The 57671-nt window shown below is 43.9% G+C and carries 56 protein-coding genes (2 of these 56 cut by a window edge); 54 read left to right on the top strand and 2 right to left on the bottom strand.

The features are described from left to right. From NV381_RS06170 to NV381_RS05990, 37 genes are all read left to right on the top strand, one after another. Positions 1–196 carry the 3' end of a DUF342 domain-containing protein gene (locus NV381_RS06170; protein ID WP_258212392.1) on the top strand. It extends 1208 nt beyond the left edge of the window, so the window shows 196 of its 1404 coding nt (coding positions 1209–1404); the start codon falls outside the window, past its left edge; the stop codon is at positions 194–196. 33 nt (positions 197–229) lie between these two features. Continuing rightward, positions 230–556, top strand: coding sequence for a hypothetical protein (locus NV381_RS06165; protein WP_258212391.1), 327 nt, complete (start codon positions 230–232; stop codon positions 554–556). Positions 557–583: 27 nt separating this feature from the next. Next, a complete protein-coding gene (locus NV381_RS06160) occupies positions 584–1165 on the top strand; it encodes a DUF6115 domain-containing protein (RefSeq protein ID WP_258212390.1) in 582 nt (193 codons plus the stop codon). Beyond that, positions 1155–1673, top strand: coding sequence for a hypothetical protein (locus NV381_RS06155; protein ID WP_258212389.1), 519 nt, complete (start codon positions 1155–1157; stop codon positions 1671–1673). Before NV381_RS06160 ends, NV381_RS06155 begins: the two co-directional genes overlap by 11 nt. Before the next feature lie 204 nt (positions 1674–1877). Continuing rightward, positions 1878–2576: a 30S ribosomal protein S2 gene (gene rpsB, locus NV381_RS06150; RefSeq protein ID WP_258212388.1), complete on the top strand. Its 699-nt coding sequence runs from the start codon at positions 1878–1880 to the stop codon at positions 2574–2576. Positions 2577–2668: 92 nt separating this feature from the next. Next, entirely contained in the window at positions 2669–3319 is a 651-nt protein-coding gene (gene tsf, locus NV381_RS06145) for a translation elongation factor Ts (protein WP_258212387.1), read from the top strand. A 95-nt stretch (positions 3320–3414) separates the two neighbouring features. Then, complete coding sequence (gene pyrH / locus NV381_RS06140; RefSeq protein WP_258212386.1) at positions 3415–4140, top strand: UMP kinase; 726 nt, start codon at positions 3415–3417, stop codon at positions 4138–4140. A gap of 4 nt (positions 4141–4144) precedes the next feature. Continuing rightward, the gene (gene frr / locus NV381_RS06135; RefSeq protein WP_258212385.1) at positions 4145–4699 is read left to right on the top strand and encodes a ribosome recycling factor; all 555 of its coding nucleotides are present in this window, start codon (positions 4145–4147) and stop codon (positions 4697–4699) included. A gap of 58 nt (positions 4700–4757) precedes the next feature. Continuing rightward, positions 4758–5525 carry an isoprenyl transferase gene (locus NV381_RS06130; RefSeq protein WP_258212384.1) on the top strand — a complete coding sequence of 256 codons (768 nt, stop codon included), beginning with the start codon at positions 4758–4760 and terminating at the stop codon, positions 5523–5525. A gap of 20 nt (positions 5526–5545) precedes the next feature. After that, a complete protein-coding gene (locus NV381_RS06125) occupies positions 5546–6346 on the top strand; it encodes a phosphatidate cytidylyltransferase (protein WP_258212383.1) in 801 nt (266 codons plus the stop codon). A gap of 22 nt (positions 6347–6368) precedes the next feature. Continuing rightward, a complete protein-coding gene (locus tag NV381_RS06120) occupies positions 6369–7511 on the top strand; it encodes a 1-deoxy-D-xylulose-5-phosphate reductoisomerase (RefSeq protein WP_258212382.1) in 1143 nt (380 codons plus the stop codon). Between the two features lie 164 nt (positions 7512–7675). Further along, positions 7676–8929 carry an RIP metalloprotease RseP gene (gene rseP, locus NV381_RS06115; protein WP_258212381.1) on the top strand — a complete coding sequence of 418 codons (1254 nt, stop codon included), beginning with the start codon at positions 7676–7678 and terminating at the stop codon, positions 8927–8929. Between the two features lie 141 nt (positions 8930–9070). After that, on the top strand, positions 9071–10519 hold the full coding sequence (proS, locus tag NV381_RS06110; RefSeq protein WP_258212380.1) for a proline--tRNA ligase: 1449 nt from the start codon (positions 9071–9073) through the stop codon (positions 10517–10519). A gap of 92 nt (positions 10520–10611) precedes the next feature. Then, complete coding sequence (locus tag NV381_RS06105; protein ID WP_258212379.1) at positions 10612–14919, top strand: PolC-type DNA polymerase III; 4308 nt, start codon at positions 10612–10614, stop codon at positions 14917–14919. A 167-nt stretch (positions 14920–15086) separates the two neighbouring features. After that, positions 15087–15545, top strand: coding sequence for a ribosome maturation factor RimP (gene rimP / locus NV381_RS06100; protein WP_258212378.1), 459 nt, complete (start codon positions 15087–15089; stop codon positions 15543–15545). Between the two features lie 39 nt (positions 15546–15584). Then, positions 15585–16682, top strand: a complete 1098-nt coding sequence (gene nusA / locus NV381_RS06095; protein ID WP_258212377.1) for a transcription termination factor NusA — start codon at positions 15585–15587, stop codon at positions 16680–16682. A gap of 68 nt (positions 16683–16750) precedes the next feature. Next, complete coding sequence (gene rnpM, locus NV381_RS06090) at positions 16751–17065, top strand: RNase P modulator RnpM (protein ID WP_258212376.1); 315 nt, start codon at positions 16751–16753, stop codon at positions 17063–17065. Then, positions 17052–17381 (top strand): YlxQ family RNA-binding protein, encoded by a 330-nt coding sequence (locus NV381_RS06085; RefSeq protein WP_258212375.1) that lies wholly within the window; start codon positions 17052–17054, stop codon positions 17379–17381. Before rnpM ends, NV381_RS06085 begins: the two co-directional genes overlap by 14 nt. Beyond that, positions 17374–20262, top strand: coding sequence for a translation initiation factor IF-2 (gene infB, locus NV381_RS06080; RefSeq protein WP_258212374.1), 2889 nt, complete (start codon positions 17374–17376; stop codon positions 20260–20262). The genes NV381_RS06085 and infB overlap by 8 nt, the downstream gene beginning before the upstream one ends. 5 nt (positions 20263–20267) lie before the next feature. Continuing rightward, positions 20268–20624 (top strand): 30S ribosome-binding factor RbfA, encoded by a 357-nt coding sequence (gene rbfA, locus NV381_RS06075; RefSeq protein WP_258212373.1) that lies wholly within the window; start codon positions 20268–20270, stop codon positions 20622–20624. Continuing rightward, positions 20621–21625 (top strand): DHH family phosphoesterase, encoded by a 1005-nt coding sequence (locus NV381_RS06070; RefSeq protein WP_258212372.1) that lies wholly within the window; start codon positions 20621–20623, stop codon positions 21623–21625. The genes rbfA and NV381_RS06070 overlap by 4 nt, the downstream gene beginning before the upstream one ends. Continuing rightward, positions 21622–22545: a tRNA pseudouridine(55) synthase TruB gene (gene truB / locus NV381_RS06065; RefSeq protein ID WP_258212371.1), complete on the top strand. Its 924-nt coding sequence runs from the start codon at positions 21622–21624 to the stop codon at positions 22543–22545. The genes NV381_RS06070 and truB overlap by 4 nt, the downstream gene beginning before the upstream one ends. 42 nt (positions 22546–22587) lie before the next feature. After that, positions 22588–23526 (top strand): bifunctional riboflavin kinase/FAD synthetase, encoded by a 939-nt coding sequence (locus tag NV381_RS06060; RefSeq protein ID WP_258212370.1) that lies wholly within the window; start codon positions 22588–22590, stop codon positions 23524–23526. Positions 23527–23693: 167 nt separating this feature from the next. Continuing rightward, complete coding sequence (gene rpsO / locus NV381_RS06055) at positions 23694–23963, top strand: 30S ribosomal protein S15 (protein ID WP_258212369.1); 270 nt, start codon at positions 23694–23696, stop codon at positions 23961–23963. Between the two features lie 265 nt (positions 23964–24228). Then, positions 24229–26331: a polyribonucleotide nucleotidyltransferase gene (gene pnp, locus NV381_RS06050; protein ID WP_258212368.1), complete on the top strand. Its 2103-nt coding sequence runs from the start codon at positions 24229–24231 to the stop codon at positions 26329–26331. A 125-nt stretch (positions 26332–26456) separates the two neighbouring features. Further along, complete coding sequence (locus NV381_RS06045) at positions 26457–27500, top strand: polysaccharide deacetylase family protein (RefSeq protein WP_258212367.1); 1044 nt, start codon at positions 26457–26459, stop codon at positions 27498–27500. A gap of 327 nt (positions 27501–27827) precedes the next feature. Then, positions 27828–29078, top strand: coding sequence for a M16 family metallopeptidase (locus NV381_RS06040; protein ID WP_258212366.1), 1251 nt, complete (start codon positions 27828–27830; stop codon positions 29076–29078). Beyond that, positions 29071–29517 carry a dUTP diphosphatase gene (gene dut / locus NV381_RS06035; protein WP_419182246.1) on the top strand — a complete coding sequence of 149 codons (447 nt, stop codon included), beginning with the start codon at positions 29071–29073 and terminating at the stop codon, positions 29515–29517. Before NV381_RS06040 ends, dut begins: the two co-directional genes overlap by 8 nt. Before the next feature lie 217 nt (positions 29518–29734). Next, entirely contained in the window at positions 29735–30634 is a 900-nt protein-coding gene (dpsA, locus tag NV381_RS06030) for a dipicolinate synthase subunit DpsA (RefSeq protein WP_258212364.1), read from the top strand. Continuing rightward, positions 30631–31227, top strand: a complete 597-nt coding sequence (locus tag NV381_RS06025) for a dipicolinate synthase subunit B (protein ID WP_258212363.1) — start codon at positions 30631–30633, stop codon at positions 31225–31227. The genes dpsA and NV381_RS06025 overlap by 4 nt, the downstream gene beginning before the upstream one ends. Positions 31228–31258: 31 nt before the next feature. Then, positions 31259–32299, top strand: a complete 1041-nt coding sequence (locus tag NV381_RS06020) for an aspartate-semialdehyde dehydrogenase (protein WP_258212362.1) — start codon at positions 31259–31261, stop codon at positions 32297–32299. A 158-nt stretch (positions 32300–32457) separates the two neighbouring features. Continuing rightward, positions 32458–33675, top strand: a complete 1218-nt coding sequence (dapG, locus tag NV381_RS06015; protein ID WP_258212361.1) for an aspartate kinase — start codon at positions 32458–32460, stop codon at positions 33673–33675. A 35-nt stretch (positions 33676–33710) separates the two neighbouring features. Continuing rightward, positions 33711–34586, top strand: a complete 876-nt coding sequence (gene dapA / locus NV381_RS06010) for a 4-hydroxy-tetrahydrodipicolinate synthase (protein WP_258212360.1) — start codon at positions 33711–33713, stop codon at positions 34584–34586. 191 nt (positions 34587–34777) lie between these two features. Beyond that, the gene (locus NV381_RS06005) at positions 34778–36454 is read left to right on the top strand and encodes a ribonuclease J (protein WP_258212359.1); all 1677 of its coding nucleotides are present in this window, start codon (positions 34778–34780) and stop codon (positions 36452–36454) included. A 184-nt stretch (positions 36455–36638) separates the two neighbouring features. Then, positions 36639–37382, top strand: coding sequence for a ClpP family protease (locus tag NV381_RS06000; protein ID WP_258212358.1), 744 nt, complete (start codon positions 36639–36641; stop codon positions 37380–37382). Beyond that, positions 37379–37600 (top strand): YlzJ-like family protein, encoded by a 222-nt coding sequence (locus NV381_RS05995; protein ID WP_258212357.1) that lies wholly within the window; start codon positions 37379–37381, stop codon positions 37598–37600. The genes NV381_RS06000 and NV381_RS05995 overlap by 4 nt, the downstream gene beginning before the upstream one ends. Positions 37601–37678: 78 nt before the next feature. Continuing rightward, a complete protein-coding gene (locus NV381_RS05990) occupies positions 37679–40198 on the top strand; it encodes an FtsK/SpoIIIE family DNA translocase (RefSeq protein ID WP_258212356.1) in 2520 nt (839 codons plus the stop codon). Between the two features lie 140 nt (positions 40199–40338). Here the strand turns inward: NV381_RS05990 and NV381_RS05985 are convergent, their stop codons facing one another. Further along, entirely contained in the window at positions 40339–40713 is a 375-nt protein-coding gene (locus tag NV381_RS05985) for a hypothetical protein (protein ID WP_258212355.1), read from the bottom strand. Positions 40714–40848: 135 nt separating this feature from the next. Beyond that, positions 40849–41064 (bottom strand): hypothetical protein, encoded by a 216-nt coding sequence (locus tag NV381_RS05980; RefSeq protein WP_258212354.1) that lies wholly within the window; start codon positions 41062–41064, stop codon positions 40849–40851. 184 nt (positions 41065–41248) lie between these two features. Between NV381_RS05980 and sleB the strand changes: the two genes are divergently transcribed. From sleB to NV381_RS05895, 17 genes are all read left to right on the top strand, one after another. Beyond that, on the top strand, positions 41249–42043 hold the full coding sequence (gene sleB / locus NV381_RS05975) for a spore cortex-lytic enzyme (protein WP_258212353.1): 795 nt from the start codon (positions 41249–41251) through the stop codon (positions 42041–42043). A gap of 88 nt (positions 42044–42131) precedes the next feature. Beyond that, a complete protein-coding gene (gene yfmF, locus NV381_RS05970; protein ID WP_258212352.1) occupies positions 42132–43415 on the top strand; it encodes an EF-P 5-aminopentanol modification-associated protein YfmF in 1284 nt (427 codons plus the stop codon). 2 nt (positions 43416–43417) lie between these two features. After that, complete coding sequence (gene yfmH / locus NV381_RS05965) at positions 43418–44704, top strand: EF-P 5-aminopentanol modification-associated protein YfmH (RefSeq protein WP_258212351.1); 1287 nt, start codon at positions 43418–43420, stop codon at positions 44702–44704. Next, complete coding sequence (gene ymfI / locus NV381_RS05960) at positions 44701–45456, top strand: elongation factor P 5-aminopentanone reductase (RefSeq protein ID WP_258212350.1); 756 nt, start codon at positions 44701–44703, stop codon at positions 45454–45456. Before yfmH ends, ymfI begins: the two co-directional genes overlap by 4 nt. A 78-nt stretch (positions 45457–45534) precedes the next feature. Beyond that, positions 45535–45792, top strand: coding sequence for a DUF3243 domain-containing protein (locus NV381_RS05955; RefSeq protein ID WP_258212349.1), 258 nt, complete (start codon positions 45535–45537; stop codon positions 45790–45792). A 165-nt stretch (positions 45793–45957) separates the two neighbouring features. After that, positions 45958–46794 (top strand): hypothetical protein, encoded by an 837-nt coding sequence (locus NV381_RS05950; RefSeq protein WP_258212348.1) that lies wholly within the window; start codon positions 45958–45960, stop codon positions 46792–46794. Positions 46795–46904: 110 nt separating this feature from the next. Then, on the top strand, positions 46905–47669 hold the full coding sequence (locus tag NV381_RS05945; protein WP_258212347.1) for a DUF3388 domain-containing protein: 765 nt from the start codon (positions 46905–46907) through the stop codon (positions 47667–47669). 39 nt (positions 47670–47708) lie between these two features. Then, positions 47709–48566, top strand: a complete 858-nt coding sequence (locus NV381_RS05940) for a helix-turn-helix domain-containing protein (protein ID WP_258212346.1) — start codon at positions 47709–47711, stop codon at positions 48564–48566. A 193-nt stretch (positions 48567–48759) separates the two neighbouring features. Further along, positions 48760–49254 carry a YajQ family cyclic di-GMP-binding protein gene (locus NV381_RS05935; RefSeq protein ID WP_258212345.1) on the top strand — a complete coding sequence of 165 codons (495 nt, stop codon included), beginning with the start codon at positions 48760–48762 and terminating at the stop codon, positions 49252–49254. A gap of 144 nt (positions 49255–49398) precedes the next feature. Beyond that, positions 49399–50727, top strand: a complete 1329-nt coding sequence (gene rimO / locus NV381_RS05930; protein WP_258212344.1) for a 30S ribosomal protein S12 methylthiotransferase RimO — start codon at positions 49399–49401, stop codon at positions 50725–50727. Continuing rightward, positions 50724–51302, top strand: a complete 579-nt coding sequence (pgsA, locus tag NV381_RS05925; protein WP_171651551.1) for a CDP-diacylglycerol--glycerol-3-phosphate 3-phosphatidyltransferase — start codon at positions 50724–50726, stop codon at positions 51300–51302. Before rimO ends, pgsA begins: the two co-directional genes overlap by 4 nt. 50 nt (positions 51303–51352) lie before the next feature. Further along, positions 51353–52594 (top strand): competence/damage-inducible protein A, encoded by a 1242-nt coding sequence (locus NV381_RS05920; protein ID WP_258212343.1) that lies wholly within the window; start codon positions 51353–51355, stop codon positions 52592–52594. A gap of 193 nt (positions 52595–52787) precedes the next feature. After that, entirely contained in the window at positions 52788–53834 is a 1047-nt protein-coding gene (gene recA, locus NV381_RS05915) for a recombinase RecA (protein WP_308861680.1), read from the top strand. A gap of 66 nt (positions 53835–53900) precedes the next feature. Continuing rightward, positions 53901–54596, top strand: a complete 696-nt coding sequence (locus NV381_RS05910) for a regulatory protein RecX (RefSeq protein ID WP_258212341.1) — start codon at positions 53901–53903, stop codon at positions 54594–54596. A 295-nt stretch (positions 54597–54891) separates the two neighbouring features. Further along, a complete protein-coding gene (gene rny / locus NV381_RS05905; RefSeq protein ID WP_419182245.1) occupies positions 54892–56439 on the top strand; it encodes a ribonuclease Y in 1548 nt (515 codons plus the stop codon). 148 nt (positions 56440–56587) lie between these two features. Then, positions 56588–57382, top strand: a complete 795-nt coding sequence (locus NV381_RS05900; protein ID WP_258212340.1) for a TIGR00282 family metallophosphoesterase — start codon at positions 56588–56590, stop codon at positions 57380–57382. Between the two features lie 139 nt (positions 57383–57521). Next, a protein-coding gene (locus NV381_RS05895; RefSeq protein ID WP_025335291.1) for a stage V sporulation protein S crosses the window boundary here: on the top strand, positions 57522–57671 show its 5' portion. It continues 111 nt past the right edge of the window; 150 of the gene's 261 nt are visible here — the first part of the coding sequence; it begins with the start codon at positions 57522–57524; the stop codon falls past the right edge of the window.

Below are 57671 nucleotides of genomic sequence, written 5' to 3'. Positions count from 1 at the left end.
AAGTACGATTAAAGATCGAGTTTTTGAGATTGAGAAGTCGCTTGAGGATTCCGACCAAGCCAAGGTCGAAGTCGTTTCTACTATTTATAGTGGTGCAAAAGTGGTTATCGGACGTTATACAAAATTTATTAAGGATCCCATTACTCGTGTAAGGTTTCGTTTGGCCGACGGAGATATAGCGATGATGCCGTTATAATAAAACCTTTTATAAACTCAAGGAGGAGTTTCCATGAGTATGAGACCGGTTGAGCTCCAATTCGCCTTACATAAAAATGATGAAGCAGGCATGCTGCAGAATCAATTGAATCATAAGCCTCAGCAGGATCAAGTTCAGCTTGCTGCAGCTTCCCTTAAACATGCGGAGAAAGAGCGCCAGGTGGCAAGTAAAGCGGACGATGTGCTTCATGCATCCGTTCATGACCAGGAACGGGACAAGTCGGGTGATCGCAGACAAAAGTCAAGAAGTAAACCGGCAGCCGGTGCCACAGAGGATTCGAAGGCAAGTGGCCGGAATGATCACCCTTATAAAGGAAAGCATATTGATTTATCTCTGTAATCTAATGATTGGAAAAAGGTGAACACATTGGATCAACCTTGGGTCTATATTGTTTTGTTTGGTTTGGTTTTTATTGTATATGCCAAGATTATGCCTAAACCAAGCATATCCAAAGGACAACAAAATCCTACTATTTATGAAATTGAAGAAACCATGGAGCATTTTACTGCAGAATTGGATGAACAAAATAAAGCATTGATTCAACTGCTTGCTGAAACTAGGCGGGACTACGAATTGCAAGCCGCCAGATTAACCTCCCGCATTGAAATGCTTGAGAAGCAGTCGGGTCAAGTTGGACAAGAAATCATGAAGCTTGGTGTTACTACGGAAGAATTGCAAAAGCAACTCTCCCGCCAGAGAACAGAGCCTCTTTCTATTACTCCAGAGCCGCGTCAAGCTTTTGCAGACATTGCCGTTGAAGTAATAGATGATAAAGCTGAAGCGGTGCAATCTCCGATGAATATGAAAGTTCGTTATTCCGAGTTGTTTACTATGTATGATCAAGGCAAATCTATTGATCATATTGCGAAGAAGCTAGGCATGAACAAGGGAGAAGTCAACCTGATCATCCAGTTGGCAAAGCAGGAGGAACGTTTGAATGCCCACTAACAAATCATTATTGTACGGTTTAGGAACCGGCTTGATCGCTGGGGCTATTCTGCTGCAATTGATGAACATTGCGGCCTCCCCGAGCAAACAGACAGGTGCAACTGCGAATCCTGCTTCTCCTGCCGGGATGGACCGACAGCAGCTCAAGGATGCGGCTTCTAAATATTATCAGGTTTTTGAGAATGATCAGAAGCTGTACACTCAGGCGCAGGTAGATACTCTTGTGCAGCAGAAGCTGAAGGAAGAGAAGGACAAGCAGCCAGCTGCTGCTGGAACCCCGCCAGCAGTCAAAGAAACGGTTAAGGAGACTTATATTCTTATCAATGGAGGACAAACCGCAGGGGTTGTTGCCGATATGCTTTTGAAAAGCGGTGTTATTACAGACCGTGCGGCTTTTGAAGATATAATGGCCAAGCAGCAATTAAATGATAAGATTATAGCCGGGATTCATGTTTTTAAAGGAGCATTGGATCTTAATCAAGTGGTGTCGATTATTACTTCACGATAAAAGCTGAACCTTTTATAAAGGTTTGGCTTTTGTTCTATTTACTTCAGGTATTGCATACAATTTTCAGTTGTGGTATAGTTATTCACGGTGTTAAAACGCACGCTGATCAATTCGCGTAATGGTGCTTCCTGGTGGGAAGTTTTATGTCGAAAGTGCGATCTGGCGGAGGAGACCCAAAAACCAATTTAGAGGAGGTGTGTGAAGATGGCAGTAATCTCCATGAAACAGCTTTTAGAAGCAGGGGTACACTTCGGTCATCAGACCCGTCGTTGGAATCCAAAAATGGATCGTTACATCTTCACTGAAAGAAACGGAATTTATATTATCGATTTGCAAAAGACGGTTAAGAAAGTTGAAGAAGCTTACAACTTTGTTAAATCCGTTGCAGACGATAACGGCACGATTTTATTCGTAGGTACTAAGAAGCAAGCTCAAGATTCCGTTGCGGAAGAAGCAGAGCGTTGCGGAATGTACTACATCAACCAACGTTGGTTGGGTGGTACTTTAACAAATTTCCAAACAATCCAAAAGCGTATCGATCGCTTGAAGGAATTGGAAAGATGGGAAGAAGACGGTACATTCGAAGTGCTTCCTAAGAAAGAAGTTATTATTCTACGTAAGGAGCAAGAGCGTTTGGAGAAGTTCTTGGGCGGTATCAAGAACATGAAAGGTCTTCCTAGCGCATTGTTCATCATCGATCCTCGCAAAGAGCGTATCGCGGTTGCAGAAGCTCGCAAATTGGGTATCCCAATCGTTGGTATCGTTGATACAAACTGCGATCCAGATGAAATCGATTATGTCATTCCTGGTAATGACGATGCGATTCGTGCGGTGAAGCTGTTAACAGCTAAAATCGCTGATGCAGTTATCGAAGCACACCAAGGTGAACAAACAACAGCTTAAGGGCTGAATAGGAAAGGGTGGTTCAAAGGTGCAAAATCCTTTCACCGCCCTTTTTTTAGAGTACATAGTCTATCTTACAAGGAGGCCAAATCATGGCGGTTAATGCAGCAGCAGTAAAAGAATTGCGGGAAAAAACAGGAGCAGGTATGCTCGATTGTAAAAAAGCGTTGGAAGAAGCGAACGGTGATTTGACCAAAGCCGCTGAATTGCTTCGTGAAAAAGGATTGTCAGCAGCAGCTAACAAAGCAGGACGTATTGCAACTGAGGGTGTTGTTGAATCCTACATCCATGCAGGCGGACGTATTGGTGTACTTGTAGAAATCAACTGTGAAACTGACTTTGTTGGTAAAACAGATCAATTCCGTGAGTTTGCAAGAGATATTGCTATGCAAATTGCAGCAGCTAACCCTTTATTTGTACGCCGTGAAGAAGTGCCTCAAGAAGCGCTTGATAAAGAGCGTGAAATTTTGAAAAATCAAGCTTTAAACGAAGGCAAACCAGCTAACATCGTTGAGAAGATGGTGGATGGCCGTATCGGTAAATACTACGAAGAATATTGCTTGATGGAGCAATCCTTCATTAAAGACCCTGACAAAAAAGTAAGCCAGCTTCTTAACGAAAAAGTAGCTACAATTGGCGAAAACATCACGATCCGTCGCTTTGTTCGTTTTGAACTAGGTGAAGGTCTTGAGAAGAAACAAGAAAACTTCGCAGAAGAAGTTATGGCACAAGTGAAGAAGTAATAAATAAGGAAACAAGAAACGTAGGAACACTTAGTGTTCCTTCTTTTTTAAACATAAACAACCATAGCTGCTTTTTTGAACGGGGGTATTTAAGCTTGGAACGTCCTATCTTTAAACGAGTTATATTGAAGTTGAGTGGAGAAGCATTGGCAGGACAGCTTGGGTATGGAATCGATTCAGAAGTCATGACATCCATTGCCTTGCAAGTGAAGGAAGTTGTCGAGCTCAATGTTGAAGTGGCTATTGTTGTAGGCGGCGGAAACATCTGGAGAGGCATTGCGGGTAGTGAAAAAGGGATTGACCGAGCAACAGCAGATTATATGGGAATGCTAGCCACTGTGATGAATTCACTTGCGCTTCAGGATGCATTGGAAACCATTGATGTCCCAACGCGTGTGCAAACATCCATTACGATGCAGCAAGTAGCGGAGCCTTACATTAGAAGGAGAGCAATCCGCCATCTTGAAAAGGGCAGAGTTGTTATTTTTGCTGCAGGTACGGGTAACCCTTACTTCTCCACCGATACAACTGCAGCATTGAGAGCGGCTGAAATCGAAGCAGAAGTAATTCTGATGGCCAAGAACAAAGTAGACGGAGTCTATTCGGCAGATCCGTTTAAGGATCCAAGCGCAGAGAAGTTCGAAACCCTTACTTACATGGAGGTTTTGAATAAAAACCTGGGTGTTATGGACTCGACGGCTTCATCGTTATGCATGGACAACAATATTCCGTTAATCGTCTTTTCCATTACCGAGAGTGGTAACATAAAACGCGTAGTACTCGGAGAGAAAATAGGTACGATTGTAAAAGGGAGTGTTTAATAATATGCCACAATCAATTAAAAAGAGTGCGGAAGACCGCATGGATAAAGCAATCGGCTCGTTAAAGAAGGATCTTTCCAGCCTGCGCGCAGGAAGAGCTACTCCAGCGTTGCTAGATCGTGTACAAGTTGAATATTACGGAGCAATGACGCCAATCAGTCAACTTGCCAATATCAATACCCCGGATTCTCGTACTTTAATGATCCAACCATGGGATAAAAGTTCCGTATCCGCTATTGAGAAAGCTATCATGAAATCGGACCTTGGTATTACCCCATCCAATGACGGGTCGATGATTCGTATCGTTATACCGGCATTGACAGAGGAACGCAGAGCGGATCTTGTCAAGATGACCCGCAAGTTCGGGGAAGAGGCTAAGGTAGCCATTCGAAATGTTCGCCGTGATGCGAATGATGACATCAAGAAGCTGGAGAAGAACGGTATTTCTGAAGATGAATCTCGTAAACATCAAGAGGATATTCAGAAGTTTACTGATAAATATATCGGCGAAGTTGAAAAAGTTCTAGCATCAAAAGAAAAAGAGATTATGGAAGTATAATTTGAAAAGACCCCCTCTTGAGGGGGCTTTTAGTCTTTCCTTATTGGAGGCAAATGAAATGATACCTTTCAAAAAATGGTTTGGAAGTAATCAACGCAGTGAGGAACAGATCTCGCGCATTGATGCTGAAAATATTCCGAACCATGTCGCGGTCATCATGGACGGCAATGGTCGATGGGCGCAGAAGCGAGGGCTGCCGCGCATTGCCGGTCACCATTCGGGGATGAAGAACGTTAAACGAATTACAATGGCTGCGAATGCGATCGGTGTGAATGTGCTAACGATGTATGCATTTTCCACAGAAAATTGGAAACGGCCGAAGGAAGAAGTCGAATATTTAATGAAGCTTCCTCTTGAATTTTTTCCAAAGGAAATTGAAGAATTGATCGCCAATAATGTGCAAATTCGGATGACAGGATGGCAAGAAGGGGTGCCAGACTATACCCTTAAGGCAGTCCACGATGCAATTGATCAAACGAAGCATAACACAGGACTTATTCTCAATTTTGCTTTGAATTATGGAAGTCGCAAGGAGATGCTGTCTGGAGTCAAACAGATGGCGCAAGATATAGCGGACGGTAAAATAACAGCTGAAGCCATCGATGATTCGGTTTTTTCAAGCTATTTATTAACGCATCCACTACCTGACCCGGATTTGTTAATCCGTACCAGCGGAGAGCTCCGCATTAGCAACTTTATGCTGTGGCAGTTGGCTTATTCGGAGCTTTGGTTTACTGACTTATGCTGGCCTGAATTTACAGAACAGCATTTTTATGAAGCCGTGGCAGAATATCAACGTCGGGCGCGCAGATATGGCGGCTTGTAGCAAGTAATGGAGGAATGGAATTGAAGCAGAGGATCATTACTGGGATTACTGCAGGTCTTGCTTTTTTCATCTTATTGTACTTGGGATCCTATTGGTTTACCGGTTTAATCCTTATACTGTCCATAATCGGATTCAATGAATATGTTCGAATGAACAGTTTACAAGCGCATAAAATAACGGTGTGGATAGGCTATTTGGCTGTGGTCTGTTTAGCATTTCCTTGGAAAGCAGCAGGAGATTATTCCATAACATCGTTAGATCATCTGACATGGCTGATTTTATTTATTATGCTGTGTATTACTGTAACATCCAAAAATAAAGTGACCATCGATAAAATTTCTACGCTGTTCTTGGGTGTCGTATATATTGGGATTGGATTCCATTATATGATTGAGACTCGCATGATGGAGCATGGTGGAATTTTTTGGACGCTGCTTGTCTTTTTTTGTATTTGGGCGACAGATTCCGGTGCGTATTTTACCGGCTCTGCGTTTGGAAAACATCCATTATGGCCAACGATTAGTCCGAAAAAATCAATTGAAGGGGCTGTTGGCGGTATCGTCATATCCATGGCTGTCGCCGTCAGTTTCTCTTTCATTCAACCGGACATGCTATCCTGGAAACAAGCCTTGTTATTAGGGCTCATAATTGCAATAGTCGGGCAGATGGGTGATTTAATCCAATCTGCATATAAAAGGGTTAAAGGGATTAAGGATACCGGGACGCTTTTACCCGGACACGGCGGTGTATTGGACCGAGTGGACAGCTGGTTGATTGTGTTTCCAGCGGTTCATCTGCTTTCTTTGATTCCTCATGCCTAATTCATTGTTGAGGTGAAGTAAGATGAAACGCATTGCGATCCTTGGATCTACAGGTTCAGTTGGAACCCAAACGTTAGATGTGATCTCACATTATCCGGAGCTTTTTACTGTTGAGGGGCTTGCTGGAGGTTATAACTTAACGTTGTTAGTCGAGCAAGTCAATCAATTTAAGCCCAAGAAGGTATCGGTTGCAACGAAAAGCTTAGCAGATGAATTAAGGCTAATGATTCCCTCGACGACTCGGATTTATTACGGTGACGATGGTTTACTAGAGGTTGCTGCCGGGACGGATGCCGACTACATGGTCAGTGCCTTGGTTGGCAGTCAAGGGCTTCGACCGACACTTGCCGCAATTGAGGCTGGCAAGCATATAGGGCTGGCTAATAAAGAAACATTGGTTACAGCAGGGCATATCGTAACAGAGCAGGTTATGCGCCGCGGCGTTAAATTGCTGCCAATCGATAGCGAGCATTCAGCTATCTTTCAATGTCTTAACGGCGAATCCATGAAAAATGTACATAAAATAACATTAACAGCTTCAGGCGGTTCATTTAGAGACCGCACGCGTGAGGATTTACAGGATGTTACTGTTGAGCAAGCGCTGCAGCATCCTAATTGGTCCATGGGCGCAAAAATCACTATTGATTCTGCGACGATGGTAAATAAAGGACTCGAAGTGATTGAAGCTCATTGGTTGTTCCAATTAGAGTATTCGCAGATCGAAGTGCTTATCCATCCGGAGAGTATCATTCATTCCTTTGTAGAATTTGCTGATCATAGCATAATAGCTCAGTTGGGCAACCCTGATATGAGAGTGCCGATTCAATATGCGCTTACTTATCCGGAACGTTTAAAGACACCGACGGCATCATTGAACCTTGCACAAATAGGGAAACTGAATTTTCGTGAGATGGATTTTGATCGGTTTCCATGTTTGAGAATGGCTTATGACAGTGGAATAGCAGGGGGTACGGCTACAACAGTATTCAATGCGGCTAACGAAGCTGCGGTTGATCGGTTCTTAAAGGGTGAAATTAAATTTCTGCAAATAGAAGAGATTATTTCGGATGTGTTGGACAAGCATGTTATTGTATCTAAGCCTGATTTAGATCAAATTTTGGAAGCCGATTCCTGGGCCAGACTTGCTGCCAAACGCATAAATTAATATGTTCGAATGAAGATGTTCTCTAGCATGAATTCGTTAGCAAGATAATATGTTCATAACATGGTGCAGCTTGTATTCGTATTGTGAATAATGTTAATCTTAAAGAACGAGCCTAGCCATGGCACATACTTGACTAAACGATGCTAAAGGGAGGACGTTGCGAATTGGCTACGTTGCAGAATGTTTTTCAAATAGTACTTTTGTTTTTTGTACTGGTGACCATACATGAGTGGGGGCACTATTATTTCGCTAAGCGTGCAGGAATTTTAGTGAGAGAATTTGCCATTGGATTTGGCCCCAAACTGCTCTCATTTAAGAAGGATGAGACTCGCTATACACTCCGCTTATTACCTATCGGCGGCTTTGTGCGCATGGCAGGGGAAGATCCGGAAATGGTTCAGATTAATCAAGGACAACGGGTAGCGCTTGCTATACATGATGATCAAATCACTCATATTTACCTGAATGATTTCGATAAACGTCTGGATAGTCTAGTTGGCGTTGTGGAAGAAATTGATTTGGAACACAGTCTAATGATCAAGCTGGATGTGGATGGGGAAATAAGGCATTTAAAGGTTCATCCACAAGCAATGATGGTTAGTAAAAACAAAGAAACCCAAATCGCACCCTGGAATCGTCAGTTTGGCAGTAAGACGGTAGGACAACGTTCTCTCTCCATTTTTGCAGGACCGATGATGAACTTTATATTGGCTTTTGTTCTGTTCGTCGCGGTTGTATTTATGGCAGGAGTTCCGGACAAAGTGAAAATTCGCAGTACCGAGCCTGGTTCACCCGCTGAAAAAGGCGGGCTGGTCGCTAATGACATCGTGTTAATCGTTAATAATGAGCCGATAGGCGCCGATGGCAATAAGCTTAAAAATTTAATTAAGCAATCCGCTAATAAGCCGATGGTTTGGATAGTAGATCGAGGCGGAGAGCAGATGCGCAAGGAAGTTACTCCTGAGGATAAAGGTGGAGGACTTGTTGGCGTTACTCTGATGGCCGAAAACCGTAAAGCTGGCGTTACGGATGGATTAGTTAATGGATGGAAAAGCATGTCCTCTGCTACAGTTTCTATACTAGATAGCTTTGGCAAGCTCGCAACACTGCAGTTCAAGATGGATGATCTTGGCGGACCGGTACGAATCGTTGAATTCACAAGTGAACAAGCTAGCGCAGGAATAGCTCAATATACGTTCTGGACAGCTTTAATGAGCTTGTATTTAGGTTTATTCAACCTGCTGCCTTTCCCAGCTCTGGATGGAAGCCGACTTGTCTTCCTGGGCTTTGAAGCCATTCGTGGGAAGCCGGTTGATCCAAGCAGAGAAAGCATGGTCCATTTTGTAGGATTTGCGATGCTGATGCTGCTGATGATCGCTGTCACATACAATGATATATTAAGGCTTATTACAGGATAAACTACGTAGTTAACTTTAAGGTTGTTCAAAAAGTCGCCATTTGATCACGAAGCATCTCAAGAGGTTTATCCGGCTGACTTTTTGAACATGTAATCATTTGAATATTAATTACGTTAAGGTTTTTGGGAGGAACGTCAACTCATGTCGAAGGAAAAGCAATTTGTTAAGGAGATAACACCTCAAGGTGAAGATTTCTCCAGATGGTATATTGATGTAATCAAGAAAGCGGATTTGATGAGCTATTCTCCCGTTCGCGGTTGTATTGTGTTTAAGCCTGACAGCTATGAAATTTGGGAAAACATTCAGCGTGAGCTGGACGGACGCTTCAAAGAAACAGGTCATCGCAATGCGTATTTCCCAATGTTTATACCGGAAAGCTTCTTCCAGAAGGAGAAGGATCACATCGAAGGCTTTAATCCCGAATTACCGTGGGTAACGGAAGCTGGCGGTGAGAAACTGGAGGAACGGCTTGCTATTCGGCCTACTTCAGAGACGATGGTTGGTCACATGTATGCGGAATGGATTAATTCCTATCGTGACTTGCCACTGCTGATCAATCAGTGGGCAAATGTTGTACGTTGGGAGAAAAGAACTCAGCCGTTTTTGCGGACAAGCGAGTTTTTGTGGCAGGAAGGACATACGGCCCATGAGGATGAAGCTGATGCACGCCGCGAAACTATGCAAATGTTGGATATTTACAAGGACTTTGCAGAAAATTTCCTGGCGATTCCGGTCATTATCGGTCAGAAAACTCCTTCTGAAAAGTTTGCAGGTGCAGTGGATACATACTCCATTGAAGCGATGATGAAAGACGGCAAAGCTGTTCAAGCTGGAACGTCGCATTATTTAGGTACAAACTTTGCAGTAGCATTTGATATCAAATACTTGGACCGTGAGAATCAGCATCAGTTCTGCCATACGACCTCCTGGGGTGTGAGTACAAGGCTGATTGGCGCTTTGATCATGGTACATGGAGATGATCGCGGTCTTGCTTTGCCGCCTAAGGTTGCTCCAACACAGGTCATCATGATTCCTATCGGACCTCCGAAAACAAGAGATCAGGTAGTAGGACGAGTGGACGAGCTGTTTAAAGAATTGAAGCAGGCTGGAGTAAGGGTCAAGGTTGATGATCGCCCGGACCAAAGTCCTGGCTGGAAATTCAACGAGTACGAAATGCGTGGAATACCGGTACGTGTTGAGCTGGGGCCGCGTGATATGGAGAATGGGCAAGTGGTGCTTGTTTCAAGAATTTCCGGTGAAAAACGGATCGTGAAGCAGGAGAACTTTGTCGAAGAAGTGAAAAACATGCTGGCGGAAATTCATCAACAAATGTATGATAGAGCTAAGCAGTTCAGAGATGATAATTTTAGCTCTGTAGATACATTGGACGAGTTCAAAGCCTTCCTCGAACAGAAGCGCGGCTTCGCTTTAGCGGGCTGGTGCAGCTCAGAGGCGTGTGAAGCACAGGTTAAGGAAGAAACAGGCGCAACCAGCCGTAATATTCCATTTGATCCAGTGGAGCATAAGTCGACTTGTCTCGTGTGCGGCGAGGCTTCCAAGCATACCGTTGTATTTGGCAGAGCTTATTAGAACACTAGTTGAGTAAATATAGGGCAAATCGGAAAGTAACATCTCCTGTTTGCCCTTTGTATTTTTTTTCGGGGATTTGGGGGAGGAAGTTCATGAGTAATACAGCACTGAAAAGAGAACGGTTTGAAATGCTGATGGCTCAGGCTCGGGTGCCTGATGAGGTTGTGAACTCTTTTTTTCAAGATGGCTATATCGATAAAGTCGAAACGAGCCGTACGAATCGGGAATGGACATTCTATATCATCAAAAACAGCATTGTTCCTCAAGAGGTATACCGTTCATTTTGTAAAATGATTCGTGATAAATTCGCTCATATTGCGGCTATTCGTTTTATGCTTAGATATACCGATGAGGTGCCGCCTGATTCAATTGCCCACGAGTATTGGGGGATGTTTGTTGAATGGGTGCAGCGTGAAGCGACTTCGGTCAACGGCTGGATGAATAAAGCGAAGATCGAGGTTCAAGGGGATCAATTAACGTTGCTTATGCTTGATTCCATAGGGTTGGAGCTGGCAAAAAAGAAAAATATCGGGCAGTGGATTCAAACCTATTTTTCCAATTTTTTTGGTGTTGAGCTGCATGTTCGCTACGCAATGAATGAGGCAAGGGAAGAAGAATACGAGAAATTTGCCCAGCAAATCGCTGAAGAAGGAAAAGTTGTTACTCAAGAGATGATGATTTCAATCGAGGCTGACCAGGAAGCAGATGCGCTAAATGAGGCAGAGTTGAAGCTAATGGTAGGTTACGATATTAAAGATGCACCGATTCCAATCCAAATGGTTCAAGACGAAGAAAAGAAAATTACACTTCAAGGCGCAGTATTCGGGCTTGATTCGAAAGAACTCAAAAACGGGATGACCTTGTTTACGTTTAATATAACCGATTTTACGGATTCCATGATGGTCAAGGCTTTTGCCAAAACTAAGGAAGATGTAAAGATTTATAGCTTAATTCAAAACGGCACATGGCTCAAAGTACGGGGCAAAGTAGAATATGATCGATTCATGCAAATTCCTGAGCTGGTCCTTATGCCTAATGATATTAACGAAGTGTCGGCGCCCCCGGATCGTAAGGACGACGCTGAAGAGAAGCGTGTGGAGTTTCACCTGCATTCGACCATGAGTACTATGGATGGAATAACATCTATTGATCAGTACATAAAAATGGCGGCCAAGTGGGGTCACAAAGCGATAGCAGTAACCGATCACAGTGGCATTCAATCTTATCCGGATGCTTACAAGTATTCGAAGAAGCATGGGATTAAAATGATCTACGGTGTAGAGGCTAATGTAGTGGATGATGGGGTTCCTGTTGTTCTTAACCCACGTTCAGATGATTTGCGTGAAGCCGAATATGTAGTGTTTGATATCGAGACAACGGGTCTATCCATTGTAAGCAATAAAATTATTGAAATAGCCGGCGTGCGAATGCAGAATGGAAAAGAGATCGATCGTTTTGCCAGCTTCATTAATCCTCATGAACGGATTCCTTATAATATTCAGCAGTTGACCAATATCAACGATGATATGGTTAGTGATGCGCCGGAGTTGGAAGAAGTACTCCCGAAATTTATTGAATTTATCGGTGACAGTATACTGGTTGCTCATAACGCCAGATTTGATATGGGCTTTATTCAAGCTAACTGCAAGCGGCTTGGTATGCCGGAAGTGACTAATCCTTCATTAGATACGCTTGAGCTGGCAAGGCTGCTGTTTCCAACGATGAAAAATCACCGGTTGAACACATTGGCTGATAAATTCAAGATTGGTTTGGACAACCATCACCGAGCTGTGGATGACTCGGTTGCTCTTGGTTATATTTTATTTAACCTCATTAAAGAATCGGCAGAACGCGGTATGACGGATTTGAACCACTTGAATGATAATGTGGGTAAAAATTTGAAAACGACGAGGCCGTTTCATTGTTGTATTTATGCTAAAGATGCGGTCGGCAAGAAAAACTTGTTTTCTCTGATCTCCCTTTCCCATACGGAATACTTTCATAGGGTTGCCTGCATACCTAAGAGCAAGCTTATGGCTATGAGAGAAGGCTTGATTATTGTTTCCGGCTGCGAGAAGGGCGAGTTTTTCGAGGCTGTGTTAAACAAATCTGTGGAGGAAGCGGAGCAGGTTGCGGAATTTTATGATGTTTTGGAAATTCAACCGATCTGCGTCAATATGCATCTAGTGGAAAAAGGGCTGGTTGGCAGCAAAGAGCAGCTGGAGGATGCCAACCGCAGGGTGCTGCAGATCGGGCGCAAGCTTGGTAAAAAAGTGATAGCTACCGGCAATGTTCATTATCTGAATCCACGGGATAAAATTTGCCGCGACATTACTATTAATGGGATAACCGGGTTTAGCCCATTAAAAGACATTCGCAAACCGGAAGTTCATTTGCGTACAACGAAGGAAATGCTTGCGGAATTCGAATATCTCGGCAAGGAAACAGCTATGGAAGTTGTAGTTACCAACACTTCCGAGCTGGCGGACCAGTTTGAAGAGCTTGAGCTGTTCCCAACCAAGCTGTTCACGCCTATTATCGAAGGCGCTGACGATGAAATCCGCAATACCTGCTATGATACAGCCAAACGTATATACGGAGAACCGGTTCCTGAAGTTGTAACGGCTAGGCTGGAGAAGGAATTGGTACCAATTATCAAGTACGGCTTCTCTGCCAACTATTTGATTTCAGAGAGACTCGTTAAGAAATCGAACCAGGACGGGTATTTGGTAGGTTCACGGGGTTCGGTGGGTTCGTCCGTTGTGGCAACGTTTCTTGGTATATCAGAAGTTAATCCTCTGCCGCCGCATTACATTTGTGCCTCCTGCCAGCATTGTGAATGGATTCTTGATGGAAGTATACCAAGCGGATTTGACTTGCCGGATAAGGATTGTCCGAGCTGCGGGGCCAAGCTCAAGGGTGAAGGCCAGGATATACCGTTTGAAACGTTCCTTGGCTTTAAGGGAGACAAGGTGCCGGATATAGATTTGAACTTTTCGGGTGAATATCAACCGATTGCCCATAATTACACGAAAGAAATATTCGGTGAGAAATGTGTGTTTCGTGCAGGAACTATTGGTACCATAGCGGAGAAAACGGCGTTTGGCTATGTGAAAAAGTATGAGGAAGAACAAGGCAAGAAATGGCGCGGCGCTGAGATCAGCCGTTTGGCACTTGGCTTTACGGGAGTTAAGCGAAGCACCGGTCAGCATCCCGGCGGTATTGTAGTAGTACCGGACTATATGGATGTGGATGATATTACTCCAGTACAATTTCCAGCCGATGATACGAGCTCGGAATGGAAAACAACTCATTTTGATTACCATGCCTTTGATGCCAACTTGCTGAAGCTCGATATTCTCGGTCATGACGATCCAACGATGATGCGGATGCTGCAGGATTTGACGGGCGTTGACCCAACAACAATTCCTATGAATGATCCGAAGGTAATGAGCATTTTCAACTCCACGAAGTCACTTGGTATAGAGCCTGAGAAGATCCGAACACCTGTTGCTACTTACGGAGTTCCGGAGATGGGTACTAAATTCGTAAGGCAGATGCTGCAGGAAACACAGCCATCCTCTTTTGCAGACTTGCTTCAGATATCCGGTTTGTCTCACGGTACCGGTGTATGGCTCGGAAACGCACAGGAGCTGATCAAGAAAGGCACCTGTAACATTAAGACCGTTATCGGCTGCCGTGACGACATTATGCTTTACTTGATTTATAAAGCAGGCATGGATGCCGGGCTTGCCTTCAAGATTACGGAGAGTGTGCGAAAAGGTAAAGGATTGACGCCGGAGTGGAAGGAAGATATGAAGAAACACAAGGTTCCGGCATGGTATATTGAATCTTGCGAACGTATTGAATACATGTTTCCAAAAGCACATGCCGCTGCCTACGTTATTTCCGCGGTTCGTACGGCCTACTTCAAGTTATATTATCCAATCGCTTATTATGCGACCTATTTTACGGTTCGAGCGGATGACTTTGATTTGGAGCTGCTGTGCCAAGGATACGATGCGATCTTGCGAAAGTTGATTGAAATTGAGGATAAAGGGTTTCAGGCTACGCCGAAAGAAAAGAGCATGATCTCTATTCTCGAGATGGCTTTGGAGATGACGGCTCGCGGATTTTCTTTCAAGCCTATCGATTTATTCAAATCAACGGCCACCAAATTCCTTATAGAAGGCGATTCACTTATACCTCCATTTTCTGCAATGGCTGGTATCGGGGAGAATGCGGCTATCAATATTGCAGCTGCAAAGGATGGCGGTCCGTTCCTTTCCATAGAAGATTTTCAAAGCCGCAGCAAAGCATCCAAAACGATTGTAGAGCTGCTGGGCAGTATGGGCTGCTTCCGCGGACTGCCGGAGACCAATCAATTATCGCTTTTCTAAAAGGGTCAAGCACTCATCTTATTGCATACCTATAAGCCTTATGGTATAATCTTCTTTGGTAACAACGTAATAAGTTCCGATCTTAGAGAGTGGGGAAACCCACTCTTTACATTTTGTTATAGACATGAAAGCATTCGGCTTTCATTGACGATAGGAGGAAAAGCAGGTTGAGCGCGCAAATAAAATCCGTAGTAGAGTCGCTTCTCCAGACTTATATGGAAGAGAACGGATTTGAGCTGGTCGAAGTAGAGTATGTAAAGGAAGGCAGTAACTGGTTTTTGCGTGTGTATGTGGATAAGGAAGGCGGCATCGATATTGATGATTGCGGCCGTATTAGTGAATTTTTAAGTGAAAAATTAGACGAAGATGACCCTATTCCTACTGCCTATTTTTTAGAGGTTTCATCGCCGGGTGCGGAACGTCCATTGAAGAAAGTGCAGGATTATTATAACGCTGTAGGCGAAAATGTATTTGTAACCACCTATGAGCCAATTAATGGATTGAAGGAATTCGAAGGTACGCTGCTGTCGTTTAATGAAGAAACCGTTGAAATAGAAATCGGCAAAAAGAAGCATACAATCCCTTTTAACAAAGTGGCTGGTGCGAGATTGGCAATCGTATTTTAAATAAATAGTGGATTTTATGAGAGGGGGAACTCCGTTCAAATGAATACCGATTTTATTGATGCTCTGTCGGAAATCGAAAGGGAGAAAGGTATAGCCAAGGAAGTGCTGATTGATGCAATCGAAGCTGCGCTAATCTCTAGCTATAAACGTAATTTTAATACAGCCCAGAATGTCCGAGTCGACATTAATCGTCACACTGGATTGATCAAAGTATATGCACGCAAAACGGTTGTAGATGATGTATTGGATCCGCGTCTGGAAATTTCGGTGGAAGCTTCGCGTGAAATTAACGCCAACTACCAACTGAATGATATTGTCGAAATTGAGGTCACACCACGCGACTTCGGACGGATCGCAGCACAAACAGCCAAGCAAGTAGTTACTCAACGCATACGTGAAGCGGAGCGCGGATTAATCTACAATGCTTTTGTTGATAAAGAAGAGGATATCGTTACAGGTATCGTTCAGCGTCAGGATTTACGCAATATTTACATTGATTTGGGAAAAATTGAGGCAGCACTGCCGTTAACCGAATTGATGCCAACCGATAAATTTAAACAAGGCGATAGGGTTAAAGCCTACATAACCAAGGTTGAGAACACGACCAAGGGGCCACAAATTATTTTATCGCGTACGCATCCCGGTTTATTGAAGCGTCTTTTTGAGCTGGAAGTGCCAGAAATTTTCGATGGTGTTGTTGAAATTCGTTCGGTAGCCAGAGAAGCAGGCTTTCGTTCTAAAATTGCCGTTCATTCCCGCAATGCAGAAGTAGATCCTGTTGGTTCATGTGTAGGCCCTAAAGGGATGCGCGTGCAAACCATTGTGAACGAGCTCAAGGGCGAGAAGATCGATATTGTGCGCTGGATCGAGCAAGTGGATGAGTATGTAGCCAATGCTTTGAGCCCATCGAAGGTGCTGGAAGTTAATGTGTTCGAAAGCGAGAAAATGGCACGTGTAATCGTACCTGATTATCAGCTGTCGTTAGCCATTGGAATTAAGGGTCAAAATGCCCGGTTAGCCGCTAAATTGACGGGCTGGAAGATTGACATCAAGAGTGAAACTCAGGCTGAGCAAGAATATGGCCGCCCGAAAACATATAATGATGAGATGAATCAGGATTCAGTAAGCGTTGACTGAGTCCAGCAGCCGGTACAGGTAGTGGTGACAATATATACGCTGTGCGGTTGCACCGGAGGTGATCACGGATGAAGCAAAGAAAAATTCCTCTTCGCAAATGTGTTGCCTGTCAGCAAATGATGCCGAAAAGAGAATTGATCCGCGTTGTCAAAACGCCAAGTGACGAAATACTGATAGATTTAAGCGGTAAAAAAGCGGGGCGGGGTGCCTACCTTTGCGGGAAGTTGTCCTGTTTTAAGCTGGCTAAGAAGAGCAAGGCCTTGGACCGCGCATTGAAACAAACGGTAAGTGCAGACATCTACGATGCTTTGGAGCAAGACTTCATCAAAGTGGAAGATGAATTTATTGCGGGCAAGGAAGCAGCGGTGGATGATGAAGAATAACTTTTTTAATAATTTAGGCATGGCTATGAGAGCCGGCAAAATAACTACAGGTGAAGAAGCCGTTATCGATTCAGTTCGCAAGGGCGAGGCTAAGCTTGTCATTGTTGCTGAAGACGCTGCGGTCAATACAAGTAAAAAAGTGGGCGATAAATGCAATACCTATCGGGTTCCCCTACATCAGTACGGCAGCCGTGAACAGTTGGGAGCAAGCATCGGGAAGGAATCGCGAGTTGTTATAGCCGTGACCGATGCGGGGTTTGCGAAAATGCTGAAGAAAAGTCTGGAAAATCGTACGGAGGTGGACAGTATTGAGTAATCAAGACAACAATAAGGAAAAACTAAGAGTATACGAATATGCTAAGTCTTTAAATATGAGTAGCAAAGAGATTATAACAATATTAAAAAGACTAGGTATCCCGGTTAACAATCATATGAGCGTAATGGAGAATAATACAGTGGATAGTGTAGAGAAGTTTTTTAAAGACATTAAAGCAAATGCAGCTGCCAAACGCAGTTCAAGTGCGGTTAGTACAGTTGCCAAGGAAACGGCGCAGCAAGTAACGTCTCAGCCCCAAGCACAAGCACCGGCATCAGCACCGGCTCAACCGCAGGTTCAGCAAGCAAAGCCGGAAGCAGAGAAGACAGTTCAAGCGGCTTCAACTCAATCAGCAGCACCAAGTTCAGCTGCACCGGCACCAGCACCAAGACCTGCAGGTTCCCAATCAACACAAGGCTCAAGTAATCAAACTGGCGGCGGCTCTCAAGGGCAGCAGCGTTCCGGCTATCAAGGCAATAGGCCTCAAGGCCAAGGTTCACAGCAAGGCGGCGGTTATCAACAGCGCAGCGGACAACAAGGCAGCGGTCAAGGCGGCTACCAGCAGCGCAGTGGACAACAAGGCAGCGGCCAAGGCGGTTACCAGCAGCGCAGTGGACAACAAGGCAGTGGCCAAGGCGGCTACCAACAGCGCAGCGGTCAACCAAGCGGCGGTCAACAAGGAGGCCAAGGCGGAGGCTACCAGCAACGCAGCAGCAGCCAGCCAAGCGGTGGCCAAAGCCGTCCAGGCGGCTATCAAGGAGGCCAAGGACAGCAAGCTAACCGTCCAAGCGGTACGACTGGCGGTAATGCCGGACGTCCTGGCGATCAAAGAGCGAGCCGTCCTCAAGGACAAGGCACCTTTGAACAGCGCAAGCCTTTTGAGCAAAGAGGAGCTGGAAGCTCTGGCCCGTTTAATAAGTCAGTAGGTGCCAGACCCGTTGACAACGATCAAGAAAATGCTGGTGGAGTAAACGGCAAGACGGCAAAGAAAACCAAGCCTAACGAAAAGCGTTTTGACGATAATAAATTCAGTTCATCCAGAGGTCCACAAAACAATAGAGGCAATAACAAGGGCAATAACAGAGGCAGATATCAACAAGAGACGGTTAAGAAAGAAAAGATCGATAATACACCTAAGAAAATTATTGTCCGCGGCACCATGACGGTAGGTGAAATGGCGAAGTCTCTTCATAAGGATGCTTCGGAAGTTATTAAGAAGCTATTGTTCCTTGGTGTTATGGCTACCATTAACCAAGAGCTTGATCTTGACGCCATTCAATTGCTTGCAAGCGACTATAAAGTAGAAGTAGAACTGAAAATTCCGGTTGAGGAAGATAAGTTCGAGCAATTCGAGGAAAAAGATGAAGAAGAGGATCTGTTTGAACGTCCACCGGTCGTAACGATCATGGGTCACGTCGATCATGGTAAAACGACATTGCTGGATGCTATCCGTAAAACAAGTGTTACGGAAGGCGAAGCAGGGGGAATTACCCAGCATATCGGTGCCTATCAAGTTGAAACTCATAACAAGAAAATCACTTTCCTTGATACACCTGGTCACGAAGCCTTTACTTCGATGCGTGCTCGTGGAGCTCAAGTAACGGATATTACGATAATTGTTGTTGCCGCTGACGATGGTGTAATGCCGCAAACGGTTGAAGCCATAGCCCATGCTAAGGCTGCCAAAGTGCCTATCATCGTTGCAGTTAACAAAGTAGATAAAGAGGGCGCTGATCCTGAGAAAATCAAACAGGCGCTAACCGAGTATGAGCTCGTTCCGGAAGAGTGGGGCGGAGACACAATATTCTGCAACATTTCCGCAAAACAGCGTATCGGACTTGAGAATCTTTTGGATATGATTTTATTGGTAGCTGAGGTTCAAGAGATTAAAGCTAACCCTAATAAACGTGCCAGAGGAACCGTTATTGAGGCTGAGCTTGACAAAGGTAAAGGCCCAGTTGCCCGTGTCTTGATCCAGCATGGTACATTGAGAGTAGGCGACAGCTTCGTAGCTGGTGTTTGCTTCGGTCGTGTTCGTGCAATGGTTAATGATAAAGGTAAGAAATTAAAAGAAGCAGGCCCTTCGACTCCGGTTGAAATCACCGGTTTAACTGAGGTGCCGCAAGCTGGCGATCCGTTTATTTGCTTCGAGGATGAGCGTAAGGCGAGAGCTATTGCCGAAAAACGTGCAGTAACCTTGAGACAATCGGAGATGGGCGCGAATGTTCGCGTTACATTGGATGATTTGTATAAACATATCAAAGATGGTGAGATTAAAGACCTGAATGTTATCATCAAAGGTGATGTTCAAGGTTCAGTTGAAGCACTGCGTGGTTCGTTGGAGAAAATCGATATCGAAGGCGTACGTGTGAAAATTTTACATCATGGAGTTGGCGCTATTACCGAGTCGGACGTAATTCTGGCTTCTGCTTCCAACGCTATCGTCATCGGATTTAATGTTCGTCCTGAGCCGCAGGCTAAAAATACCGCTGATCAGGAAAAAGTGGATATTCGTCTGCATAGCATCATTTACAAAGTAATGGAAGAAATTGAACATGCTATGAAAGGGATGCTTGATCCAATCTATAAAGAAAATATTATTGGTCAGGCAGAAGTTCGTAATGTTTTCAAAGTTTCCAAAATCGGGGTTATTGCAGGTTGTATGATCACCTCAGGGAAAATTGCTCGTAACGCACAAATGCGTTTGATCCGCGCGGGTATTGTCGTATTTGAGGGTAACATTGACTCACTTAAACGGTTCAAGGACGATGCAAAAGAAGTATCACAAGGTTATGAGTGTGGTATATCTCTGGATAAATTCAACGATATTAAAGAGGGCGACATTATTGAAGCCTTCGTTATGGAAACTGTTGAGAGGTGATTTGAATGGCTCGAGTTCGAGTAGGTAGAGTCGGTGAGCAGATTAAGAAGGAATTGAGCCAAATTATTCAGTCAGAGATGAAGGATCCGCGTATCGGTTTTATTACTGTAACCGGAGTTGACCTCACGAATGACTTATCTCAGGCCAAAATTTTTCTTAGCGTGCTGGGGACCGATGAGCAGAAGGAAGAAACATTGAAAGCATTAGGCCGCGGAAGCGGGTTTATCCGTTCAGAGATTGGTAAAAGAATTCGCTTGCGCAAAATTCCGGAATTGCTGTTCCGTTTTGACGCCTCCATTGATTATGGAACTAAGATCGAGCGTCTATTGGATCAAGTTAATGCGGAGAACGCAGGGTTATGACGGTATCGTCTCATTCTGAAGCTTACGCAGCCGAATTGGAAGCCGCAGCTCAGTTCATACGGACCCATGATGATTTCCTGGTAGCGTCACACATCCAACCGGATGGGGACGCTGCCGGGTCAACATTTGCGGTTGCCTGGATATTGAGTGCTTTGGGCAAGCGGTTTACTTTAATCAATGAAGGACATATGCCTGATAAATTTATGTATATGGCAGCAGGGCAGCAGTCTATAGTTAATTATGAAGCGAATCCTGCCGCGATAACTGCTTATCAAAATATCATTAGTGTGGATTGTGCGGATTATTCCAGAATCGGTAGCGTGCACAGAGTATTTACGGATGACGCCCAAATACTGAATATCGATCATCATTCAACCAACGACCGTTTTGGCAGCGTTAACTTAGTTATGGATAGTGCGGCAGCTACTGTCGAGATTCTGTATGATCTGGCTTTGCAATTGGATATTCCATTATCCCACGAGTTGAACGTATGTATATATTCAGGCTTGCTGACAGACACAGGCGGCTTTCGCTACGCCAACACATCTGCTAAGGTAATGAATATTGCTGCGGACATGCTGAAGCGGGGCGTTAAGGGGCATGAGCTGGCTGAGCATTTATTGGAGAAGCTTACTTATCCACAAATTTCTATAATCAAGAGCAGCTTGAATACATTGGCATTTGCTCACGGCAATCAAGTAGGCTGGCTTGCGGTTTCACTGGAGGATTTGGTGAACAGCGGAGCATCAAGCGATGATCTGGACGGTCTCGTCAATTATCCTCGAAACGTTGAGGGTGTTGAAGTAGGCTTGCTTTTTAAGGAAAAAGCAGGTGGCGTTGTAAAGGTAAGCTTACGCTCCTCGGGTAAAGTGGATGTGGCGCAAGTCGCCAAAACATTCGGCGGTGGCGGTCATGTAAGAGCTGCAGGTTGTGCGATTTATGGTACTTTAGAGGAAGCTGTCCAACAGGTTGTTAAGGAAGTAGGGTTGGCACTGGCATGACAAAAGAAACATTCGAAGGGATACTACCCGTTTGGAAGCCCAAGGGGTTTACTTCCCACGATGTAGTAGCCAAGGTTCGGGGGATTCTCCGAATTAAGCGCATCGGCCATACAGGAACACTTGATCCTCAGGTAACGGGTGTACTTCCGTTGTGCATAGGTCGCGCTACACGCCTTGTGGAATATATTCAAGAGCTTCCTAAAGCCTATGAGGCTACTCTTAAGATTGGTATTGCTACGGACACTGAGGATGCAGGCGGAGAGATCATTGAGCGTGCCGATGAGGTTCGTCTTTCGCAAGCTCAAGTGGAGGAAGTCATCTCATCATTCGTAGGGGAGATTGAACAAGTCCCTCCAATGTACTCGGCTGTAAAGGTAGATGGCAAACGATTGTATGAGCTAGCACGTCAAGGGCTGGAAGTGGAACGTAAATCAAGGAAGGTAACCATCTACAAAATCGATATTTTGCAAATGGATCTAGATCTTCCATGTCCGGAAATCCGATTCCATGTACAATGCTCGAAAGGCACCTATATTCGAACACTATGTGTAGATATGGGCAAAAAATTAGGTTATCCAGCTGTTATGTCGGATTTGGTTCGGACCTCTACTGGAAGCATCGGTCCTGAGCAATGTCTAACTTTGGAGCAGATTCAGCAGGAAATGCTGCAAGGAACACTTGCAGAGAAACTGATCCCGGCACAAAGAGCATTAGCTCATTTACCTTCAGTCAATTTAACCGATGAACAAGCCCGTAGAGCGCTTCTCGGCCAAAAGGTTGTGTTTACACCGTCCGATGAGCAGCTTCAAGCAATTCATGACCGGATGCTTACCGCTTATTCCCCCAATGCCCAATTTGTTGGGATTTTCCAATGGGATTCCGGCAGCTCCGAGCTCCGTCCTGTAAAAGTGTTCTCTTAGAATGTTATCGTCTCATAAGAATTGTAGGTGAACTTTGTATTTATGCAATCGCTAGAATTAGCATATCCTATAATATCACAAGGCAATCTTTCAGAAATGGGGCCGCAGGTACTCGCTATTGGAGATTTCGATGGTGTTCACTTGGGACATCAGGAAGTTATCAAGCGTGCCATTCATACTGCAGAAGGCTTGCACATACCCGCTTCTATCATGACGTTTCATCCTCATCCCAGACAAGTGTTGGGCCAATGCAAATATGTCCAGCTTTTGACACCCGTGGAAGAAAAGAAACGGCTTATGGAAGCATCAGGCGTAAATAATATGTACATTGTGTCTTTCAATAATGAGCTGATGAAGGTTTCTCCTTCCGATTTTGTTGAAAACATGCTCATACCAATGAAAGTCAACACCGTGATTGTTGGGTTTGATTTTACTTTTGGTTATTTGGGGGCTGGTACTCCCGATACTTTATGCGAGCTGGCACAGGGGCGGTTTGCTGTTGAAGTGATTCGACCGTTTCATCAAAACGGAAGCAAGGTCAGCAGTACATTGGTCCGTGAACATTTATTGTCAGGAAATCTCGAACGAGCGAACGCTTTATTGGGACGACCTTATTCGTTAAATGGGATCGTTGTACACGGAGATGGCAGAGGGAAAACGATCGGGTTTCCTACGGCCAATATTGATTTACTTGATCCTTTCCTTATTCCTGCCTTAGGTGTGTACGCGGTTCGTGTTACCGTTGATGGACAAATCTATAACAGTGTGATGAATGTCGGAAAAAAGCCAACCTTTGAGACAAATCTCGAGCAGCCAACTTTGGAAGCGCATCTGTTTGAGTTCTCTCAGTCTATTTACGGTAATCAGGTGACTGTAGATTTCATTAGTTATCTGCGGCCGGAGCGCAAGTTTTCGGGAGTCGCTGAGCTGATAGCACAAATTCAAAGAGATGCAGAGCAGGCTAAGCTGCTGTTGGCGTAATATTATAGAAAATGACTAACTATTATTTTACTTTTACTAGCAACTTATGTTATAATCAACAACGTTGTCGTTAACGGCAACATTAGAACCTTGGCATGGAGAATCGAGAACTCCGACGATCTCTGGGCCTTTGGGGATACCAAATCATTCATGGAGGTGACTCAATAATGGCATTGACACAAGAACGTAAACAAGAATTGATTCAAACGCACAAAACGCATGAGTCCGATACAGGTTCACCGGAAGTGCAAATTGCAATTCTTACAGAAAACATTGTAAACTTGACTGGCCATCTTAAGACTCACAAGAAGGATCATCATTCCCGTCGTGGTCTTTTGAAAATGGTAGGCCAACGCCGTAAACTGTTAGCTTATTTGAAAAACAAAGACGTTAGCCGCTACAGCGCTTTGATCGCTAAGCTGGGACTTCGTCGTTAATAGGATTAGCTGCAAAAGAGCAACCATGGTTGTCTGCTGTTCGGGTCCGGTTTGGGCTTGGACAACAGATAGCGAGGTTGCTTTTTCGTATGCATAACTTCGTTCTTTGTGGAATAGAGAGATTTATTTCGATTAAAGAAGGAAATACTGAGCATTATGCAGAAATGATATATAGATTAAATTAGCAAAACCTAACATTCATTTTCCGAGGATGCTTATGAAGTAAGTTTCCTTATAATATTATGATAACTTTCAGGAGGTTTTTATGGAAAAAAGAGTGCAGATGGATTTAGGTGGACGTCCCTTAATTCTTGAAACGGGCCGTTTTGCCAAGCAAGCGAATGCCGCGGTAATGGTTCGCTATGGAGATACAGTAGTACTATGTACGGTGACGGCTTCGACAGGACCAAAGGATCTTGATTTCTTTCCTTTAACTGTGAATTATGAGGAGCGCCTGTACGCGGTTGGGAAAATTCCTGGAGGTTTCATTAAACGGGAAGGTCGTCCAAGTCAAAAAGCGATATTGTCAAGCAGACTAACTGACCGTCCGATTCGTCCTTTATTTCCGGAAGGCTTCCGTAATGATGTACAAATCGTTTCCATCGTAATGAGCGTAGATCAAGAGTGTGCACCGGAAATTGCTGCTATGATTGGTACTTCTGCGGCGTTGAGCATTTCGGATGTTCCTTTTAATGGTCCGGTTGGCGGAGTTATCGTTGGGCGCGTGGATGGTCAATTTGTGATTAATCCGACGTTGGAGCAGGTTGATAAAAGTGATATCCATCTAGTTGTAGCCGGTACTAAAGATGCTATCATGATGGTTGAGGCAGGAGCTAATGAGGTTCCGGAAGAAGTTATGCTGGAAGCAATCATGTTCGGTCACGATGAAATTAAGAATATCGTTGCCATTCAAGAGCAGTTAGTTGCAGAGGCTGGCAAGCCTAAGATGGAAGTTAAATTACATACGGTAGATGAAGAAGTCAATCGCGATGTTCGAGCATTTGCGCAAGCCAGATTGGTTGAAGCTGTTAAAATTGCTGAGAAGCATGCTCGCCAAGAAGCCATTGATGCGGTGAATGAAGAAACGGTTGAACATTTCAAAGGTGTGTATGCTGAAACACCAGAGAAGTTGGCCGATGTAAAAGAAACGTTATATGACATTGTTAAAGAAGAAGTACGTCGACTCATTACTCACGATAAAGTAAGACCGGATGGACGTGGCTTAGACGAAATTCGTCCTATTGAATGCGACATTGATTTGCTGCCGCGCACACACGGCTCCGGATTGTTTACACGTGGACAAACACAAGCTCTCAGTATTTGTACGCTTGGAGCGCTTGGGGATGTGCAAATTTTGGACGGGCTTGACTTGGAAGAAACCAAACGGTTTATGCATCATTATAACTTCCCGCCGTTTAGTGTCGGCGAAGCAAGACCATTGCGTCCCCCAGGTCGCCGTGAAATTGGTCATGGAGCACTTGGCGAACGCGCGTTGGAGCCTGTTCTTCCTTCAGAGACGGATTTCCCTTATACGATTCGTCTTGTATCCGAAGTATTGGAATCTAACGGCTCCACTTCTCAAGCAAGTATTTGTGCGAGTACCCTTGCCATGATGGATGCTGGAGTTCCGATTAAATCGCCAGTTGCCGGAGTAGCTATGGGATTAATTAAAGATGGTGAACATTTCTCAATCTTAAGTGATATTCAAGGGATGGAAGATCATCTTGGTGACATGGACTTCAAGGTTGCAGGAACAGCAGCAGGAGTTACAGCTTTGCAAATGGATATTAAAATTGACGGCATTGACCGTGCTATTTTAGGACAAGCGCTAGAGCAAGCGAAACAAGGCAGAATGCACATTTTAGGCAAAATGCTGGAGCGTATTCAACAGCCTAAAGCTCAGCTTTCCAAATATGCGCCTAAAATTTTAACTATGCATATCAATCCGGACAAAATCCGTGATGTTATCGGTGCAGGCGGCAAAATTATTAATAAAATTATTGAAGAAACCGGCGTAAAAATCGATATCGAACAAGATGGCCGAGTATTTATTGCTTCCTCCAATCAAGAGATGAACGATAAAGCTCGTCAAATCATTGAAGGTATTGTTAAGGAAGTAGTTATAGGCGAGACGTATTTAGGTACAGTTAAGCGCGTTGAGAAGTTTGGTGCGTTTGTGGAGATTTTGCCTGGGAAAGAAGGATTAGTTCACATTTCTCAGCTATCTACAGAACGTGTAGCTAAAGTGGAAGATGTGGTTGCGGTTGGAGACACTATTACCGTTAAAGTAACCGAAATCGATCAACAGGGCCGCGTAAATCTTTCTCGCAAAGCCGTTCTTACTCCACAAGTACCAGCTCAATCATAATCGCTTTATTTCATAGTATTGCAACGACAAAGAGCCAGAGCATTCTGTCTCTTTTTGTTTTGGTCTAATCTTGTCCTCCGGTGCATATTTATGGGACAAACGATTCCATTGACAGGAGCAAGCTTATGAAACATGTTCAGGTGATAGTGATGACCTGTCTGTTTGCAACGGTCATGCTGGTGCTGCAGAGCTCAGAAAGTGTGCAAACCTTCATACAACAGGCCAAACAACATTCAACGAATGTACCTGCATCAAGTCCGTTTCATTTGGATATTCCTTCTGCCATAAAGGCTAATGCGGGTTGGAGCAAGCTGCAGGATCAAACGGCAATGCTTCAGGAACAGATCATGTTGGAAGCTGAAAAACGTCGGATTGCCCCTATCAACGCGCGTTTGGATAGAGTATGGAAGGCGATACCTGGCTACAATGGGGTGGAGGTTGACATAGAAAAGTCGCTTGCCCTCACACTTGAGCGGCAATCACCAGGTCAATTGCATTTAATCATGAGGGAGGTGCCGCCGGCCATCGGTTTGGATCAATTGGGATCACATCCTGTTTATAAGGGAAATCCAGAGAAACCCATGGTAGCACTGATGATCAACGTTGCATGGGGAGAACAATTTTTACCCAAAATGCTTAGTATTCTGGAAAAAGAAAACGTCCGGGCGACCTTTTTCTTCGATGGAAGCTGGTTGAAAAAAAATGTTCCAACTGCACAAATTATTAAGGATAAAGGGCATGAGCTTTCCAATCATGCGTATTCCCATAAAAATATGAGTCAAATATCACGAGATCTAGCCTATCAAGAGATATACAAAACCCAACAGCTGCTTGAAAAAGAACTGGGAGTAAACAATGTGTTGTTTGCCCCTCCTTCGGGAGATTTTAACCAAGCAACAGTCGATATTGCCCGTGAGCAAAAGTTAAGAACCATATTGTGGACGCTCGATACCGTAGATTGGCAAAAGCCAGTGCCTTCCACTATTGTGAATAAAATTTCTACAAGAGTAGAGCCGGGCTCATTAATTCTTATGCACCCGACGTCATCGTCAAGCGAAGCGTTGGAGCGGATGATTAAAGTGATCAAAAACAAAGGACTACAGCTTGGGACCGTAAGCGAGGTAATTTCCACAAACCGTGTTCCCAAAGTTGAGTCTGCTGAGCAATAATGGTAATATAAGAAAAGCTTCAGATCGAAGCAGTACAAAGAAGATACATTCGTGTCTAAAAGCAGTTGCTTTTCTTGCAATATCAGAATGATTCAGCTTTGCTGAAAAAGTAGATTCTGATATTTAAAGAAAAGCTTAAGATCGAAGCAGTACAAAGAAGATACATTCGTGTCTAAGCAGTTGCTTTTCTTGCAATATCAGAATGATTCAGCTTCGCTGAAAACAAGCACATTCTGATATTTAAAGAAAAGCTTCAGATCGAAGCAGTTCGAAGATGATTTTTACAAAATTGATACATAACGAGATTTTCCGAGGAGGCTCCCTTCATTGAATAAATATACCTTGAACAATGGGCTGCGGGTCATCGTGGAACCTATTCCAACTTGCCGCTCCGTATCCTTTGGGATTTGGGTGAAAACAGGTTCGCGTAATGAGAGCAGAGAGATTAACGGTATTTCACATTTTATCGAGCACATGCTGTTCAAGGGGACGGATAAGTACTCCGCCAAGGATATAGCAGAATTGTTTGATGGCATTGGAGGCAATGTCAACGCATTTACGTCAAAAGAGTATACATGCTACTACGCCAAGGTGCTGGATGAGCATTTGCCTATAGCGGTTGAGGCGCTGGCTGATATGTTCTTCCGTTCGACCTTCGATCCAACTGAACTTGAGAAAGAAAAGAATGTCATTTTCGAAGAGATATCCATGTATGAGGACACACCTGATGATATGGTTCATGATTTAATTGCTAAAGCTGCGTTTGAAGACCATTCTTTAGGTTATACAATCATTGGAACCGAACAAAACCTGACGGCTATGGACTCAAATACACTGCGTCAGTACATGAAAGAGAAGTATAGTATCGAGAGCACGGTCATCGCTATTGCCGGCAATGTAGATGATTCCATTCTTGCTTTAATGGAACAGCATTTTGGAAGCTTTCAAAACAATGGTACTGAACAAACGTTCGCTGCACCTACTTTTTTCAGTAATCTGGAATACCATGAGAAGAAAACGGAGCAAAATCATATTTGTCTGTCACTGCCAGGTCTGTCTGCTAAAGATGATCGTTTATATGCAATGGTCTTGTTGAACAATGCTATCGGCGGCGGAATGAGTTCGCGATTATTCCAAGAAATTAGAGAAAAACGTGGCATGGCTTATTCAGTGTATTCCTACCACACGTCTTACCAGGATGGCGGTATGTTTACTATTTATACAGGTACAGCACCCAAGCAGACGGCGGATGTGCTGAATGTAACTATGGAACTGCTGAGCGAACTTAAAAACGAAGGGCTCACTGCAAGCGAGCTTAGAAAAGGCAAGGAGCAGATGAAAGGCAGTCTGATCCTCAGTTTGGAGAGCACGAGCAGCCGGATGAACCGTTTGGGTAAAAACGAGCTGATGCTCGGCAAACATTATAGCTTGGATGAGATCATAGAACGTATTGAGAGTGTAGAACTCGATCACATTCAAGCGTTGACACAAGAGATGCTATCAACCCCTTTTGCACTAGCCATGGTGGGTCAAAAAGCAGATGTGATCGATGGCTTCAGGAGGGATCAACTTGTATAATGTTCAAATCAAGCGTTTGCCAGGTAGTGAAGATATACAGCTGCCACAAAAAATGTCGCTTCTGGCAAGCGGCTTTGATCTCTATGCCGCTGTTACAGAATCAGTGGAATTGAATCCAGGTCAGCGAATGCTTATCCCGACTGGCTTCTCATTGGCAATGCCCCCCGAGCTGGAAGCACAGATTCGTCCTCGGAGCGGGCTAGCGCTGAAGCATGGAATTACCGCTTTAAATTCACCGGGAACGATTGATGCGGATTATCGCGGCGAGGTCAAGGTGCTGCTTATCAATCACGGCTTGGAATCATTCATTATTAAAAGAAATGAGCGAATTGCCCAGATGGTATTCCAGGAGGTTCCTAAGGTTCAACTAATCGAAGTTGATGAACTTGAGGATACGGACCGTGGAGCAGGTGGTTTCGGTCATACCGGTACTAAATAACAATGCTTGCTTGAGAACATTTGTAGATCGTTTAAGATAACTGAATATCTAATTAATTTTGAGCACTTTTCTGTTTGCAGCAGCAAGCGGGAAGTGCTCTTTTTGTTTTTTTCAATCGGTTGTTTGTGCAGCCGTTTCTTTGTCGAGCGAAGTAACCCATTATTGGGCGAGAGCATAGTATGAGTTATGGATTGCGATTAGAAAGAGGTGAGAATGAATGCTTACAGGAATTCAAGTGGCTTTGATCGGCGGCGATGCCAGGCAGCTTGAAGTCATTTATAAATGCTCCGAGCTGGATGCTTCCGTCATCTTGATCGGGTTTGATAATCTGCAAAATCAATTCAGCGGAATTACGAGGTCCGAGCTGAGTCCTGAGGCTCTTGAAGGGCTTGATGCGGTGATTTTGCCAGCGGTAGGAACGGATGATCACGGTAATGTGGAAAGTATCTTTTCGACATCGGAGCTTCGCTTGACAGATGCACATATCCAAGCATTGCCCAAACACGCTAAAATTTTTACAGGAATGGCTAAACCTTACTTGCGCAATTTGGGTGCGAAGTATTCGATTCCAATTGTTGAGCTCTTCGATCGGGATGATGTGGCCATTTATAACTCTATTCCGACGGCAGAGGGTGCCATAATGATGGCGATTCAAAATACGGATTTTACCATACACGGCTCGCAATCTATGGTGCTTGGGTTTGGTAGAACGGGGATTACTTTGGCACGTACACTGCAAGGACTGGGGGCAAAGGTGAAGGTAGGCGTCAACAAACCCGAGTACTATGCGCGTGCTTGGGAGATGGGGTTTACGCCCTTTTACACACAGGATTTACACAATCAAACAGCTAATATTGACTTGCTTTTTAACACAATTCCGTCTATGATAGTCACAGCACAAATTATTGCCAATATTCCACATCGTGCAGTGATCATTGATTTGGCCTCTAAGCCAGGCGGAACGGATTTTCGTTTTGCAGAAAAAAGAGGAATCAAAGCGATGCTCGCTCCAGGACTCCCCGGAATTGTTGCGCCGAAAACAGCCGGTCGCATCATCGCTGATACCTTGAGTCGAATTATTCTTGAGGATGCAGGACAGAGGAGGAATGTGGAATGAATTGGCAGGGAAAGACAGTTGGTTTTGCTTTGACAGGGTCCCATTGTACGTTTGCTGAGACGATGCCGCAAATACAGCGATTTATCGACGCTGGAGCCCATGTGGTTCCTATCGTTTCTTATACAATACTTACTACGGATACGCGCTTCGGTACATCAGAAAATTGGCAGAAACAGTTGAAAGAGATTACAGGGAATGATATTATTTCTTCAATTGTTGATGCAGAGCCGTTAGGTCCGAGCAAATTGTTGGATGTGCTTGCAATAGCTCCATGTACAGGTAATACAACTAGTAAATTGGCGAATGCCATGACTGAAAGTCCGGTTTTGATGGCCGCTAAAGCACAGATGCGCAACCACCGTCCAGTGGTATTGGCAATTTCTACGAATGATGGTCTTGGTTTGAATGCAATGAATATTAGCAAGCTTTTAATTACCAAAAACATTTATTTTGTTCCGTTCGGTCAAGATGCACCAACGGCGAAGCCAAATTCCTTGGTTGCCCGTATGGACTTGATTATGGAAACCTGCGAAGCGGCCCTTCAAGGGAAACAGCTTCAACCTATGGTTATTGAACGGTTCAATTATCAATAATGATTACTTCGCATAGGGGAGAGACGAACAGATGTCGAATCAAAAATTATTCAATGTTGCTGTTGTTGGAGCAACAGGTGCTGTAGGAGAACAAATCTTACGTTTGTTAGAGGAACGCAATTTCCCCATTAATGAATTGAAGCTTTTATCTTCCGAGCGTTCCGCTGGAAGTAAACTGCAGTTTAAAGGACAAGAGATAACTCTGGAAGCGGCAGCTCCTGATAGCTTCAAAGGTATTGATATAGCATTGTTCAGTGCTGGAGGTAGCGTAAGTTTGGAATTAATTCCTCACGCTATCAAACATGGTGCTGTATGTATCGATAATACGAGTGCATACCGGATGGATCCGGAAACTCCACTTGTCGTTCCTGAGGTTAATATTGATAAAATAAACGAGCATAAGGGAGTTATTGCAAATCCGAATTGCTCCACGATTCAAATGGTCGCAGCTTTAAAGCCTTTATATGATCGTTACGGGATTTCACGCATTATCGTTTCCACATACCAGGCAGTTTCCGGTGCGGGAGCGCGTGCTATTGATGAAATGCTTCGCCAATCTCGTGAAATTTTAGAAGGCAACCCGGTTGAACCACAAATTTTGCCGGTTGGAGCTCTTCCAGTTAAACATCAAATAGCGTTTAATGCGATCCCTCAAATCGATAAGTTTACTGACAATGGCTTCACTTATGAAGAAATCAAAATGATCAATGAAACTAAAAAAATCATGGGCGATGATTCATTGGAAGTAACGGCTACTTGCGTTCGCATACCTGTTATTTACGGTCACTCGGAGTCGGTTTATGTTGAATTGAAACAGGATTTCGATGTTGAAGAAGTAAAGCAGCTGTTAGCAGATGCCCCTGGTATTATCCTTCAGGATAATCCTGCAGAACAACAATATCCGCTGGCTACTGATGCTGCCGGCAAATTGGAAACATTTGTAGGGCGGGTACGCCGGGATCTAAGTAATCCTAAAGCTCTTAACATGTGGATTGTTTCGGATAATTTGTTAAAAGGCGCAGCTTGGAACGCTGTACAAATAGCGGAATATATCGCCATTGAACAGAAGTAATTACAAGTGGGCTTCCTGAGTAGGGAAGCCTGGCTTGTGTTTTTTGAAGCATACGCTTACGAAAGCCAAGTATATGCTTATGCAGCAAGCATCCTATGGATGCTCGAGATTGCGCTTACGAAGAAGGCTTTCTACGAAAGCCCTGAGGAGGGACCCTCATGAAAATTCTGGTACAGAAATTCGGAGGCACGTCCCTTTCCACTGTCGAAGCAAGAGCACATGTCATAGAACACATCCAAGACGCATTAGCACTAAACTACAAGCTAGTTGTCGTAGTATCGGCTATGGGGAGAAGAGGCGAGCCCTATGCAACAGATACATTGCTTGATATGATAAGCAAGAATGGCAATCAATTGCCTGCCAGAGAGAAAGATATGCTGCTTTGCTGCGGGGAACTGATTTCTGCTGCGACGCTATGCAGCTTACTTAATGCGCAGGGCATTACTGCAACCGTATTAAACGGAGCGCAGGCGGGTATAACGACCAATGACGATTTTGGAAACGCCCAAATTGTTTCTATTCAACCGCAGCGGATCTTGGATCTGCTAGATCAAGGAAAAGTAGTCATTGTTGCGGGATTTCAAGGCCAGACTAAAGGCAATGACTTTACGACTTTAGGCAGAGGTGGCAGTGATACTTCAGCTACAGCGTTAGGTGCTGCTCTAAAGGCAGAAATTGTTGATATTTTTACTGATGTAAACGGCATTTTGACGGCGGATCCTCGCATTGTGGAAGATGCTAGACGTTTGCCCATAGTGACGTATATGGAAATATGTAATATGGCTCATCACGGAGCCAAGGTGATACATCCTAGGGCTGTTGAGGTCGCGATGAATGCTATGATTCCTATTCGTGTCCGCTCAACCTTTAGTAAGGACCCTGGCACTCTAGTGACCGTTGCGGAAGCAATCCCGGGTGAAAAGGACAGGATTCAGGATCGAAGCGTTACAGGAATAGCCAGTTTTGAGCATATTACTCAAATTCAAGTGAGCGCAGGAGAAGGCATATACGACCTGCAGCTGAAAGTTTTTAAAGCGATGGCTCAACATCATATTAGTATTGATTTTATTAATGTAAATCCTGCGGGAGTAGTTTACACGGTTTTTGATCACGAGGCCAAGAACGCTGTAAACATTTTAACTGAGCTTGGATATAAACCGAGTATCGCTTCGCATTGCGCCAAGGTTTCTATTATTGGCGGTGGAATGAACGGTGTCCCCGGCATTATGGCGCATATTGTCGAAGCGTTGACGGAGAAAGATATACAGATTTTGCAATCTGCGGATTCTAATACAACGATTTGGGTTCTTGTTCAAGGGCAGGATATGGCTGATGCGGTCCGCGCACTGCACAAGAAATTTCAATTATACCGATAAGTAAATTATTGATAAAAGAGTAGGAGGAGTTTGTCGTGGATTTCGGAAGACTGATTGCGGCAATGGTGACGCCTTTTGATGCCAATTTACAAATTGATTGGGATCAAACAGGAAAGCTGATAGATTATTTAATTGAGGAACAGGCCAACGACAGCTTGGTAATTTGTGGAACAACAGGGGAATCTCCAACACTTACGGAGGAAGAAAAGCTTCAGTTGTTCGCATTTGCTGTAAAGCATGCCAACGGGCGCTGCAAAATTATTGCGGGAACCGGAAGTAATGACACAGCCCATTCCATCCATTTATCCAGGGAAGCCGAGAAGCTAGGCGTGGATGCTCTTTTGCTTGTAGCTCCTTATTATAACCGCCCTTCTCAAGAAGGTTTATACCAGCATTATAAAGCGGTAGCCGAAGCCGTCACCATCCCTTGTATTTTGTATAATGTACCTGGTCGTACGGGGATAAACATTAATGTAGATACAACGATTCGTCTGTCACACATACCTAACATTGTGGCAACTAAAGATTGCGCTGATCTTGATCAGTTGACACAAATTGTGAATGGAGCTGCTGAAGGCTTCCGGGTATACAGCGGTGAAGATAATATGACATTGCCTGTTTTATCTATCGGGGCTTATGGCATTGTGAGTGTCGCCAGTCATGTGATTGGAAAAGATATGAAAAATATGATAAACTGTTACTTACAAGGGAATGTTCGCGAAGCGGCGCAAATTCATGCTAAACTCCATCCTATTTTTAAAGGATTGTTTGAATGTCCTCATCGCGTTCCTAATCCTACAGCAGTTAAACATGCCCTGAATGTGAAGGGGATGCAAGTAGGCGGATTACGATTGCCATTAATGAATGTTACCGAAGAAGAAGGACTATTCATAGCATCCTTGTTTGAATGAGTTTACTCAAAATCGGTGCGTTCTATAAGCATCGGTTTTATTTTTTTAGGGACAATAACGGTAGAAGTGACTACTTGTAATTGTAGTTTTTGATCGGGTATAATGGTGGCAAGTGACTGGTGCGGTTTTGGATTTGGTTAATGGTTCATATAAAAATTCGTCGTCAAATTTAAATAGGAGGTATTTCTAAATTGTCTAAGAAAAATATAGATAAGCTTTCGATTTTTGCCCTGGGCGGCGTGGGTGAAATCGGAAAAAATATGTATGTCGTGCAATATGCTAACGATATTGTTGTTATTGATTGTGGTCTTAAGTTTCCTGAAGAGGACATGCTCGGAATTGACATTGTTATCCCTGATATCACTTACCTAACAGAAAATCGGGACAAAGTTAGAGGAATTATTATTACTCACGGACATGAGGATCACATCGGTGGACTTCCGTATGTATTGAAATTCCTCAACGTTCCTGTATACGGTACCAAGCTTACACTAGGATTGATTGAGACGAAGCTTAAGGAAGCCAATCTGCTGGGAGAGACGAAACGGATCTTGATTTCCTCAGAGACGGAATTGCCGCTTGGTTGCATGACGGCTACTTTCTTTAAAACTAATCACAGTATTCCTGATTCGGTTGGTGTATGTTTGGAAACTCCTGAAGGTAATGTGGTCCATACAGGTGACTTCAAATTCGACCAGACCCCTGTAAATGAACAATATGCAGATATACACCGTATGGCTGCAATCGGCAGCAAGGGTGTACTCGCTTTGTTATCTGACAGTACGAATGCAGAGCGTCCAGGTTATACAGGCTCTGAGAGAAGCGTTGGCACGGAGATTGAGGAAGTGTTCCGGAAAGCGAAGCAGCGTGTTATTATTGCTACTTTTGCCTCCAATATCCATCGTATTCAACAGGTTATTGACGCAGCGGAAACAACTCGTAGAAAGCTTGTTGTCATAGGTCGCAGCATGGTTAATGTTGTATCTATTGCAAGCGAGCTTGGATATTTACGTATTCCAGACGGTATGCTGATCGAGCCTGAGGAAGTGAATAAAATGGCCGCAGACCGTGTTGCTATTTTATCCACAGGAAGTCAAGGCGAGCCTATGTCGGCTTTGACCCGTATGGCAAGATCTACACATCGCAAGGTTGATATTTTACCGGGGGATACAGTTATTATTGCAGCTACGCCTATTCCTGGTAATGAACGTTATGTCGGCAGAACCGTTGATGAATTGATGAGAATCGGAGCACACGTAATTTACGGTCCTGGATCGATTACAGGCGTGCATGTATCCGGACACGGAAGTCAAGAAGAGCTCAAGCTTATGTTGAATTTAATGAAGCCTAAATATTTCATTCCGATTCATGGTGAGTACAGGATGCTTCGCCAGCACGGACAGCTAGCAGAATCCGTTGGGATCGCAAAAGAGAATATTTTTATTGTCGATAATGGCGATACCGTGGAAGTTCTGGATGGCGTTGCTCGTAAAGGCTCGAAGGTAACTGCGGGTAATATCTTAATTGATGGTTTGGGCGTTGGGGATGTAGGCAATATTGTACTTCGGGACCGCAAGCTGCTGTCTCAGGATGGCATACTAGTTGTTGTGGTTACCTTAAGCAAACAAAACGGTGCTATTTTATCCGGGCCTGATATTATTTCCAGAGGTTTTGTATATGTAAGAGAATCCGAAGGCTTGCTGGATGAAGCTAACCGTATTGTAACCAACACTCTGAATCGTTTGATGAGTGAGAATGTAAATGAGTGGGCTTCATTAAAAACTCATGTGAAAGATGCACTTGGACGATTTTTATATGAACAAACCAGAAGAAGACCTATGATCCTTCCTATCATTATGGAAGTATGATCCAAAACCACCAGTCGAAAGCTTGAAACCTTAATAAATAGCTAATGTTATTAACCATTGATTCCGATAAAAGGAACCACCTTTAGGCGTTTTAGTCGCTGATAAGGTGGTTTTTTTGTATAATTTTGCACGATAAAACCATACTAGGGGAGATGAAAAAACGGATGAACAGGGGGAATTTATAATGACTGATATTAAACAGCAGGATCCACAACCTAACCAACCATTAACAGGTCCCGATGACAAAAGAAGCACGGTGGTTGACACGATACAGCAGCTGGGACAAACAGCTACTCCAGCAGGGGAATCCAACATATTTTGCATGACGATAATTGGACAGGTGGAAGGGCATTTGGTGCTGCCTCCACAAAACAAAACAACCAAATATGAGCATTTGATTCCACAGCTTGTGGCTGTTGAGCAAAACCCAAAAATTGAAGGGGTCTTTATTATATTGAATACGGTTGGCGGTGATGTAGAAGCAGGTTTAGCTATAGCTGAAATGATTGCGACTCTTTCCAAACCAACCGTTACACTTGTACTTGGGGGAGGGCATTCCATCGGTGTTCCAATTGCTGTGTCCTCTAATTATTCTATAATTGCCGAGACGGCAACGATGACCATTCATCCTATCCGTCTTAATGGGCTTGTTATAGGCGTGCCGCAAACATTCGAGTATTTGGATAAAATGCAGGAGCGTGTCATTCGCTTCATCACCAGTCATTCACGCGTAACAGAGGAAAAGCTCAAGGAGTTAATGTTCAAAACAGGGGAACTGACAAGGGATATAGGGACTACAGTTATTGGCATTGATGCGGTCAAATATGGCTTAATCAATGCAATCGGTGGAGTAGGCGATGCCATACGTGAATTAAACCGTCAGATTGAAGTAAGACGAAATGCGGGAACAGGAGGCATGGTACAATGATTCACTATACAGTGCTGCCTATGGAAGTCGTTATGGAGGGAATAGAAGAGATGGAGGTAACCAGTGTCGAAATAGTAATGAATGGAATTATGATGCAGGTTCAGCCTCTTAACTCAACTCAAGCAACGATTGTCCGAATTACGAGCTGTAACCCGCAAGATTATTTAAATCCGCAATATAGCCCAGGGCGTATAATTGAATTTCAGCCGGTTAGCTAGTTCAAAGGTCTGATTTTTTTAGCCTAGTTAAGTTGATCCCCAAAGTATGGTATAATTTTGAATTGGGGGGTGAGCCGTGTGGCAAGACCAAAAAAGAAAGCCAAAGCAGCAATTAGAACCAATTTGAAGTATGAACTGTATGGGATTGTCATTCTGACCCTTTCCATCATTGCTTTATCAAGGGAAGGACCGGTGGCCCGGGCCTTGACTTATTTGTTTCGTTTTGTGATAGGTTCCTGGGATTTCATTTTCCCGCTCATTTTCATTTATGTGGGTCTGTATGTAATGGTGAAGCGCCAATGGCCGACATGGAAAACATCCCGCAAAGCTGGAATTTTCCTAATGCTTTTAGCACTCTTGATGATGAGCCATATTAGCTTGTTTGAGCAGCTTTATCCGAAAGGCAAGTTTACAGCTGGCATGATAATGAGTCAGTCATGGAGCAGTATGGTAGACGGGCTTAAAGCGACGGACAAAGGGCAAGCCATCCTTACTAATGAAGTAGGCGGGGGAATGCTTGGGGCTTCTTTATATGCGATCTTGTATTCCTTATTCGCGAATATTGGGGCTAAGCTGATTCAATATACCTTGCTAGTCATCGGATTTATATTGTTAACAGGTATATCTATTGTGGATCTGATCGAGAAGCTAAAAGGGAAGCAGTCGTTTTCCGATTCATTGCTGGCTCAGTACATAAAACGTAAAATACTAGAAAGAAGAACGAAACTAGCGGCTGTACCGAATATAAAGAAAAAAACTATGGTTCCTTATATTCCAGATGAGAGCGAATTTGATGAGGAAACATTAAAACCGGAGCGTAAAATAAAGAAGGATGGCAAGAAGCGCTCTTTATTTTATGACTTGCTTCAACCCAAACAATCTGTTGATCGTGAAATTGAAGCAGTGAAAAGCAGTGACGAGATTGAAGAGGAAGTAAAGGTACCAACAATGGCTAAGCCTCCTGTAGAAGAACAATTGGTATTCCAGCGAGAGGTGGAACCCGAGCCATTGATTCCGGTTATACGTGACTTTCAGGAGCATGTTCAGCATGAGGTATCAACAACGCAAAGCAAAGGTTCGGATGTTGTAAAGTCAGCTCCTGATGCAAATGCCGAGCCTTCCAATGATGATTCTGGCGCTGTAGAGGATTTCACGATCAATAATAAACCGGTTGCTCTACCTTATGAGCTTCCCTCATTTGATCTGCTATCCAAGCCGAATCTTGGCAAGGGTGCTGATTCGTTGGATTATAAAGCGGTAGCTCGCAAGCTGGAAGCGACCTTGGAAAGCTTCGGCGTAAGAGCCAAAGTGTTGGAAGTCGTTCGTGGCCCATCAGTTACGCGGTATGAAATTCAGCCTGATGTAGGTGTTAAAGTTAGCCGAATCGTCAGTTTGACGGATGATATCGCTCTTGCTCTGGCTGCTAAAGACATTCGGATGGAGGCACCAATCCCTGGAAAATCGGCAATTGGGATCGAAGTACCGAATTTGGAAGTGTCTATTGTCACTATGCGTGAAGTGATGGAAAGCGGAGCTTTTCAAGAGTCCAGCTCCAAGCTGTCTATCACATTTGGCCGCGATATTTCTGGACAGCCTATTGTCGGTAATTTGGCGCGTATGCCGCATATGCTTGTAGCAGGTGCCACTGGATCAGGAAAATCTGTATGTATAAACGGGATTATTACGAGTATTTTGTACAAGGCTAAGCCCGATGAAGTTAAGTTTCTTATGATTGACCCTAAGATGGTTGAATTGAATGTTTACAATGGCATTCCGCATTTGCTTGCGCCTGTTGTAACGGATCCTAGAAGAGCTTCTTTAGCGTTAAAAAAGGTTGTTGTTGAGATGGAAAAGCGTTACGAGCTCTTCTCGAAGAGTGGTACGCGGAACATCGAAGGCTACAATAATATGCTTGTGGAAACTCAGACAGGAGCTCCGCTTCCTTACATCGTTGTTATTGTAGATGAGTTAGCCGATTTAATGATGGTCGCGGCCAACGATGTTGAGGATGCGATTTGCCGCTTGGCCCAAATGGCACGCGCTGCCGGAATTCATTTGATCATCGCCACACAAAGACCATCCGTAGATGTTATCACGGGTGTAATTAAAGCCAACATTCCATCCAGAATTGCATTCGGGGTTTCTTCACAAGTCGACTCCAGAACTATTCTCGATATGGTAGGAGCTGAAAAGCTGCTCGGGCGTGGCGATATGCTTTATCTGCCTATGGGAGCATCTAAGCCCGTACGCGTCCAAGGAGCCTTTCTATCGGATAACGAGGTGGAAACGGTTGTTAATTTTGTGCGGACGCAAGGTCAGGCGAACTATGTTGAGGATATGGTTCCGCAGATCGAAGAGCAGCCTGAAGTACAAGAGCAAGTTGAAGATGAATTGTATGATCAAGCGGTTCAAATTATTTTGGAAGCCAAGCAGGCTTCGGTATCCCTGCTTCAACGTCGTATGCGTGTAGGCTACACTAGAGCAGCCAGATTAATTGATTCGATGGAAGCGAAGGGTATTGTAGGTCCTTATGAGGGAAGTAAACCGCGCGAGGTGTTAGTTTCACTGGAACAATATCAAGATAGAATGAGTTCTTAATATATGGAGCATGCCGTCTGAAGTCGACGGTATGCTTTTTTTAATATCAGACTTGATAAGTTTTCAGCGGATAGCCGTGAGTGAAACTAGCCTTGCAAGGAGGAGAAGCGAAATACTTCTCCTCCTTATGACACTGCTTGCTATTTTGACTTCGAACGATTACCGCCTTGGCTTCTATTGCTCTGACTTCTATTGCCCTGCCAGCCGCCATGCCCGTGCTGACCGCTGGTGTTGCCTTGCCAACCGCCTTGCCCATGCTGACCGCCTGTATTGCCTTGCCAGCCGCCATGCCCATGCTGACCACCTGTATTGCCTTGCCAGCCGCCATGCCCATGCTGACCGCCTGTATTGCCCTGCCAACCGCCATGCCCTCCTTGCCAGCCATGTCCTGTATGACCGGCGTTCCAGCCACCCTGCCATTGCTGATGATACCAGGGGTTATATGGATGAGGGTAAGGATGTGGATGTGGATAAGGGTACTGATTATAAGGATTTCCATGTGGGTTATATGCCATTGGATTACCGCCTTTTCGTAAGATAACACAGCGTATGCTTCCCAAGTGAAGCTTGAAGCTTGGCATTTAGAAATAGGCCTATGAATAGGCTGTGAAATAAAAAGGAAGCACCAAGTTCAAGTTATTTCCATATTTTTAATCATCGTCATCGGATTCCTGCATTTTTTTTAATGTTGATTTTGGCGGGAATGCAATAAAGATAGTCAGCACAGAGTTTGATACAGACAAGGGAATTCTAAAGGGGAGAGCAGGAAGAAAAAATCGCAAGGCCGTATACCAAATAATGGTGCAAGAAATAACAAATAATACATAAATGACAATTAAAAATAGAATATGCTCCAGCTTATTCATACACTTCACACCCCATTTCTCTCAGTATATTCTGGGTAGTGGACAGTGTGATTTCACAATTGGAAAAGCGATGATCCTAAGTAAGCTGTTTTATCAGCATTATCTGAATAGAAGCGCCCTTCCTTTCTCATAATAACCTTAAAAAGGTTACCAATATGCAGTTAAGAAAGGTGAGTATCCATTGATGAACAAGCGGTTGGTGTTAATTACATTTTGTTTGATTTTTGTTTTATTCTCGGGTTACCAAATCAAGCACCATTTTGATGTAGAGCAAACCTTCAGTAAGAATGATGTTAGATACGGTGAAAATGGCAAAGATGTTTATGAGCTGCAAGGCCGTCTTAAGTTTTTGGGATTTTACAAAAATGAAGTGGATGGTGATTTTGGTTATAATACACTGCGTTCCTTAAAATGGTTTCAGTCGGAATTTGGTTTAAAAGTTGATGGTATTTTGGGTGCTAAAACAAAATTGAAGCTGTGGGAAGCGACGAAAGAATATAAGCCAACTGCGGGCGAGCTGCCCTCAACCTCTGGTGGAGGTGGAGGAGGTTCAGCGGGATCGTCAGGAGGCTCGACAGCCCCTTCAGACAATGGAAATTTGGCCCCTTCCAGCAATATGGGGCTGTCGGAGCAGGATCTAAAGCTGATGGCCAACGCAGTATACGGCGAATCTCGTGGAGAGCCTTATATAGGTCAGGTGGCTGTTGCAGCAGTTATTTTAAATCGAGTAAAATCTCCCAGTTTTCCAAATACTGTCTCTGGAGTCATCTTCCAGCCTGGCGCCTTTACGGCGGTAGCAGACGGTCAAATATGGCTAACCCCTAATGAAAGTGCAAGAAAAGCAGTACAGGAAGCATTGAATGGTATGGATCCATCGGGCGGCTGCATATATTATTTTAATCCGGAAACTGCAACGTCCGCATGGATATGGAGCCGGCCTCAGGTAAAGCAGATCGGGAAGCATATATTTTGTAAATAAGGTTAGCGTGAAGCAACCCTTGCGGTTGCTTCTTCTGTTTCCAAAGGAATATAATGGATTTGTAGATCTGGAAAGGAGCAATGTCCCTTTGAAAAACATCCAATTTGAACGCGGAGCGATTGGTAACATTCGTGTCCATGTATTGCCCACGGATCAATTTAAAACGTATGCCATATCGGTATACATCGGTACTCCGCTAGGGGAGGAAACAGTAACACCAACTGCCTTCATTCCGTTTGTGCTTCGCCGTGGAACCCAAACTTATCCGGAAACCAAGCAATTCAGAGAGAGGCTGGACGATTTATATGGTGCAGGCTTCGGCTTTGATATTTACAAACGCGGCGATTACCAAATGGTTCAATTCCGCATGGACTTGATTCAGGATCATTTCGTAAGCAGTAAGGATTCGCTGCTGCAGCAAGGCATCCGATTTGTCGGCGAAGCTATTACGAAACCGGCTTTGAGCAATGGCCGTTTTGTGGATAAATACATTGCCTCAGAGAAAATCACATTGCAGAAACGAATTGAATCAATCATCAACGATAAAATTAGATATGCTGCTGAACGATGTGTGGAGGAAATGTGCAAGCAAGAGCCTTACAGGCTGCATCCGTTGGGTAATATCGATGCTTTACAGAAAATTACGGCGGATTCCTTATACGCTAATTATGAGCAGTGGCTGCAAACTTCACCTATTGATGTCTACATTGTCGGACAGACGACTCTAGAGGAAGTACTCCCTTTAATCGAGAACAGCTTCAGTTTGCAGCGCCAAGCTGCAGGCAGCTATACAGCCAAAGTGCAGCACCATCAAGTAAGCGATGTACGCGAGGTTGTTGAAAGGCTGGATGTCAATCAAGGCAAGCTGAATATGGGTCTCAGAACGAATACAACCTATGCGGATTCGACTTATCCTACCATGCTCATGTACAACGGCATCCTGGGTGGTTATCCACACTCGAAGCTGTTTACTAATGTTCGGGAAAAAGCCAGTCTTGCCTACTATGCATCCTCACGTTTGGATGGACATAAGGGCATATTGACTATCCAGTCCGGCATCGAATTGGATAAATATGAGAAAGCGGTTGAAATAATACGCCAGCAGTTGGACGCCATGATTGCCGGCGATATCAGCGAAACTGAAATGCAGCAAACAAAGGCGATGATTACAGGGCATTTAAGAGAACTGCAGGATTCCGCATTCGAGATCATTTCATTTGATTTTAACAATATATTGTCTGGAGTTGAACGTACGGTTCCGGCTTTAATTGATGATGTCGTTTCGACGGAGAAATCACAGATTCAAGAGGTTGCCAAACAGGTTAAGCTCGATACGATTTACTTCTTGCGCGACCGGAAGGGAGGAGAATAGACATGAAGGTGATTCCATATCCCCATGTGAAAGAAACTTTATATGCGGAGCAGCTCCCTAACGGATTGTCTGTATTTGTGCTTCCCAAAGAAGGCTTCTCCAAAACCTATGCGACCTTTTCAACCAAATACGGTTCAATTGACAATCACTTTCAAGTAGAAGGCTCTCAGGAAATTAAGGTGCCGGACGGAATTGCGCATTTTCTGGAGCATAAAATGTTTGAGGAACCTACAGGAGACATTTTCTCAGTGTTCGCTTCGCGTGGCGCTTCAGCCAATGCTTTCACAAGCTTTGATAAAACGGCTTACCTCTTTTCAGCAACCGAGGATATCCACGACAATTTGCAAACCTTGCTGAATTTTGTCCAAAATCCTTACTTTACCGATGAAAATGTCGAGAAAGAAAAAGGGATTATCGGTCAAGAAATCAAGATGTATGAAGACAATCCAGATTGGCGTTCTTACTTTGGCTTGATCGAAACGATGTATCATAAACATCCGGTACATATAGATATTGCCGGAACGGTAGAGTCCATTTCCCACATAACCAAGGAGCTTCTATACGATTGTTACCACACCTTCTATCACCCAAGCAATATGAGCCTTTTTGTCGTGGGTGGAGTGAAGCCTGAGGAAATTATGGAGCTGGTCAAACAAAATCAAGCCGTTAAGGATTATAAGCCGCAAGGCACTATCATAAGGCATTTCGAATCAGAGCCACCTGGTGTCAAGCAAAAGGAAAAGGTTACTTTACTACCCGTTTCATTACCCAAATGTTTATTTGGCTGCAAGGAGCCTGAGCAAACGGCTAAAGGCAAGGAGCTTCTTGAGCGCGAACTAACGATGAAGCTTTTGCTGGATATTTTACTAAGCCCAAGCTCAACCATTTACCAAAAGCTGTATGATGAGCAGCTCATTTCTGACAGCTTTGGCAGTGAGTATAATATCGGAGAAAATTATGCGTTCTCTGTGCTTGGCGGTGATACCAAGGATCCGGAGAAACTCATCTCCCGAGTCTGCGAGGAAATCGATCTTGTCAAAGCTAAGGGCATCGATGCTGCAGATTTTGAAAGAAGCCGGAAAAAGAAAATAGGCGGATTCATGAGATCTTTGAATTCACCCGAAGCGATTGCCAATGAGTTTACGAAATACAGGTTTAAGGATATCGACTTATTCGATATATTGCCTGTTTACGAGAAGCTGAAAATAGAAGATGTGAATAAAGTGCTTCAGAAGCATTTTGACTGGAATCAGCTTGCTGTATCAATCGTAAGAAGTGAGCAGAAATGAATAAACCTAGACCCTTCACTGAGCAAACAGTTCTGATTATGGGGGGGAGCCGCGGCATTGGTGCAGCCATAGCCGAGCGCTTCTCCATGGTTGGGATGAATGTGGTTATTCATTATTTGCAGTCGCATGAGGCTGCTAATGAAACGGCAAGAAATTGTATGAAGCATGGAGCCAAGGTGCTTACGGCAACTGCTGATTTGAGAAGCAAGGAACAAATTATGCGGCTTCAGGAAAAGCTGAGCCATCATGAAATGGTACCGGATATATTGGTTAACAATGCTGGAATCAGCCAATATGGTCTGCTGTCGGATGTAACCGAAGAGCAATGGGATGACATGATGAGCGTTAATCTGAAAGGAACCTTTCTAACCACACAGCAATTTATGGGACCGATGATCCGGCAAAAATACGGTAGAATTATTAATGTATCCTCTATCTGGGGCATTTCAGGTGCTTCCTGCGAGGTCGCTTATTCAACAGCCAAGGGCGGGGTTAATGCTTTTACCAAAGCCTTGGCGAAGGAGCTTGCACCATCGAATGTAACTGTGAATGCAGTAGCTCCCGGTGCTGTGGACACACAGATGATGGCTAATTTTGATCTTTCTGAAAAAGCGGCGATAGAAAATGAAATTCCTGCAGGCCGCCTTGGACAGCCGGATGAAATCGCTTCGCTGGTGTACTTTCTGGCATTACCAGAGTCCGGATACATTACCGGTCAAATCATAAGCCCTAATGGCGGATGGCTTACCTAACCATCTGCATATTTCCCTCCCTTTTAGTGAACATTAGTATTCGTAGTACAACTTCATTTCTAGGGAGGCATAATCAATATGGCAACTGTGTTGAAGGTGTTTGACCGATGGAAAGAATTTTTGAATGAGCGTGTGCAGCAAGCTGAAAATGCCGGTATGAAGGATGAAACGATTAATAAATTGGCCGTCCAAATCGGAGAATTTCTTTCGGATAAGGTTGATCCCGAGAACCAAGAAGAACGGGTATTGAAGGAACTATGGGATGTAGCCGATGAGAATGAGAAGAAAACTATTGCGCGCCTTATGGTAAAGCTTGTAACACCTGGGATATCCTAATTTTACAAATTGCGATTGTTATTAAATTTAATACCTTGCATTTCTTTGGCCTCCTGCTCGGGAGGCTTTTCCCTGGTTTTCATGGTATACTTATATGGATAGTCTTAAATTTTATGAAAACTCTATGTAGGGTAAACAGGATGATGAAAGGCGGCTTGGAGAAGTTTGATTAAGATGAAACCTGCAGGATGGTTGATGATTATTTGTTTGGTTTTATTTATTAGCGCATGCGGTAAAAATATACCGACAATAAATCCTCAATTACTACAATCCAAACAATCAGTATTGGTAATAACAACTCCCGGTTTAAATGAGTCAACAGCAGCTTTATTTCAAAAAACGCTGCTTGCATGGCGAGATACTAATCACATAGCATTTGAATGGTTACCTAATGTAGCTGCGATTGAGAATCCGCTGGTCGAGAAAATAAAAACTTCGCCTTATGATTACATAATCGTTATAGGCAACACGCTCACTTCGCAGGCAGCCACTCAAGCTGCTGCATTGGCGGATAAAAAATGGATTTTGCTGGATGATGCCATTTCACAGTCCACGGTGCCTATCAGTGGCGAGCATATTGTGTGGAAGCAGACAGGGCAAGGTTTTTTAGAGAAACAGTGGCAGGAATGGGTTAAGCAGCAGCAAGTCATAGGTAAAAGATTGGAGTGGGTCACAACCTCTACCAATCCTATTCCCTCGATATGGGCGCCTTCAGAGGAAGCGGAGTATATATCCCTGTCTGATGCCGAAGGATGGTACCCGCCATTTCAATCTCAAGTCAGACAGCATGGTCCAGATTGGTTAGTTGTTTATTCTCCATTGGAAGCGACTGTATTGCAGCGGATGAAAGCTTTGCAGGTACCGATCATGAATATTTCCGCAACCACTATTAATGTACAATGGGAATTCGTAATGACCGCTGTATTGAACCAGTTGAAAAAGCAATGGACACCGGGCTTACAAGCTTATCAGAACGAAGAAATTACGGTTATTAAGCCATAATAATCTTTTTCCTGACATGCAGAAGGAATTTATCGAAATTTGTAGAATATTTTCGTAAACTATTACAATAAAATATAGATGATCATTTAAAATTACTATGGGGTGTAAAAATGGAAACAAAGCAGTGGTACATGGAATACAAAATTCACAAGAACCGTCCCGGTCTTCTAGGGGATGTCGCATCCTTAATGGGGATGCTTGATATTAATATTGTTACCATTAACGGGGTTGAAGACCGCACTCGCGGCATGCTCCTGCAAACCAATGATGATGAAAAAATTGATTTAATGGGTAAAATGTTGAGAAAAGTGGATAATATAACTATAACAGCTCTTCGTGAGCCCAAACTGGTTGATATTTTAGCTGTACGTCACGGCCGTTACATCGAACGTGACTCTGATGATCGCAAAACATTCCGTTTTACTCGCGACGAGCTTGGTTTATTAGTTGACTTTCTAGGCGAAATTTTCAAACGTGAAGGCAATCAGGTCGTGGGGCTGCGCGGGATGCCTCGAGTCGGCAAAACCGAGTCCATTATTGCAGGGAGCGTTTGCTCTAACAAGCGTTGGACATTTGTTTCATCAACATTATTGCGTCAGACGGTCCGCAGTCAATTGTCAGAGGATGAAATGTCAGCGAACAGTGTGTTTATTATCGATGGTATAGTTTCGACTATACGATCAAACGAAAAGCATCACACCTTGCTGCAAGAGATCATGAGTATGCCTTCTACGAAGGTAATTGAGCATCCGGATATTTTTATTCGTGAATCCGAATATACATATGATCATTTCGATTACATAGTCGAATTGCGCAATAATCCAGATGAAGAGATTTCGTACGAAACCTTTACCAACGGTTTTGGAGATTATTAAAATCAGCACATCATGACGGCATCGAAAAGGGGTGAGAATATGTCCGATCTTGGCCAACTGTTGCGAAAAGCACGGATGGAGAATAAAATTTCGCTGGATGACCTGCAGGAAACAACCAAAATCCGCAAGCGTTATTTAGAGGCAATTGAAGAGGGGAATTACAAGATACTGCCTGGTACTTTCTATGTGAGAGCGTTTATAAAAAGCTATTCCGAAGCGGTGGGCTTGGATCCAAATGAAGTATTGCGGTTATATCAAAATGTAATACCGGCACATGAGCAGGAGCAGCTCATCGAACCAATCCGCAGCAAGCGAACGCGCCGCAATACCGAGAAAATCGGTAAGTGGGCTTCTAATGTTATGATGGTGTCTTTTGTAGTACTTATATTAGGGATTATTTACTACTATTTGAATATGCATTATCCGGGGAATCCGAATGATGCTAAGCCTACTGATGAACCTAATCGGGTAACAGACAAAAAGCTAGACCCTTCGACCAATTTAAATAGCGGAAGCGCATCAGTGTCCTTGACCGAGAAGAAGCCTGAAGCACCGGTTCCGACACCTCCCCCTGCTCCCAAAATCGAAGTTAAGCTCGTGAAGAGTCAGAGCGGTACGGATTATTATTCCGTCTCCAATGCCGATAAACTGACCATTCAAATGAAAGTAACAGGTGAGGCATGTTGGGTCCAGATAGACTCATTAGGGCAGAATCGAGAGGTTGTTGAGCAAGGCACCTATACTAATGGGAAATCTCAAACCTGGGAGGTAGCTAACTCAGCATTTCTCATTTTTGGCCGCTCCAACGCCATTGAACTAACGGTGAACGGAACTTTGGTACAGGTCGGAGATACACCTAACGCTAAACGGATTCAAATCGATTTGCAAAAGGTTTGATTGTGACGACTGCGACTGTAGACACCCCAAGCGTTGGCTGGCGGTGTCTTTTTATGTTATTATATTAGAAAATTATGTTAGGTAATATCTAGAAGGCCAAGTAATGAAGAAATATTCACGAAGGTGCCTTCGTCGGATAGACTCCTAGGGTTCAATAGGATTGCAGAATTATGAAGAAAAAGGAAGTGTAGCCATGAGTAGCGCAGAAAGTTCTTTTGATATTGTGTCCAAGATGGACATGCAGGAATTAAACAATGCGATCAATCAAGCTGAAAAAGAAATAGGCACCCGGTTCGATTTTAAAAACAGCAAAAGCAAAATCGCCATCGAAAAGGAAGAACTGGTCATTGTTTCCGATGACGAATTCAAGCTGCAGAATGTATTGGACATTTTGTATTCAAAGATGGCTAAACGCGGAATATCGTTGAAAAACCTGGATTACGGCAAAGTTGAACCTGCATCTTCACAAACCGTACGCCAAAGAATCAAGCTAAAGCAAGGTATAGACCAAGATAATGCCAAAAAAATTAATATCCTGATTCGCGATTCCAAATTGAAGGTTAAGAGCCAAATTCAAGGTGATCAGATTCGGGTTACAGGGAAAAATAAAGATGATCTTCAACAAATAATCCAATTGCTTAGGAAAGAGGATATTCCTCTGGAACTGCAATTCTTAAATTTTCGTTGATTTTGTAGATCGACAATAAGTAATGAAAACCTTTGCGGGAGCATGAATGCTGCTTTTTGCACAGGTTCTTTTTTTGACACTATTCAGTCCGTTGTATTATACTTGATACTATTAGAGGCAGGCTTAAATATTGGAGGAAGTTACATGACAGAGAAAGTAAAAGTAGTTACGTTGGGGTGCGAGAAAAATCTCGTTGACTCCGAAATTATGTCCGGATTGGTTTTTGGACGTGGCTACGAGCTGGTGAGTGATAAGGAAGATGCAACTGTTATCATTGTTAATACATGCGGATTTATCGACGCCGCTAAGGAAGAATCGGTAAATACGATATTAGATATGGCTGATTTGAAGGAAACAGGTCAACTGAAGGCACTGATTGTATCCGGCTGTTTAACACAACGCTACAAGCAGGAACTAATGAGGGAAATGCCTGAGATTGACGGTATTGTTGGAACAGGTGACTTTGATAAAATTAATGACATCATTGACGATGCGTTAGCTGGGAAGAAACCGATGCTGGTTGGAAACCCGGTATTTAATTATGACAAGCCACTGCCTAGAAGGGTTACAACGCCGCGGTACACCGCTTATGTGAAGATTGCCGAAGGCTGCGATAATGCCTGTACGTTCTGCAGTATCCCGATTATGAGAGGTAAATTCCGCAGCCGGAGCATGGAATCTATAATAGCTGAAGTGGAACAACTAGCTTCCCAAGGAGTTAGAGAGATCAGCTTAATAGCTCAGGATTCCACCAATTACGGTACCGATTTATATGACGGCTTTATGCTGCCTACGTTACTCAATAAGATTACAGAGGTATCTGGTATTGAGTGGGTACGACTGCATTATGCTTATCCAGGTTTCTTTACCGATGAGTTGATTGAGACAATAGCGAGTAATCCGAAGGTTTGCAAGTATATCGATATGCCTTTGCAGCATAGTGAAGACAGCATATTGAAGCGTATGAGAAGACCGGGCAGACAGCAGGATGCCAGAGCTTTGCTTGAGAAAATTCGTGCGAGAATTCCTAATGTATCATTGCGTACTTCACTTATTGTCGGTTTCCCTGGTGAGACTGAGCAGGATTTCGAAAATCTGAAACAATTTATTCAGGATGTGCAGTTTGATCGTTTAGGTGTGTTTGCTTATTCCAAGGAACTGGATACACCTGCCGCTAAGCTGCCGGATCAAGTGCCTGATCAAGTGAAGGAATACCGTGCCAACACATTAATGGAAATTCAAAGGGAAATCTCTAATTTGCGCAACGGTAATCGTATTGGTCATACTGTAGACGTATTAATCGAAAAGTATGATGGCCGCAATGACGTATATGTTGGCAGATCTCAATATGATGCACCTGAAATTGATGGGGAAGTATTCGTAACAGGTTCGCAGCTTGCAATTGGGGAATTAGCAAAAGTTCGTATTACCCATTCGTTTGAGTTTGATTTATCTGGGGAGGTTGTGGCATGAACCTGGCCAACAAGATCACCTTGGCGAGGATCTTTTTAGTTCCAATTATCATGCTCTTTTTACTGGTCAACGTGAAGTTTCCGCATATTCGCATTGAGCAATTCAGCATTACCTACAATCAGATTATTGCCGCGCTTATTTTCATCATTGCCGCTTGGACGGATGGTCTTGACGGGTATATTGCCCGTAAGCGGAAGCTCGTAACTAATCTGGGTAAGCTGCTTGATCCGTTAGCGGATAAACTATTGGTGTCAGCGGTCCTCGTCTCTCTTGTAGAGATGGATAAAGTAGGGGCTTGGATTGTTATTGTCATTATCAGCCGGGAATTTGCGGTTACGGGCTTGCGTCAAATTGCCTTGCTGGAAGGTCATGTCATAGCGGCAAGCAAGTGGGGCAAATGGAAGACAGCTGCACAAATTACCGCGATCATCTCTCTACTGATTAATAATTTTCCGTTTGCCTTCATTAACTTCAGGTTCGATATGTTCGCAAGCTGGATCGCAGCTATTATTACGCTGTACTCAGGCTTTGATTACTTTATTAAAAACAAACATGTAATTAATTTTAACGAATGAAACAGTAGGATTTTCCTATTGTTTTTGTTTTATTCAGAGGAGATGAGAATATGAAAGCGGAAATTATTGCGGTTGGAACTGAACTGCTGTTAGGGCAAATACTGAATACGAATGCACAATTTCTGGCACAATCTTGTGCTGATTTAGGAGTAAGCGTCTACTTCCAGACGGTTGTTGGCGATAACATGAGCCGCTTGACAGAGGCGCTGCAAACGGCCAAAAGTCGTGCTGATCTGATCATTTGTACGGGAGGGCTTGGACCTACACAGGACGATCTCACCAAGGATGCGCTCGCTGCGTTTCTCGGCCGGCAAATTATTATGCATCAACCTTCAATGGACGCAATAGAATCGATGTTCAGTACGCGTGGGATCCATATGGTCGAAAGCAATCGCAGACAAGCGCTGATGCTGGAAGATAGCGATCCGTTAATCAATGATGCAGGTCTTGCGGTTGGAATTGCATTGACTCAAGATCAAACGCACTATGTACTATTGCCAGGTCCGCCTAAAGAAATGAAGCCGATGTTTGAAAGGTATGCCGCTCCATGGATCTCTGCCAAAATGAATCATGTGCATCCTCTATACTCTCGGATGCTTAAATTTGCGGGTATCGGGGAATCGTCACTAGAGCATGAATTACTGGATCTTATTGAAGCTCAGACCGATCCTTCGATTGCCCCCTATGCCAAGGAAGGCGAGGTCGCCATTCGTTTGACAACTCGGGCGGCTTCGGTAGAAGAGGCGAACCTGAAGCTGGATCCAGTTGAACTTGAAATTCGTAGCAGGCTGGGACAATTTGTCTATGCATCGGAAGATGTAACATTAGAGCAAGAAATTGTGCGCATCCTGAGCGCCAGAAAGCAGCTTCTGGCTGCGGCGGAAAGCTGCACAGGAGGATTGTTCAGCAACATGCTCACATCGGTTCCAGGAAGCTCTGCAGTGTATAGAGGAGGCATCATATGCTATTCCAATATGCTGAAGCATAAGCTGCTGAATGTGCCTATGAATGTTCTTGAAGGTCCGGGAGCACCCGGAGCTATCAGTGGCGAGACTGCCAAGCTATTAGCCGAGCAGATGCTGGTACAAGCCGATTCAGATTACGCGGTAGCTATTACCGGAGTAGCGGGTCCCGATTCTTCGGAGGGCAAGCCGGTTGGTCTTGTGTATGTGGGGATTGCTCGGAAGCAAGGGGAGACCGTAGTCGAGCAGCTGCAGCTTACCGGCAACAGGGACTCTATCAAATGGCGTGCGGCCAAAAGCGCCTTATACAAGCTTTGGAAGCTTCTTTAAAAAATACTCTTGTATTGTGAGTTCATATTGTAATATAATAGATTTACGGAAGCACCGTAACAAGTCAAAGCTACTTTGTTACGGTTTTTCTTTTGACTTTTAATCGAATGTATGTTCGCAAAAAAATGCTTGGCAACACAATCAAAACCAGTTATCATGTAATTATCCAATATAAAAAAAGGAAGTGACTGTTTTGGCAGATCGGCGTGCAGCATTGGAAAGTGCCCTTCGTCAAATTGAGAAACAATTTGGTAAAGGCTCTATTATGAAGCTGGGTGAATCCACCCATATGAAGGTTGAGACTATTCCCAGCGGTTCTTTGGCTCTTGACATTGCACTGGGTATCGGCGGCTATCCGCGCGGTAGAATTATAGAGGTATACGGGCCTGAATCTTCTGGTAAAACTACAGTCGCATTGCATGCAATTGCTGAGGTACAGAAAGCCGGCGGACAAGCTGCTTTTATCGATGCTGAGCATGCATTAGATCCACTATATGCAAGCAAATTAGGAATTAACATTGATGAATTGCTGTTGTCTCAGCCTGATACGGGTGAGCAAGCGTTAGAGATTGCTGAAGCTCTTGTACGCAGTGGTGCAGTTGATATCATCGTAATTGACTCTGTCGCAGCTTTGGTTCCGAGAGCAGAGATTGAGGGCGAGATGGGCGACTCCCATGTAGGCTTGCAAGCCCGTCTCATGTCGCAAGCATTGCGTAAACTTTCTGGTGCTATTAATAAATCGAAAGTAATTGCGATCTTTATTAACCAGCTCCGTGAGAAAGTAGGCGTCATGTTCGGCAATCCAGAGACGACTCCAGGGGGGCGTGCACTGAAGTTTTATTCAACCATTCGTTTGGATGTCCGTCGAATCGAGACAATCAAACAGGGCAATGACATGGTTGGTAACCGCACACGTATCAAGGTTGTAAAGAATAAGGTAGCTCCACCGTTTAAACAAGCGGAAATCGATATTATGTACGGCGAAGGTATTTCCAAAGAAGGCAGTATTATCGACATTGGTTCTGAAATGGATATCGTTCAAAAGAGCGGAGCCTGGTATTCGTACAACAATGATCGTCTAGGACAAGGCCGTGAGAACGCGAAGCAATTCTTAAAGGATAATCCACATATTGCAGATATGATCGATAGCAAGATACGTGAAAATAGTAATTTGATAGTAGCTACTGGGTCCGACTTGGATGAAGTGGAAGAGGATGAAGATTTGGAAGCAATTGAATAGCAAGGTTGGAGGCACCTTTACTATTAGTATAAGGTGCCTTTGCCTTAGGTTTGGAGTGTTTTATTTATGGAAAATGAAATGAATTTATCCGGCACGATTACAAAGGTGGAGCGGCAAAAGAAATCGAAGGACCGGTATAATTTATATATTGACGAACTATTCGCATGTTCCTTGCATGAGGATATTTTAATTAAGTACAGGCTTGTTAAGGGAACAAGGGTCAGCATTAAAGAAATGAATGAGATTGCACAAGCGGAGGATAAACAGCGGGCTTATTTGGATGCTGTAAGGCTGCTGGCTTCAAGACTGCGTTCCCAGCATGAGCTGGCCAACCGCTTGAAGCAGAAAGGCTATGAGCCTCCACTGATTGCTGCCACAATGGATCGCTTGAAACAGGAGCAATATATTGATGATCAATTGTTTGCTGATCAGCTGACGAAGCAGCGGATTCAGTCACAAAAGAAGGGCCGGAACTGGGTAAAACAGGAATTGAGGCAAAAAGGCGTAAAGCCGGAGCAAATTACACAGGCGCTCGATCAAATCGATGAGGATGCGGAATATCGAAGCGCCCTCGATTTAGGGGCCAAGAAGTATCATAGTGAAGCAAACAAAGATGTCCAAAAAGCAAAAAGTAAGGTGATGATGTTTCTTCAACGGAGAGGCTACAGCCTCGGTACCATCTCGCGTGTAATGAAAACAATAAGCAGCTCAGCAGATTTCGATGAAGAACATCTGATAGAAACAGATGATTTCGATTACTAAATTAAATTAATATTGTATATTATTAACATAATTAAATAATAGTCATTTGATTGCTCTATCGAGCTTCTTTTCATATGGGAAATCAATTATACAGTGGACACCTTGACAAGCTTCTTCGACAAAAGATAAAATAATAATGTGTATATTTATACAAGGATCATCTTGACCTGCCTGATCGGGGTGATTCGCAAAGTAAAATCGCCAATTTTTACTTTATTCTTACGCTTGTAAAACGGATTAAAAACCATACTGTCCCAAGCTTACCCCTTGGAGAAACAACGAGGAGGTGAACTGGATGCAATTGAATCCGGTCATCTGGATCTTAATCATCCTCTTTGTTGGTGCAATATGCTTAGGGATTGGTTATTTTATCCGCAAATCCATTGCAGAAGCGAAGATTTCAAGTGCTGAGCAAGCCGCCCAGCAAATCAAGGAAAGCGCGAGTAAAGAGGCGGAGGCACTAAGGAAAGAAGCGGTTCTGGAAGCGAAGGATGAGATTCATAAGCTCCGAACCGAAGCTGAAAAAGACATTCGTGATCGTCGAAATGAAACACAACGACAAGAGAGACGTTTGTTGCAAAAAGAGGAATCGCTGGATAAAAAATTAGAATCTCTGGAAAAGAAAGAAGAGCAAGTCGCCAACAAAGAGAAGAGAATTGAAGAAACCCAATCGCAAATTGATGAGCTTTACAAAAAACAAGTTGCGGAGTTAGAGCGAATTTCTGCTCTTTCCACGGATGACGCTAAACAAATCATCCTTAACAATGTTGAACAAGAAGTTCGCCATGAAACGGCACAGTTGATCAAAGAAATTGAGCAGCAAGCTAAAGAAGAGGGCGACAAGAAGGCACGCGAAATTATCACGTTAGCAATCCAAAGATGCGCTGCTGATCATGTAGCCGAAACTACTGTATCCGTAGTTTCATTGCCTAATGAAGAAATGAAAGGCCGCATTATCGGACGCGAAGGAAGAAATATTAGAGCTTTGGAAACATTGACGGGAATCGATCTTATTATTGACGATACCCCTGAAGCCGTTATTCTGTCCGGTTTTGATCCGATCCGTCGTGAAATTGCACGCACTTCACTTGAGAAGTTAGTTGCTGACGGCCGGATACATCCCGCTCGCATTGAAGAAATGGTCGAGAAATCCCGCAAGGAAGTGGATGAACGCATTCGTGAATACGGGGAGCAAGCAACATTTGAAACTGGTGTTCATGGGCTGCATCCGGATTTGATCAAAATTTTGGGCCGACTGAAATTCAGAACAAGTTATGGACAAAACGTGTTGAAGCATTCGATGGAAGTGGCCTATTTAACAGGATTGATGGCGGGAGAGCTCGGGGTAGACGTGACATTGGCGAAACGTGCCGGTCTCCTGCATGACATCGGTAAAGCTTTGGATCATGAAGTTGAAGGTTCTCATGTTGAAATCGGCGTAGAAATTGCCAAAAAGTACAAGGAACATCCGGTCGTCATAAACAGCATTGCGTCCCATCATGGTGACTGTGAAGCAACTTCGGTTATTGCTATGCTGGTTGGCGCGGCAGACGCTCTGTCCGCTGCTCGTCCGGGAGCGCGCCGTGAAACACTCGAAACTTATATCAAGCGCCTAGAGAAACTTGAAGAGATTTCGGAGTCGTTTGAAGGCGTGGAGAAGTGCTACGCCATTCAAGCCGGCCGTGAAGTACGTGTCATGGTACAGCCTGAGAAGGTCGATGATACAGAGGCATTCCGCTTGGCGCGTGATATAACGAAGAAAATCGAGAGTGAGCTGGATTATCCGGGTCATATCAAGGTTACCGTTATACGTGAAACGCGTGCAGTCGAATACGCTAAATAAACAAATGCATATAGTTAAAGGAGAAAAGTGGCTGAATAGCCACTTTTCTTTGTCTTTATAACAGTAGTACGGTATAATAAAAGTTTGAACCAGAAGAGCATAACCGCGGTGTACAATTATTTTTATTACAATTGATGGGAGATATAGCATGAGAATTTTGTTCATCGGCGATATAGTGGGGTCGGTAGGTCGCAAGGCCGTAAAAGCCTGCCTGCCAAGATTAAAGACGAAGCTGAATCCAACCTTTATAATAGCCAATGGCGAGAATGCAGCAGCGGGAAGAGGAATCACAGCGGCCATCACAAAGGAATTGTTCGAGCTTGGAGTTCATGGTATTACAATGGGCAATCATACGTGGGATCAAAAGGATATATTCGATTTTATCGATGATGAGGATCGGATGGTAAGACCGGCTAACTTTCCAAAAGGGACGCCTGGCAGAGGCTTTACGACAATCAAAGTAAAGGACCAGGAGCTGCTGATTATTAATTTGCAGGGACGTACCTTTTTGCCTCCATTGGATTGTCCTTTTGAGAAAGTGGATTCAATCCTTGAGTCCCAGAAGAAGAAGCATAAATACGTGCTTGTAGACTTCCATGCGGAAGCAACCTCTGAGAAGCTTGCAATGGGCTGGCATTTGGACGGGAAGGTGTCTGCAGTAGTTGGGACACATACCCATGTTCAGACGCATGACGAGCGTCTCCTGCCTTCAGGAACGGCATATGTGACGGATGTGGGGATGGTTGGTCCTCAGGATGGGATTTTGGGCATGGAGAGAACAGCGGTTATGCAGAAATTTAGAACGCAGCTTCCGGTCCGTTTTGTAGTTGATGAAGGCAAGTGGCATTTTCACGCGGTTTGTATTGATTTAGATCCTATAAGCGGTTTAGGCAAAAAAATACAATTAATTCGGATGGATGAGGATCAATTACTTTTTGAGTAAAATGAGCCATTCAATAATAAATAACTGATAATTCTTAATTATTAGAAAATTCGATCTTCGGGATGAAGGAATTAACTGCAAAATTCTAGAATATGAATAGTACTGGAAGCAATCCATCATTCCCGAGGAGGTACTTTTCATGGATGTATTAAAAGTTTCAGCAAAGTCTAATCCTAACTCCGTAGCCGGCGCACTAGCAGGGGTATTACGTGAGCGTGGTGCTGCCGAACTGCAAGCGATTGGTGCCGGTGCTCTTAATCAAGCTATTAAAGCCGTTGCAATCGCTCGT

The organism is Paenibacillus radicis (ex Xue et al. 2023) (genome assembly GCF_024722015.1).
Classification (GTDB): domain Bacteria; phylum Bacillota; class Bacilli; order Paenibacillales; family NBRC-103111; genus Paenibacillus_S.
This window is presented reverse-complemented; position numbering and strand designations above follow the sequence as displayed.

Coding starts and splice junctions, on each gene's coding strand:
- NV381_RS06165 (WP_258212391.1), top strand. CDS start 230: ATGAGTATGAGACCGGTTGAGCTCCAATTCGCCTTACATAAAAATGAT.
- NV381_RS06155 (WP_258212389.1), top strand. CDS start 1,155: ATGCCCACTAACAAATCATTATTGTACGGTTTAGGAACCGGCTTGATC.
- rpsB (WP_258212388.1), top strand. CDS start 1,878: ATGGCAGTAATCTCCATGAAACAGCTTTTAGAAGCAGGGGTACACTTC.
- tsf (WP_258212387.1), top strand. CDS start 2,669: ATGGCGGTTAATGCAGCAGCAGTAAAAGAATTGCGGGAAAAAACAGGA.
- frr (WP_258212385.1), top strand. CDS start 4,145: ATGCCACAATCAATTAAAAAGAGTGCGGAAGACCGCATGGATAAAGCA.
- NV381_RS06130 (WP_258212384.1), top strand. CDS start 4,758: ATGATACCTTTCAAAAAATGGTTTGGAAGTAATCAACGCAGTGAGGAA.
- NV381_RS06120 (WP_258212382.1), top strand. CDS start 6,369: ATGAAACGCATTGCGATCCTTGGATCTACAGGTTCAGTTGGAACCCAA.
- proS (WP_258212380.1), top strand. CDS start 9,071: ATGTCGAAGGAAAAGCAATTTGTTAAGGAGATAACACCTCAAGGTGAA.
- NV381_RS06105 (WP_258212379.1), top strand. CDS start 10,612: ATGAGTAATACAGCACTGAAAAGAGAACGGTTTGAAATGCTGATGGCT.
- nusA (WP_258212377.1), top strand. CDS start 15,585: ATGAATACCGATTTTATTGATGCTCTGTCGGAAATCGAAAGGGAGAAA.
- rnpM (WP_258212376.1), top strand. CDS start 16,751: ATGAAGCAAAGAAAAATTCCTCTTCGCAAATGTGTTGCCTGTCAGCAA.
- NV381_RS06085 (WP_258212375.1), top strand. CDS start 17,052: ATGATGAAGAATAACTTTTTTAATAATTTAGGCATGGCTATGAGAGCC.
- rbfA (WP_258212373.1), top strand. CDS start 20,268: ATGGCTCGAGTTCGAGTAGGTAGAGTCGGTGAGCAGATTAAGAAGGAA.
- NV381_RS06070 (WP_258212372.1), top strand. CDS start 20,621: ATGACGGTATCGTCTCATTCTGAAGCTTACGCAGCCGAATTGGAAGCC.
- truB (WP_258212371.1), top strand. CDS start 21,622: ATGACAAAAGAAACATTCGAAGGGATACTACCCGTTTGGAAGCCCAAG.
- NV381_RS06060 (WP_258212370.1), top strand. CDS start 22,588: ATGCAATCGCTAGAATTAGCATATCCTATAATATCACAAGGCAATCTT.
- rpsO (WP_258212369.1), top strand. CDS start 23,694: ATGGCATTGACACAAGAACGTAAACAAGAATTGATTCAAACGCACAAA.
- pnp (WP_258212368.1), top strand. CDS start 24,229: ATGGAAAAAAGAGTGCAGATGGATTTAGGTGGACGTCCCTTAATTCTT.
- NV381_RS06045 (WP_258212367.1), top strand. CDS start 26,457: ATGAAACATGTTCAGGTGATAGTGATGACCTGTCTGTTTGCAACGGTC.
- dpsA (WP_258212364.1), top strand. CDS start 29,735: ATGCTTACAGGAATTCAAGTGGCTTTGATCGGCGGCGATGCCAGGCAG.
- NV381_RS06025 (WP_258212363.1), top strand. CDS start 30,631: ATGAATTGGCAGGGAAAGACAGTTGGTTTTGCTTTGACAGGGTCCCAT.
- NV381_RS06020 (WP_258212362.1), top strand. CDS start 31,259: ATGTCGAATCAAAAATTATTCAATGTTGCTGTTGTTGGAGCAACAGGT.
- dapG (WP_258212361.1), top strand. CDS start 32,458: ATGAAAATTCTGGTACAGAAATTCGGAGGCACGTCCCTTTCCACTGTC.
- NV381_RS06000 (WP_258212358.1), top strand. CDS start 36,639: ATGACTGATATTAAACAGCAGGATCCACAACCTAACCAACCATTAACA.
- NV381_RS05995 (WP_258212357.1), top strand. CDS start 37,379: ATGATTCACTATACAGTGCTGCCTATGGAAGTCGTTATGGAGGGAATA.
- NV381_RS05985 (WP_258212355.1), bottom strand. CDS start 40,713: ATGGCATATAACCCACATGGAAATCCTTATAATCAGTACCCTTATCCA.
- NV381_RS05980 (WP_258212354.1), bottom strand. CDS start 41,064: ATGAATAAGCTGGAGCATATTCTATTTTTAATTGTCATTTATGTATTA.
- sleB (WP_258212353.1), top strand. CDS start 41,249: ATGAACAAGCGGTTGGTGTTAATTACATTTTGTTTGATTTTTGTTTTA.
- yfmH (WP_258212351.1), top strand. CDS start 43,418: ATGAAGGTGATTCCATATCCCCATGTGAAAGAAACTTTATATGCGGAG.
- ymfI (WP_258212350.1), top strand. CDS start 44,701: ATGAATAAACCTAGACCCTTCACTGAGCAAACAGTTCTGATTATGGGG.
- NV381_RS05955 (WP_258212349.1), top strand. CDS start 45,535: ATGGCAACTGTGTTGAAGGTGTTTGACCGATGGAAAGAATTTTTGAAT.
- NV381_RS05945 (WP_258212347.1), top strand. CDS start 46,905: ATGGAAACAAAGCAGTGGTACATGGAATACAAAATTCACAAGAACCGT.
- NV381_RS05940 (WP_258212346.1), top strand. CDS start 47,709: ATGTCCGATCTTGGCCAACTGTTGCGAAAAGCACGGATGGAGAATAAA.
- NV381_RS05935 (WP_258212345.1), top strand. CDS start 48,760: ATGAGTAGCGCAGAAAGTTCTTTTGATATTGTGTCCAAGATGGACATG.
- rimO (WP_258212344.1), top strand. CDS start 49,399: ATGACAGAGAAAGTAAAAGTAGTTACGTTGGGGTGCGAGAAAAATCTC.
- pgsA (WP_171651551.1), top strand. CDS start 50,724: ATGAACCTGGCCAACAAGATCACCTTGGCGAGGATCTTTTTAGTTCCA.
- NV381_RS05920 (WP_258212343.1), top strand. CDS start 51,353: ATGAAAGCGGAAATTATTGCGGTTGGAACTGAACTGCTGTTAGGGCAA.
- NV381_RS05910 (WP_258212341.1), top strand. CDS start 53,901: ATGGAAAATGAAATGAATTTATCCGGCACGATTACAAAGGTGGAGCGG.
- rny (WP_419182245.1), top strand. CDS start 54,892: ATGCAATTGAATCCGGTCATCTGGATCTTAATCATCCTCTTTGTTGGT.
- NV381_RS05900 (WP_258212340.1), top strand. CDS start 56,588: ATGAGAATTTTGTTCATCGGCGATATAGTGGGGTCGGTAGGTCGCAAG.